This window comes from Streptacidiphilus sp. PB12-B1b, from assembly GCF_014084125.1.
Taxonomy (GTDB): domain Bacteria; phylum Actinomycetota; class Actinomycetes; order Streptomycetales; family Streptomycetaceae; genus Streptacidiphilus.
In genome coordinates this window covers 3,077,452-3,133,105 of sequence record NZ_CP048405.1, presented here as the reverse complement: position 1 = coordinate 3,133,105, position 55,654 = coordinate 3,077,452, and the positions used below count along the sequence as shown (strand labels likewise).

Annotated in this window: 52 protein-coding genes, 5 pseudogenes and 2 riboswitches (1 of these 59 cut by a window edge); of the genes and pseudogenes, 25 read left to right on the top strand and 32 right to left on the bottom strand. The window is 73.5% G+C overall.

Going from position 1 to position 55,654, the window contains the following annotated elements:
- The 6 genes from GXW83_RS14185 to GXW83_RS14160 all read right to left on the bottom strand — a co-directional run.
- Positions 1-108: the 5' portion of a Rieske (2Fe-2S) protein gene (locus tag GXW83_RS14185; protein ID WP_182443424.1), read on the bottom strand. 789 nt of this gene lie to the left of the window's left edge; the window shows 108 of its 897 coding nt (coding positions 1-108); its start codon is at positions 106-108; its stop codon lies off the left edge, out of view.
- Positions 109-286: 178 nt separating this feature from the next.
- The gene (locus tag GXW83_RS14180) at positions 287-1,408 is read right to left on the bottom strand and encodes an enolase C-terminal domain-like protein (protein ID WP_225446974.1); all 1,122 of its coding nucleotides are present in this window, start codon (positions 1,406-1,408) and stop codon (positions 287-289) included.
- The gene (locus GXW83_RS14175; protein ID WP_225446973.1) at positions 1,405-3,243 is read right to left on the bottom strand and encodes a GMC family oxidoreductase; all 1,839 of its coding nucleotides are present in this window, start codon (positions 3,241-3,243) and stop codon (positions 1,405-1,407) included. The genes GXW83_RS14180 and GXW83_RS14175 overlap by 4 nt, the downstream gene beginning before the upstream one ends.
- Positions 3,240-3,914 carry a gluconate 2-dehydrogenase subunit 3 family protein gene (locus GXW83_RS14170; protein ID WP_182443423.1) on the bottom strand — a complete coding sequence of 225 codons (675 nt, stop codon included), beginning with the start codon at positions 3,912-3,914 and terminating at the stop codon, positions 3,240-3,242. The genes GXW83_RS14175 and GXW83_RS14170 overlap by 4 nt, the downstream gene beginning before the upstream one ends.
- Complete coding sequence (locus tag GXW83_RS14165) at positions 3,911-4,363, bottom strand: hypothetical protein (RefSeq protein ID WP_182443422.1); 453 nt, start codon at positions 4,361-4,363, stop codon at positions 3,911-3,913. Before GXW83_RS14165 ends, GXW83_RS14170 begins: the two co-directional genes overlap by 4 nt.
- Entirely contained in the window at positions 4,360-6,174 is a 1,815-nt protein-coding gene (locus GXW83_RS14160; RefSeq protein ID WP_182443421.1) for a thiamine pyrophosphate-requiring protein, read from the bottom strand. Before GXW83_RS14160 ends, GXW83_RS14165 begins: the two co-directional genes overlap by 4 nt.
- Before the next feature lie 210 nt (positions 6,175-6,384).
- Here GXW83_RS14160 and GXW83_RS14155 point away from each other — a divergent pair, with 210 nt between their 5' ends.
- From GXW83_RS14155 to GXW83_RS14105, 11 genes and pseudogenes are all read left to right on the top strand, one after another.
- Entirely contained in the window at positions 6,385-7,401 is a 1,017-nt protein-coding gene (locus GXW83_RS14155) for an acyl-CoA dehydrogenase (protein WP_182443420.1), read from the top strand.
- Positions 7,398-8,150 (top strand): PIG-L deacetylase family protein, encoded by a 753-nt coding sequence (locus GXW83_RS14150; RefSeq protein ID WP_182443419.1) that lies wholly within the window; start codon positions 7,398-7,400, stop codon positions 8,148-8,150. The genes GXW83_RS14155 and GXW83_RS14150 overlap by 4 nt, the downstream gene beginning before the upstream one ends.
- On the top strand, positions 8,147-8,779 hold the full coding sequence (locus GXW83_RS14145) for an SAM-dependent methyltransferase (protein WP_182443418.1): 633 nt from the start codon (positions 8,147-8,149) through the stop codon (positions 8,777-8,779). The genes GXW83_RS14150 and GXW83_RS14145 overlap by 4 nt, the downstream gene beginning before the upstream one ends.
- Positions 8,776-9,486 carry a glycosyltransferase family 2 protein gene (locus GXW83_RS14140; protein WP_182443417.1) on the top strand — a complete coding sequence of 237 codons (711 nt, stop codon included), beginning with the start codon at positions 8,776-8,778 and terminating at the stop codon, positions 9,484-9,486. Before GXW83_RS14145 ends, GXW83_RS14140 begins: the two co-directional genes overlap by 4 nt.
- A 141-nt stretch (positions 9,487-9,627) precedes the next feature.
- Positions 9,628-10,668: a YhjD/YihY/BrkB family envelope integrity protein gene (locus GXW83_RS14135; RefSeq protein ID WP_182447298.1), complete on the top strand. Its 1,041-nt coding sequence runs from the start codon at positions 9,628-9,630 to the stop codon at positions 10,666-10,668.
- A gap of 152 nt (positions 10,669-10,820) precedes the next feature.
- The gene (locus GXW83_RS14130) at positions 10,821-11,249 is read left to right on the top strand and encodes a hypothetical protein (RefSeq protein WP_182443416.1); all 429 of its coding nucleotides are present in this window, start codon (positions 10,821-10,823) and stop codon (positions 11,247-11,249) included.
- 232 nt (positions 11,250-11,481) lie between these two features.
- Entirely contained in the window at positions 11,482-11,949 is a 468-nt protein-coding gene (locus GXW83_RS14125; RefSeq protein WP_182443415.1) for a hypothetical protein, read from the top strand.
- Positions 11,946-12,212, top strand: a complete 267-nt coding sequence (locus tag GXW83_RS14120; RefSeq protein ID WP_182443414.1) for a DUF4235 domain-containing protein — start codon at positions 11,946-11,948, stop codon at positions 12,210-12,212. The genes GXW83_RS14125 and GXW83_RS14120 overlap by 4 nt, the downstream gene beginning before the upstream one ends.
- 138 nt (positions 12,213-12,350) lie before the next feature.
- On the top strand, positions 12,351-14,279 hold the full coding sequence (gene htpG / locus GXW83_RS14115; protein ID WP_182443413.1) for a molecular chaperone HtpG: 1,929 nt from the start codon (positions 12,351-12,353) through the stop codon (positions 14,277-14,279).
- Between the two features lie 133 nt (positions 14,280-14,412).
- Positions 14,413-14,979, top strand: coding sequence for a TetR/AcrR family transcriptional regulator (locus GXW83_RS14110; RefSeq protein WP_182443412.1), 567 nt, complete (start codon positions 14,413-14,415; stop codon positions 14,977-14,979).
- Positions 14,980-15,088: 109 nt separating this feature from the next.
- Positions 15,089-16,117 (top strand): annotated as a pseudogene (locus GXW83_RS14105) (medium chain dehydrogenase/reductase family protein); the annotation flags it as partial.
- A gap of 125 nt (positions 16,118-16,242) precedes the next feature.
- On the opposite strand, the gene GXW83_RS14100 reads toward GXW83_RS14105, so the two are convergent.
- Positions 16,243-17,529, bottom strand: coding sequence for a YhgE/Pip domain-containing protein (locus GXW83_RS14100; protein ID WP_182443410.1), 1,287 nt, complete (start codon positions 17,527-17,529; stop codon positions 16,243-16,245).
- A gap of 818 nt (positions 17,530-18,347) precedes the next feature.
- On the opposite strand from GXW83_RS14100, the gene GXW83_RS14095 reads away from it, so the two are divergent.
- Positions 18,348-18,500: a hypothetical protein gene (locus tag GXW83_RS14095; protein WP_182443409.1), complete on the top strand. Its 153-nt coding sequence runs from the start codon at positions 18,348-18,350 to the stop codon at positions 18,498-18,500.
- A 38-nt stretch (positions 18,501-18,538) separates the two neighbouring features.
- On the opposite strand, the gene GXW83_RS14090 is transcribed toward GXW83_RS14095, so the two are convergent.
- Both GXW83_RS14090 and GXW83_RS14085 read right to left on the bottom strand, forming a co-directional pair.
- A complete protein-coding gene (locus tag GXW83_RS14090; protein WP_182443408.1) occupies positions 18,539-18,922 on the bottom strand; it encodes a hypothetical protein in 384 nt (127 codons plus the stop codon).
- Between the two features lie 155 nt (positions 18,923-19,077).
- Positions 19,078-19,461, bottom strand: a complete 384-nt coding sequence (locus GXW83_RS14085) for a helix-turn-helix domain-containing protein (RefSeq protein WP_182443407.1) — start codon at positions 19,459-19,461, stop codon at positions 19,078-19,080.
- A gap of 142 nt (positions 19,462-19,603) precedes the next feature.
- Between GXW83_RS14085 and GXW83_RS14080 the strand changes: the two genes are divergently transcribed.
- Complete coding sequence (locus GXW83_RS14080) at positions 19,604-20,584, top strand: NADP-dependent oxidoreductase (protein ID WP_225446972.1); 981 nt, start codon at positions 19,604-19,606, stop codon at positions 20,582-20,584.
- Between the two features lie 85 nt (positions 20,585-20,669).
- Here the strand turns inward: GXW83_RS14080 and GXW83_RS14075 are convergent, their stop codons facing one another.
- Both GXW83_RS14075 and GXW83_RS14070 read right to left on the bottom strand, forming a co-directional pair.
- A complete protein-coding gene (locus GXW83_RS14075; RefSeq protein WP_225446971.1) occupies positions 20,670-23,666 on the bottom strand; it encodes a type 2 lanthipeptide synthetase LanM family protein in 2,997 nt (998 codons plus the stop codon).
- 6 nt (positions 23,667-23,672) lie between these two features.
- The gene (locus GXW83_RS14070) at positions 23,673-23,864 is read right to left on the bottom strand and encodes a DUF6229 family protein (protein WP_182443406.1); all 192 of its coding nucleotides are present in this window, start codon (positions 23,862-23,864) and stop codon (positions 23,673-23,675) included.
- Positions 23,865-24,138: 274 nt separating this feature from the next.
- Here GXW83_RS14070 and GXW83_RS14065 point away from each other — a divergent pair, with 274 nt between their 5' ends.
- Both GXW83_RS14065 and GXW83_RS14060 read left to right on the top strand, forming a co-directional pair.
- Positions 24,139-25,749, top strand: a complete 1,611-nt coding sequence (locus GXW83_RS14065; protein ID WP_182443405.1) for an MFS transporter — start codon at positions 24,139-24,141, stop codon at positions 25,747-25,749.
- The gene (locus tag GXW83_RS14060) at positions 25,739-26,359 is read left to right on the top strand and encodes a TetR/AcrR family transcriptional regulator (protein ID WP_182443404.1); all 621 of its coding nucleotides are present in this window, start codon (positions 25,739-25,741) and stop codon (positions 26,357-26,359) included. The genes GXW83_RS14065 and GXW83_RS14060 overlap by 11 nt, the downstream gene beginning before the upstream one ends.
- 52 nt (positions 26,360-26,411) lie before the next feature.
- Here GXW83_RS14060 and GXW83_RS14055 read toward each other — a convergent pair whose 3' ends face one another.
- The 17 genes and pseudogenes from GXW83_RS14055 to GXW83_RS34845 form a co-directional block, all read right to left on the bottom strand.
- Positions 26,412-27,197 (bottom strand): SDR family oxidoreductase, encoded by a 786-nt coding sequence (locus GXW83_RS14055; protein WP_182443403.1) that lies wholly within the window; start codon positions 27,195-27,197, stop codon positions 26,412-26,414.
- A 52-nt stretch (positions 27,198-27,249) separates the two neighbouring features.
- Positions 27,250-27,807, bottom strand: a complete 558-nt coding sequence (locus tag GXW83_RS33985; RefSeq protein ID WP_225447482.1) for a TetR/AcrR family transcriptional regulator — start codon at positions 27,805-27,807, stop codon at positions 27,250-27,252.
- Between the two features lie 8 nt (positions 27,808-27,815).
- Positions 27,816-28,057, bottom strand: a pseudogene (locus GXW83_RS14045) (hypothetical protein); the annotation flags it as partial.
- A gap of 43 nt (positions 28,058-28,100) precedes the next feature.
- A pseudogene (locus GXW83_RS14040) lies at positions 28,101-29,075 on the bottom strand (ABC transporter substrate-binding protein); the annotation flags it as partial.
- Positions 29,076-29,204: 129 nt separating this feature from the next.
- Complete coding sequence (locus GXW83_RS14035) at positions 29,205-30,344, bottom strand: HoxN/HupN/NixA family nickel/cobalt transporter (RefSeq protein ID WP_225446970.1); 1,140 nt, start codon at positions 30,342-30,344, stop codon at positions 29,205-29,207.
- A gap of 345 nt (positions 30,345-30,689) precedes the next feature.
- Positions 30,690-31,277: a TetR/AcrR family transcriptional regulator gene (locus tag GXW83_RS14030; RefSeq protein WP_182443402.1), complete on the bottom strand. Its 588-nt coding sequence runs from the start codon at positions 31,275-31,277 to the stop codon at positions 30,690-30,692.
- A 46-nt stretch (positions 31,278-31,323) separates the two neighbouring features.
- Entirely contained in the window at positions 31,324-32,625 is a 1,302-nt protein-coding gene (locus tag GXW83_RS14025; protein WP_225446969.1) for an MFS transporter, read from the bottom strand.
- A 228-nt stretch (positions 32,626-32,853) separates the two neighbouring features.
- The gene (locus tag GXW83_RS14020; RefSeq protein WP_182443400.1) at positions 32,854-33,504 is read right to left on the bottom strand and encodes an O-methyltransferase; all 651 of its coding nucleotides are present in this window, start codon (positions 33,502-33,504) and stop codon (positions 32,854-32,856) included.
- Positions 33,505-33,561: 57 nt separating this feature from the next.
- Positions 33,562-34,197 (bottom strand): GNAT family N-acetyltransferase, encoded by a 636-nt coding sequence (locus tag GXW83_RS14015; RefSeq protein WP_182443399.1) that lies wholly within the window; start codon positions 34,195-34,197, stop codon positions 33,562-33,564.
- 50 nt (positions 34,198-34,247) lie between these two features.
- A pseudogene (locus GXW83_RS14010) lies at positions 34,248-35,435 on the bottom strand (LLM class flavin-dependent oxidoreductase).
- Positions 35,436-35,545: 110 nt separating this feature from the next.
- Positions 35,546-36,583 (bottom strand): transporter substrate-binding domain-containing protein, encoded by a 1,038-nt coding sequence (locus tag GXW83_RS14005; RefSeq protein ID WP_182443398.1) that lies wholly within the window; start codon positions 36,581-36,583, stop codon positions 35,546-35,548.
- 81 nt (positions 36,584-36,664) lie between these two features.
- Positions 36,665-37,453 carry an amino acid ABC transporter ATP-binding protein gene (locus GXW83_RS14000; RefSeq protein WP_182443397.1) on the bottom strand — a complete coding sequence of 263 codons (789 nt, stop codon included), beginning with the start codon at positions 37,451-37,453 and terminating at the stop codon, positions 36,665-36,667.
- Entirely contained in the window at positions 37,450-38,445 is a 996-nt protein-coding gene (locus GXW83_RS13995) for an amino acid ABC transporter permease (protein ID WP_182443396.1), read from the bottom strand. The genes GXW83_RS14000 and GXW83_RS13995 overlap by 4 nt, the downstream gene beginning before the upstream one ends.
- Before the next feature lie 15 nt (positions 38,446-38,460).
- Positions 38,461-39,465: a transporter substrate-binding domain-containing protein gene (locus GXW83_RS13990; protein WP_225446968.1), complete on the bottom strand. Its 1,005-nt coding sequence runs from the start codon at positions 39,463-39,465 to the stop codon at positions 38,461-38,463.
- Positions 39,466-39,572: 107 nt separating this feature from the next.
- Positions 39,573-40,346, bottom strand: coding sequence for an amino acid ABC transporter ATP-binding protein (locus tag GXW83_RS13985; RefSeq protein WP_182443395.1), 774 nt, complete (start codon positions 40,344-40,346; stop codon positions 39,573-39,575).
- Complete coding sequence (locus GXW83_RS13980) at positions 40,343-41,332, bottom strand: amino acid ABC transporter permease (RefSeq protein WP_182443394.1); 990 nt, start codon at positions 41,330-41,332, stop codon at positions 40,343-40,345. Before GXW83_RS13980 ends, GXW83_RS13985 begins: the two co-directional genes overlap by 4 nt.
- Before the next feature lie 133 nt (positions 41,333-41,465).
- Entirely contained in the window at positions 41,466-41,600 is a 135-nt protein-coding gene (locus GXW83_RS34845) for a putative leader peptide (protein ID WP_255431294.1), read from the bottom strand.
- Between the two features lie 33 nt (positions 41,601-41,633).
- A riboswitch (SAM riboswitch) is annotated at positions 41,634-41,744 on the bottom strand.
- 121 nt (positions 41,745-41,865) lie between these two features.
- A riboswitch (SAM riboswitch) is annotated at positions 41,866-41,978 on the top strand.
- Here GXW83_RS34845 and GXW83_RS35320 point away from each other — a divergent pair.
- From GXW83_RS35320 to GXW83_RS13955, 6 genes are all read left to right on the top strand, one after another.
- Positions 41,935-42,078, top strand: a complete 144-nt coding sequence (locus GXW83_RS35320) for a putative leader peptide (RefSeq protein WP_370466668.1) — start codon at positions 41,935-41,937, stop codon at positions 42,076-42,078. (Overlaps the previous riboswitch by 44 nt.)
- A gap of 282 nt (positions 42,079-42,360) precedes the next feature.
- Positions 42,361-43,566, top strand: coding sequence for an LLM class flavin-dependent oxidoreductase (locus GXW83_RS13975; RefSeq protein ID WP_182443393.1), 1,206 nt, complete (start codon positions 42,361-42,363; stop codon positions 43,564-43,566).
- A gap of 22 nt (positions 43,567-43,588) precedes the next feature.
- Entirely contained in the window at positions 43,589-44,101 is a 513-nt protein-coding gene (locus tag GXW83_RS13970) for an NADPH-dependent FMN reductase (protein WP_182443392.1), read from the top strand.
- Positions 44,098-44,586 (top strand): flavin reductase family protein, encoded by a 489-nt coding sequence (locus GXW83_RS13965; protein WP_182443391.1) that lies wholly within the window; start codon positions 44,098-44,100, stop codon positions 44,584-44,586. The genes GXW83_RS13970 and GXW83_RS13965 overlap by 4 nt, the downstream gene beginning before the upstream one ends.
- 75 nt (positions 44,587-44,661) lie before the next feature.
- Positions 44,662-45,348, top strand: coding sequence for a M24 family metallopeptidase (locus tag GXW83_RS13960; protein WP_182443390.1), 687 nt, complete (start codon positions 44,662-44,664; stop codon positions 45,346-45,348).
- A 137-nt stretch (positions 45,349-45,485) separates the two neighbouring features.
- Entirely contained in the window at positions 45,486-46,859 is a 1,374-nt protein-coding gene (locus GXW83_RS13955; RefSeq protein WP_225446967.1) for a chloride channel protein, read from the top strand.
- A 258-nt stretch (positions 46,860-47,117) separates the two neighbouring features.
- Here the strand turns inward: GXW83_RS13955 and GXW83_RS13950 are convergent, their stop codons facing one another.
- The gene (locus tag GXW83_RS13950; protein ID WP_182443389.1) at positions 47,118-47,984 is read right to left on the bottom strand and encodes a metallophosphoesterase; all 867 of its coding nucleotides are present in this window, start codon (positions 47,982-47,984) and stop codon (positions 47,118-47,120) included.
- A 266-nt stretch (positions 47,985-48,250) separates the two neighbouring features.
- On the opposite strand from GXW83_RS13950, the pseudogene GXW83_RS34840 reads away from it, so the two are divergent.
- From GXW83_RS34840 to GXW83_RS13940, 3 genes and pseudogenes are all read left to right on the top strand, one after another.
- A pseudogene (locus tag GXW83_RS34840) lies at positions 48,251-48,370 on the top strand (SpoIIE family protein phosphatase); the annotation flags it as partial.
- An 82-nt stretch (positions 48,371-48,452) separates the two neighbouring features.
- On the top strand, positions 48,453-48,959 hold the full coding sequence (locus GXW83_RS13945) for a SpoIIE family protein phosphatase (RefSeq protein WP_255431293.1): 507 nt from the start codon (positions 48,453-48,455) through the stop codon (positions 48,957-48,959).
- A complete protein-coding gene (locus GXW83_RS13940) occupies positions 48,848-49,771 on the top strand; it encodes a polysaccharide deacetylase family protein (RefSeq protein ID WP_182443388.1) in 924 nt (307 codons plus the stop codon). Before GXW83_RS13945 ends, GXW83_RS13940 begins: the two co-directional genes overlap by 112 nt.
- A gap of 19 nt (positions 49,772-49,790) precedes the next feature.
- On the opposite strand, the gene GXW83_RS13935 is transcribed toward GXW83_RS13940, so the two are convergent.
- Positions 49,791-50,810, bottom strand: a complete 1,020-nt coding sequence (locus GXW83_RS13935; protein WP_182443387.1) for a polysaccharide deacetylase family protein — start codon at positions 50,808-50,810, stop codon at positions 49,791-49,793.
- A 238-nt stretch (positions 50,811-51,048) separates the two neighbouring features.
- Here GXW83_RS13935 and GXW83_RS13930 point away from each other — a divergent pair, with 238 nt between their 5' ends.
- Positions 51,049-52,971 carry a hypothetical protein gene (locus tag GXW83_RS13930; RefSeq protein WP_182443386.1) on the top strand — a complete coding sequence of 641 codons (1,923 nt, stop codon included), beginning with the start codon at positions 51,049-51,051 and terminating at the stop codon, positions 52,969-52,971.
- Between the two features lie 63 nt (positions 52,972-53,034).
- Here the strand turns inward: GXW83_RS13930 and GXW83_RS13925 are convergent, their stop codons facing one another.
- Positions 53,035-54,594 carry a Na+/H+ antiporter gene (locus GXW83_RS13925; protein WP_182443385.1) on the bottom strand — a complete coding sequence of 520 codons (1,560 nt, stop codon included), beginning with the start codon at positions 54,592-54,594 and terminating at the stop codon, positions 53,035-53,037.
- Positions 54,595-54,724: 130 nt separating this feature from the next.
- On the bottom strand, positions 54,725-55,651 hold the full coding sequence (locus GXW83_RS13920) for an alpha/beta fold hydrolase (RefSeq protein ID WP_182443384.1): 927 nt from the start codon (positions 55,649-55,651) through the stop codon (positions 54,725-54,727).
- Positions 55,652-55,654: the final 3 nt, after the last annotated feature.

Sequence of the window (55,654 nt, the reverse complement as noted above, 5' to 3'; positions counted from 1 at the left end):
GGGCGCGGCCACGGCGTCCAGGCGACGCCACTCCTCGATGCCGTCCAGCGCCTCGCGGACCGGCGCTCGGCCGGACGCGCTGTCCAGGGCCACCTGTGTGAGTTTCATCGGAACCGGCTTTCTGTGCGTGCGTCAGGCGGGAGCGGCGGGCGGTCCTGCCGGGGGCATGCCCGGCTGCCCGCCCGCGGTCCAGCCTGCGTCAGGCGGCGGACGGCCGCCACCGCGTCGCCACCCCGGCCGTGCCCGGCGTTACCGGCGTTCCCGCCGTGCTCGTCGTCCCCGGCGGTCATCCGGCGGCGGACGTCTCGTAGGCCGCCGCGCGCTGCTCGTCCAGGGTGAGCCCCAGGCCGGGCGCGCCGTCCTGTCCGGGGCGGATGCTGCCTCCGGCCGGGTCCAGCGTGCCGTGGAAGAGGGCGTTCTCGATCCGCACGTGGTCGTGGAACCACTCCAGGTGGCGGACGCCGGGCGCGGCGGCGGCCGCGTGGGCGTGGGCGTGCGGCGCACAGTGCCCGGAGAGCTGCAGCCCCAGGCCCGCCGCGACGGCGGCGACCCGCATCCAGACCGTGACCCCGCCGCAGCGCGTGACATCGGCCTGGAGGCAGTCGACCGCGCCGGACGCCGCCATCCGGGTCAGGTACTGCAGGTCGTAGCCGTACTCCCCGGCGGTCACGTCGGGCAGGACGGCCGCCCTGATCTCGCGCAGGCCGTCCAGGTCGTCCGAGGAGACCGGTTCCTCGAACCAGCGGACGTCCTGGTCGGCGAAGCCGGCGGCGATCCGGACGGCCTGCTTGCGGGTGTAGCCGCCGTTGGCGTCGACGTACAGCTCGCAGTCGGCGCCCACGGTCCGGCGGGCGTGGCGGATGCGGGCCAGGTCGCGGGCCTCCCGACCGCCCCAGGACTCGCCGATCTTGATCTTCACCCGCGGGATGCCCTGGCCGTGCACCCAGCCGGCCAGCTGCCGCTCGGTGGTGGCCAGGTCGTAGCTGGTGAATCCGCCGCTGCCGTACACCTCCACCTCGGCGCGCGCCGCGCCCAGCAGCCGGACCAGCGGCAGGCCGAGCAGCCGGGCCTTGAGATCCCACAGGGCGATGTCCACCGCCGAGACCGCCCCGGCCACCAGGCCGGGGGCGCCGGCGTTGCGCACCGAGCGGCGCATCGCCTCGTTGGCCTCGGGGACGTCCAGCGCGCAGCGCCCGAGGACGACCGGCGCCAGCTGGTCGCGGACCACCCCGGCGGTCGCGGGCGCGCCGTAGGTCCAGCCCAGGCCGGTGACCCCGGCCGCCTGGGCCTCCACCAGGACCAGGGTGGTGGAGTCCCAGGTGAGGGTTCCGTCCGCCTCCGGGGCGTCGGTGGGCACGGTGAACACCCGGGCGCGGAGCCGGTCCACAGCCGGGTCGGTCGCGGTCACGGGCGGGCCTGCGCCGGGTCGGCGGGGGCCCGGAGCCCGGCGCGGGCCCCGTCGGCCAGCCGTCGGGCGGCCCGGTCGACCAGCGCCATGATGGTGAGCGCCGGGTTGGCGCTGCCCTGGGTGGGCATCACGCTGCCGTCGGTGACCAGCAGGTTGCGGACGGCGAAGCTGCGCAGGTCGGCGTCGACCACGCCCTGCCGCTCGTCGGCGCCCATGCGGCAGCCGCCGACCAGGTGCGCGTAGCGTTCGATGGTCATCACCTCGCTGGCCCCGGCGGCGCGCAGCAGGTCCTCCATGACCGACCGGGCGGCCCTGGTCAGCTGCCGGTCGTTGTCGCACTGGGTGTAGGAGAAGTGGGCGACCGGCAGGCCGTAGCGGTCCTTCTCGTCGGCGAGGGTGACCCGGTTGTCCGGCTGCGGCAGCAGTTCGCACAGCGCGCCGAGGGTGGCCCAGTGGATGTAGTCGGCCATGTAGCGGCGCAGGTCACGGCCCCAGTGGCCCTGGGCGGCGACGTGCTCGGCCCAGGTGATGGGCAGCGGGGAGACGGTCTGGATGGAGAAGCCGCGCCGGTAGGGCCGGTCCGGGTCGGTCTCGTAGAAGGCTTCGCTGGAGACCTCGGGCGGAGGGGCCTTGTAGGCGCGGACCTCCTCGGTGAAGCGTCCCGCGGTCTGCGGCGCGCCCTGCACCATCAGGTACCGGCCGACCAGGTCGTAGTCGTTGCACAGCCCCTGCGGGAAGCGGGAGTTGGCCGAGTTGAGCAGCAGCCTGGGGGTCTCGATGGAGTATCCGGCGACGGCCACCGTGCGGGCGCGCTGGACGTGCTCCCGGCCGCCGCGCACGTAGCGCACGCCGGTGGCCCAGCGGCCGTCGGCGTCGGTCTCCACGGCGGTGGCCATGGCCTCGGCGCGGATCTCGACGCCGTGGGCCAGTGCGTCCGGTACGTGAGTGATCAGCGGCGACGCCTTGGCGTTGACCTTGCAGCCCTGGAGGCAGAAGCCCCGGTAGACGCAGTGCGGCCGGTTGCCGAACCGCCCGTTGGCGATGGCGACCGGTCCGACCCGGGCCTCGATGCCCAGGGCGGCGGCGCCGCGCAGGAAGATCTCGCCGTTGCCGCCGACCGGGTGCGGGGCGTACGGGTAGGGGTGCGGGTCGCCCCAGGGCCAGTACTGCCCGGCGACCGGGAGCTCCTGCTCCAGCCGCTGGTAGGAGGGCTTGAGGTCGGCGTACTCGATCGGCCAGTCGGCGCCGACGCCGTCCGCGGTGTAGGTGCGGAAGTCGGAGGGGTGGAAGCGCGGGGTGTAGCCGGCGTAGTGGACCATGGAGCCGCCGACGCCGCGTCCGGAGTTGTTGGATCCCAGCGGCACCGGGTCGCCGCCGGAGATGACCCGCGGCTCGGTCCAGTAGAGGTGGTGCGAGCCGGCTTCGTCGCTGACCCAGTCGGTGTCGGGGTTCCAGAACGGCCCGGCCTCCAGGACCACCACCGACCAGCCCTGCCGGGCCATGCGCTGGGCCAGGACGCTGCCGCCGGCGCCGCAGCCGACGATGACCAGGTCGACCTCGTCGTCGTCCCGGTGCCGGCGCATGTCGTGGATCAGCCGCTGGTCGAAGCGGGTGCCGTCGTTGGGCAGCAGCCAGGCGGACTCGTTGCGCTCGCGGACCCGGCGCTGCGAGGCGGTGGTCAGCCGCAGCGTCTCCCGGGCGGCCCGCAGCCCTGAGCGCCGCCCGGGGTCGCCCGTGCCCTGGGCCGGGGTCGGGGTCGGGTCCGGCGCCGGGTTCGCCGACGGCTTCGCCGACGGGGCGGGGGCGGGGGAAGCGGGACGGTCGCGGCCGGTCATGCGCTCTCCCCAGGGGTGCGGTGCGGGACGGGGTCGTCGGCGGGGGCGCGGTCGGCGACCTCCCAGGGTTCGCGGGCGTCCACGCCCAGCCGCAGGTAGCCGCGGGGGTAGGCGGGGCCGCCGAAGCCGATCTCGCTCCACGCCTGGGGGTGCGCGTAGTAGGCGGTGCAGGCGTAGCGGGTCCACAGGCTCCACACGTGCGAGGCGGGCAGGCCGTACCAGTGCTTGTCGCCCAGGCCCTGGACCGCCTCCAGCCGCGCGGCCTGCTGCTCCCGGGGCAGAGCGGCGAAGCTCTCGGCGTCGCAGTGGTGCTGGGCGTCGAGGTCCAGGGCGGTCAGCGAGCGCTGCCACGCCTGGTCGTCGGACGGCATGTCGGCGTAGCGCCAGCCGTCGGTCTGCAGTTCGGCCAGCCGGGCGTCGACCATCTGCAGGACCGGGACCGGCGGCCGGGGGTCGGTCGGCTGCCCCTGGTTCAGCAGCAGGTCGAACAGGGCCGCCGCAGTGGCCTGTTCGGCCGGGGTGAAGAAGCGCAGGGCGGGCTGCGGGCCGATCCGGGACAGGACCACCCCCTGGGTGGCCCGGTCCCAGTGCGCGGACTGGCTCAGGACGTCGTACCCGGGGAAGCGGTCCGGGTCCGGGGGCTCCGCCGGGTCCGGTGCGGTCGGGGTCATCGGCTGCCCTCCCGGCGCAGGAGGGCCGCGACCAGGCCCATGCCGCCGACCAGGCTCATCAGCGCGGGGGCGAGCATCGGCGGCCCCATCTCGATGTTGTAGCGGGCCATGCGCCAGCCGCCGGGTTTCTGGGCGATGCCGCGCAGGTGCAGGTAGGTGCCCTGGATGCCGTTGGCGGTGATCGCCGCCGAGGCCACCGGCAGCAGGGTCTTGGCGAGCCGCTCGTTGCAGACCCCGGCGACCCCGGCGACCGCGCCCACCGGCCCCAGCACCACCGGCCACCACATCATCCGGTTGCCGAACCCGGCGCGGTCGTGCTCGAAGTAGATCTCGGCCGCGGTGACCACCGCGCCGACCGCCGTGGCGAGCGACAGCGCCCGCTGGAAGCGGCCGGTGCGGACGTTCTCCAGCTCCGCGGCCAGCAGTCGGCCGCCCCTGGTGGCGTTCATGCGTCGTCCCCGTTGTCGCTCTTGCCGCCGCTGCCCGGCAGGAACTCCTGCAGCTTGGCCTTGGCCCCCTGCCGGATCATGCCCAGCCGGTCGCTGTCGCCGTGCAGCACGGCGGACAGGGTGGCCTTCATCTGGTCCCAGTCGGCGTGCGGCGGGATCGGCGGGACGCCGGGGTCGGTGCGGAACTCGATGAGGCAGGGCCGGTCGGCGGCGAGCGCCCGCTGCCAGGCCGCCTCGACCTGGTCGGGCTTGTCGACGCTGATGCCGAGCAGGCCGAAGTCCTCGGCGACCCGGGCGTAGGGGATGTCCGGCAGCTCCTGCGAGGGCAGGAACTGCGGCGCGCCCTCCATGGCCCGCATCTCCCAGGTGACCTGGTTCAGGTCGCGGTTGTTGAGGACGGCCACGATCAGCCGGGGGTCGCTCCACTGCGGGGCGTACTTGGCCGCGGTGATCAGCTCGGCCAGGCCGTTCATCTGCATGGCGCCGTCGCCGACGATGGCGATGGCCGGGCGGTCGGGGTGGGCGAACTTCGCGCCGATGGCGTACGGCACGCCGGGGCCCATGGTGGCCAGGTTCCCGGACAGCGAGCCGCGCATGCTGCCGCGCATCCGCAGGTGCCGGGCGTACCAGTTGGCGGAGGAGCCGGAGTCCGCGCTGAGCATCACGTCCTCGGGCAGCAGGGCGTCCAGCGCGTGCACGACGTGCTCGGGGTTGACCGGGTCGGCGGCCACGGCGGCGCGCCGCTCCATCACCTCCCACCAGCGGGAGGTGTTCTCCTGCACGGTCTGCTGCCAGCTGCGGTCGTCCTTGCGTTCGAGCAGCGGGAGCAGCCGGTCCAGGGTGGCGGCGGCGTCGCCGACGAGGTTGACCTCGAAGGGGTAGCGCAGGCCGACCATGAACGGGTCGATGTCGATCTGCACCGCCCGGGCCTGGTCGAAGTCGGGCAGGAACTGGGTGTACGGGAAGCTGGAGCCGATGGTCAGCAGGGTGTCGCAGTCGCGCATCAGCTCGTAGGAGGGGCGGGTGCCGAGCAGGCCGATGGAGCCGGTGACGTACGGCAGGGTGTCCGGCAGGACGTCCTTGCCGAGCAGCGCCTTGGCCACGCCCGCGCCCAGCAGTTCGGCCAGCTGCTCCACCTGCGGCCGGGCCCGGCGCGCGCCCTGCCCGACCAGCACGGCGACCTTCTGCCCGGCGTTGAGGACCTCGGCGGCGCGCCGCAGCTCGTCCTCGTCGGGCACGGCGGTGTACTGCGGCAGCCCCAGGCTGGAGGGGACCATCTTGAACGCGTGCGTGGGGGCGGAGTACTCCAGGTCCTGCACGTCGGCGGGGACGATCACGGCGGTGACGGTGCGCTTGCCGTAGGCGGTGCGCATGGCCCGGTCCAGCACGTTGGGCAGCTGTTCGGGGACGGTCACCATCTCGCAGTACTCGGAGGCGACGTCCTTGAACAGGCTGAGCAGGTCGACCTCCTGCTGGTAGGAGCCGCCCATGGCGCTGCGGTTGGTCTGGCCGACGATGGCCACCACCGGCACGTGGTCCAGCTTGGCGTCGTACAGCCCGTTCAGCAGGTGGATGGCGCCGGGGCCGGAGGTGGCCGCGCACACGCCGACCCGGCCGGAGAACTTCGCGTAGCCGACGGCTTCGAACGCGGCCATCTCCTCGTGCCGCGCCTGGACGAACTGGGGCCGGTCCTCGGCCCGGCCCCAGGCCGCGAGCAGGCCGTTGATGCCGTCGCCCGCATAGCCGAAGACGTGTTCGACACCCCACTCCCGCAGGCGTTGGAGTATGTAGTCCGATACCTTCACAGCCACAGCGGTCTCCTCGGTGATACGCGGTCGTCGGCCATGGACGGTCGTCGGCCCGGGGGTCTGCTGCTCGCCTAGCCGCTGCGGCGGCGGCGAAACCTGGCCGCGGCCCGCGCCCGCCGCCCGCCGCCACCCGTTGACCGGCCGAACGTTTGGCCGTTGACCAGCGGGAAGACGTAGCAACGACTCCTTTGGGCAGACAGATGGGCGGGAACCATGGCGGAAGAGGCACGCGGGGGCGGGCTGGACGTCGAAGGGCACCGGCGGGCGGTGGCGGCGGAGTTCACCCGGATGGTGGACGCCAAGGAGCTGGAACTGCCGCTGCCCGGGGCGGGCCACACCCGCTCCCGGTGGTCCACGCTCACCCGGATCGCCGAGGACGACCTCGCCCTGGCCCGGCTCTGCGAGGGCCACACCGACGCGCTGGCGATCCTGGCCGAGCTGGACGCGCTGGGGGTGGCAGAAGTGCCGCAGGCCCCGGCCGGCTCGCGCTGGGGAGTGTGGGCGGCGGAACCGCCGGGGCAGCCGCTGGAGGCGTCGCAGACCGCTACCGGCTGGAGCCTGTCCGGGCTGAAGCCGTACTGCTCGGGCGCCCGGGTGTGCACCGACGCCCTGGTCACCGCCCGCGTGGGCGAGCAGCGCCGGTTGTTCGCGGTGTCCACCGCCCAGGGGGTGGCGCCGGTCCCGGGCAGCTGGCCGGCGGCGGGCATGGCCGCCAGCGACACCCTGGACCTGCTGTTCGACCAGACCCCGGCGGTACCGGTCGGGGGCCCGGGCGCCTACCTGGACCGGCCGGGCTTCCAGCACGGCGGCATCGGCGTGGCGGCCTGCTGGTACGGCGGCGCGCGGGCGGTGGCGGACGCCCTGCTGCGCGCCGCCCTCGACCACGGCCCGGAGCCGCACACCCTGGCCCACCTGGGCGCCGTGGACAGCCGGCTCCAGGGCGTCGGCGCCCTGCTGGACCGGGCCGCCGCCGAGGTGGACGCCGATCCGCAGGACCGCCGCGGCGGGGCCGCGCTGCGCTCGATGCGGGTCCGGGCGGCGACCGAGGACGCGGCGGCTGCCGTCCTGCACCACGTCGGCCGGGCCCTGGGCGCGGGGCCGCTGGGCCACGACGCCGCACACGCCCGCCGGGTCACCGACCTGACCGTCTACCTGCGCCAGCACCACGGCGAACGGGATCTGGCCGGACTGGGCGCGGCCCTGCTGGACGCGGCGCGGGGGCAGCAGTGACCGCCGGGCCCGCCGACGCCATCCAGGCCGCGGGGACGCCGGAGGCCGCCTGGACGGCCTGGCCCGGCCTGGCCGCACTGCCCCAGCTGGACCTGTCCGGCCTGCGCCGGGTGCTGGTGGTGGCCGCCCACCCGGACGACGAGGTGCTCGGCCTCGGCGGCACCCTGGCCGCGCTGGCCGCCGCCGGAACCCGGCTGCGGCTGGTGGCGGTCACCGACGGCGAGGCGTCCCACCCGCACAGCTCCTCCCCCGTCGCCGCCGACCTGGCCCGGGTCCGGACCGACGAGACCGCCCGCGCCCTGGCCGCGCTCGGCGCGGACGGCGCCGAGGTGGTGCGGCTGCGGCTGCCGGACACCCGGGTCGGCCTGCACGAGGCCGAACTCGTCCAGCAGCTGGCCGAGTTGGCCGAGGGCTTCGACGTCTGCGCGGCGCCCTGGCGGGGCGATGTGCACGCGGACCACGAGGCCGCCGGACGCGCCGCGGTGGCTGCGGGCGCGCTGACCGGCGTCCCGGTGCTGCAGTACCCGGTCTGGGCCTGGCACTGGGCCCGCCCCGGGGACCTGCGGGTGCCGTGGCGGCGCGCGGCCCGGATCCCGCTGGACCGGGAGGCCCGGGAGCGCAAGCGGGCGGCCCTGGACTGCTTCGCCAGCCAGATCCGGCCGATCGGCGACGAACCGGCCGACGCGGCGGTCCTCCCCCCGGAGGAACTCGCCCACTTCGTGCGCGACTTCGAGGTGGTCCTGCGATGAGCACGCCCACCCCCGAGGACTACTTCACCCGCATGTACCGGGACGCCGACGACCCCTGGCAGCTCGGCAACCGCTGGTACGAGCAGCGCAAGTACGCGCTGACGGTGGCGGCGCTGCCCCGGGAGCGCTACCGCAGCGGCTTCGAACCGGCCTGCTCGGCGGGCGTACTGAGCGGGCTGCTGGCGGACCGCTGCGACCGGCTGCTCAGCTGCGACCGCTCCCCGCGCGCGGTCGCCGCCGCCCGGGCCAGGCTGGCCGGGCGCGGACAGGTACGGGTCGAGCAGCGGCTGCTGCCGGAGCAGTGGCCGGACGAGCGCTTCGATCTGGTGGTGCTCTCCGAGTTCCTGTACTACCTGGGCCCGGACGGGCTGCGGGACGTGCTGGGCCGCGCGGTGGCCTCGCTGGAGCCCGGCGGCTCCCTGGTCGCCGTGCACTGGCGGCCGCCGGTCGCCGAGCACAGCCAGACCGGGGACGCGGTGCACCGGGCCGTGCGCGGGACGCCGGGGCTGGTCCGGATCGCCTCCCACGCCGAACCCGACTTCCTGCTGGACGTCCTGGTCCGGTCGGCGCCGGACGGCCCGGTCGACCCGGCCGGGCTGTCGGTGGCCGCCGCCGAGGGGCTCCGATGATCCGCGCCGTGGCCGTGGTCGTCCCCGCCCGCGACGAGGAGCGGCTGATCGCCGCCTGCCTGGACGCGGTGGCCCGGGCCGCCGCCCATCCCGGCGTCCACGGCCTGCCGGTGACCGTGCTGGTGGTGGCGGACAGCTGCACGGACCGCACCGGGCCGCGCGCCCGGGCGCACGGCGCCCGCACCCTGGCGGTCTCCACGGCCAACGTCGGCGCGGCCCGGGCGCTGGGCACCGCGCACGTGCTTGAACTGCTCGGGGTGGACGGCGGTCCGGTGCCGGCCGAGCAGGTGTGGCTGGCCCACACCGACGCGGACAGCGTGGTGCCGCCCTGCTGGCTGGCCCACCAGCTGCAGCACGCGGCGGACGGCTTCGACGCGGTGCTGGGCACCGTGCGGGTCGCCGACTGGTCCGCGCACACCCCGCAGACCCGGGACCGCTACCTGCGCCAGTACCACCGCCACGTCAGGACGTTCGACCACCCGCACATCCACGGCGCGCACCTGGGCGTGCGCACCGACGCCTATCTGGCCGCGCGGGGCTTCCCGGCGCTGGCCGTCGGCGAGGACCGGGCGCTGGCCCGGGCCCTCGGCGCGCAGGGCAGCCGGATCATGCGCCGGGGCTCCTGCCCGGTGCTCACCTCGGCCCGGCGGCAGGCCCGGGCCCGCGGCGGCTTCGGCGACCTGCTGCTGGCCCTCGAGGCCGGCTGAGCGGGCCCCGGTCGCGGCCCGCCCGGCTGCCGCCGCAGCGGTTTTCGGGGCCGGGCAGCGGGCAGGCATGGGCCTAGCCCCACCCGGCACGGACCGAGACTCCGCGGTACGGCCGGCGGGCGAGGGAGGGAGAGTGCCGTGATGCCGCGGCTGACCACTCCGGTGCGCCCCCTGGAACCGCGACGCTTCCCCTGGCTGCGACGCGCCCAGCGGGTCTGGCAGCGCTCCTGGGCGCAGTCGGTCTTCGCGGCGGCCCAGGAGATCGAACTGACCAACCGGGCGCTGAGCTTCGCCGCGCAGGCCCTGGTCACGCTGGTGCCGCTGCTGATCGTGGTGGCCGCCGCCTACCCGGTGCGCGGCCAGGGGTTCGCCGCCTGGCTGGTGGACGGGCTCGGGGTGACCGGCGCGCCCGCCGACACCCTGCGCCGGCTGTTCTCCGCGCCGCAGCGCGTGCTCAGCGCCACCAGCGCGTTCAGCGTGGTCGCCGCCGCCGGCTTCGGCCTGTCCTTCGCCACCTGCGTCCAGACCGGCTACGAGCGGGTGTGGGCGCTGTCGCCGGGCCACTGGCACGCGGTGTGGCGCCGGGGCGCGGTGCTGGCCGCGCTGACCGGCGCGCTGTTCGTGGACGTGCACAGCGCCTCGCTGCTGCGCCACGGCTGGCTGCAGGGGACGGTGCGGGCGCTGTCGACGTACCTGGGCGCCACCGCCCTGTGCTGGTGGGGCCAGTGGCTGCTGCTGGAACGGCGGGTGGCCTGGCGTCAGCTGCTGCCCGGCGCGGTGCTGACCGCGCTGGGCCTGGCGGCGCTGCGCACCCTCTGCTCGCTGCTGCTGGCGCCGCTGCTGGCGGCCAACGCCGTCACCTACGGCCCGATCGGCGCGGTGCTGATGGTGCAGACCTGGCTGATCGGCGTCGGCACGGTGGTCTTCGGCGGGGCGCTGCTGGGACGCCAGTGGATCGAGGCCCGGGCGCCCCAGGAGCACACCCGCTACCGCCGACGGCTGGCGCGCCCGCCGGCCACCGCCACTGGCCGCCCCGGCGGCGTCCCGACCCGCACCGACCGCGCCGACCGCCCGGCTCGCCGGGCCCGGCCCACCCGGCCGTCGAACCCGGCGCGGCCCTGGGTGCGGCGGCCCGGCAGGCGCCGGCGCGGGCACCGCACCGTGCCGCCGGGCCCGGCCTGACCTGCGGCGTCCCCCGCCGTGCCTGCGGCGATCGTCCCGCCCGGTCGGCTAGCGTCTGGGGATACGGCAGCCCCCGGGACGCGCGCGGCGTTTGTTCCCGGCGCGCGGGGAAGACGCCCCCCAACACACCACGGAACCCGAGGAGAACGCCGATGCCGAGTCCCGGGCTGCGCCTGGCCGTCGAGCTGGCCGCCTGGTGGGCGCTGCTGTTCGGGCTCTACCTGGTCTTCGTCAGCACGGTCGCGCCGCTGGGGGCCGTGGTGGGGGCGGCAGCGTCCGCGCTCGGCGCGGCCGGGGCCTGGGCGGTGCACCGCGCGGCCCGGCCCACGCTCGGCCCGGCGGCCCACGCGCGCACGGCGGCCCGGGCCTGCCCCGGGGCGCTGCTCAGCGCCGCCGCGCAACCGACCCGGCCCAGCGCGGGCGTGGCAGCGGCCTGGTCTGCGGCGCTGCTCTCCGGGCCGCCGGTCGGCCGGGTGGCGCAGGTCCACCAGGCCGACGGCGCAGCGGTGCTGACGGCCCGTTCGCTCATTCCGCAGCGCTCCCGGCTGGAGCCGGTGCTGACCGAGGCGGAGGCGCCGTGAACGCCGGGCCGCCCGCCGCCGGGCTACTGCCGTCCCCGGGCCCCGGCCCGACCGCACCGCCCGGCTGTCGGCGGCCCTGCCGCCCTGCTCAGGCGCGGCAGCTTGACCCCGGCGCGCAGGGGTAGGCGTGCAGCGCGGCCGACCTGCGCAGAGGCAGCGGCCCGGAGCCGGGACCGGCGACAAAAGCAACGAAGGCACGAAGGCACCAAAGATTGAAGGAGGAGACGCAGCGATGACTTCCAGCCGACGACATGCCAACCGCAGCACGGACGTCAGCAGCGAGCTGAGGCAGGCGGCCAAGGGGACGCGCAGGCGCCTGGGCCGGGTGGTGGAGAGTGCGAGCGACCAGGCCGAGCTGCGGGCCCGGGCCAAGGCCACCGGCGCCGCCCTGGGCTCGCAGGTGAAGGACGCCGCCTCGGGGGCGCAGGAGACGGCCCGGCACACCGTCGCCCAGGCCGTGCACGTGGTCCACGGCGTGACCTCGCAGCCCGCGCTGGACAAGTCGGCGGCGGTGGCCTCCGGCCTCGGGGACCGCAGCACCGCCCTGGCGGCCAGGGCCCGGGCGGCCACGCCCGAGCAGGTGGGCGCGGCGGCCGACCAGGCCGGGGCCGTCGCCCGCCGCCACCCCGCCGCCGTGATCGCGGCGGCGCTCTGCATCGCGGCCGTGCTGGCCGCGCTCGTCCGCAGGGGGCGTCGATGAATGCCGCACGGATCGCCTACAAGCCCGTCGGGATGGCCCTGGGCGCCGTCAGCGGCCTGCTCGCCGGGGCCGTGTTCAAGCAGGCGTGGAAGCTGACCGGCCACGGCGACTCCGCCCCCGAGGCCACCGACCGCGAGCGCGGCTGGCAGGAGATCCTGCTGGCGGCAGCGCTGCAGGGGGCGATCTTCGCCGTGGTCAAGGCCGCCGTCGACCGGGGCGGCGCCGCCGCCACCCAGCGGCTGACCGGCACCTGGCCCGGCTGACCGGCCGCACTCCCCCGCGCCTGCCCGCCGCCCCCGGTCACCGGATCCGGAGGAGGGCGGGACGCGGGGGCCGCGGATTGATCTACAGTGCTCGGGTCAGTTCCCGTCATCCGACGACCCGAGGAGGACTTCCCAGTGGTGGCGACTGAGACGTTCGAGTTCCAGGTGGAAGCGCGCCAGCTGCTGCAGATGGTGATCCACTCGATCTACTCGAACAAGGACGTGTTCCTGCGCGAACTCATCTCCAACGCCTCGGACGCTCTGGACAAGGTGCGCCTGGAGGCCCTGCGCGACCAGGACCTCGGCGCCGACGTGTCCGACCTGCACATCGAGATCGAGGCGGACCGGGAGACGCGCACCCTGATCGTGCGCGACAACGGCATCGGCATGTCGTACGACGAGGTCATCCAGCTCATCGGCACCATCGCCAACTCGGGCACCGCCAAGTTCGTCAAGGAGCTGAAGGGCGCCAAGGACGAGGCCACCGCCGAGGGCCTGATCGGGCAGTTCGGCGTCGGCTTCTACTCCAGCTTCATGGTGGCCGACGAGGTCGAGCTGCTCACCCGGCGGGCCGGCGAGAGCGAGGGCACCCGCTGGACCTCCAGCGGCGAGGGCACCTACACCCTGGAACGGGTCGAGGAGGCCCCGCAGGGCACCACCGTGACCCTGCGGCTGCGCCCGGCCGACACCGAGGACCAGCTGCACGACTACACCGCGCCCTGGAAGATCCGCGAGATCGTCAAGCGGTACTCGGACTTCATCACCTGGCCGATCCGGATGGCCGCGCCGACCCCGCCGCCCGCCGCCGAGGGCGAGGCCGAGGAGGCGGACGCCGCCCCCCGCGAGCCGGAGACCCTCAACTCCATGAAGGCGCTCTGGGCCCGCTCGCGCGACGAGGTCACCGACGACGAGTACCACGAGCTGTACAAGCACATCAGCCACGACTGGAACGACCCGCTGGAGACCATCCGGCTGCAGGCCGAGGGCACCTTCGAGTACCAGGCGCTGCTGTTCGTCCCGGCGCACGCGCCGCACGACCTGTTCAGCCAGGGCTACCAGCGCGGCATCCAGCTGTACGTCAAGCGCGTCTTCGTGATGGACGACTGCGAGGCGCTGATGCCGCCGTACCTGCGCTTCGTGAAGGGCGTGGTGGACGCGCAGGACCTCTCGCTCAACGTCTCCCGGGAGATCCTGCAGCAGGACCGCCAGATCCAGCTGATGCGCCGGCGCCTGGCCAAGAAGGTGCTCTCCACGGTCAAGGAGATGATGACCGGCTCGCCCGAGCGCTACGCCACGCTGTGGGGCGAGTTCGGCCGGGTCCTCAAGGAGGGCCTGTTGAGCGACGACGACAACCGCGAGACCATCCTCGCCGTCTCCTCCTTCGCCTCCACCCACGCCCCGGAGGCGCCGACCACGCTCAAGCAGTACGTCGAGCGGATGAAGGAGGGCCAGGAGCACATCTTCTACCTGACCGGCGAGTCCCGGCAGGTCATCGAGAACTCCCCGCACATGGAGGCGTTCCGGGCCAAGGGCGTCGAGGTGCTGCTGCTCACCGACCCCGTCGACGAGGTGTGGGTCGAGGCGGTCACCGGCTTCGAGGGCAAGGAGCTGCGCTCGGTCGCCAAGGGTGAGGTCCCGCTGGGCGCGGAGGAGGAGCAGGAGAAGGGCGAGGAGCGCGAGCAGCGCCGCCAGGAGTACGCCGAGCTGCTCAGCTGGATGGGCGGACAGCTGGGCGAGGACGTCAAGGAGGTGCGGCTCTCCGCTCGCCTGACCGTCTCGCCCTCCTGCCTGGTGTCGGACACCCACGACGCGACCCCGGCCCTGGAGAACCTCTACCGCGCCATGGGGCAGGAGATCCCGCACAGCAAGCGCATCCTGGAGCTCAACGCCGACCACCCGCTGGTCAGCGGCCTGAACAAGGCGCACGGCGAGCGGGCGGACGAGCCGGCCCTGGCCGAGACCGCCGAACTGCTGTACGGCATGGCGCTGTTGGCCGAGGGCGGCCAGCTGGCCGACCCCTCGCGCTTCATCAAGCTGGTGGCGGAGCGCGCCGAGCGCGCCCTGTAACCGCGCCCGGCACTCTGCCCGCGGTGGCCGGTCGGCCCGACCTGCCGGCCACCGCGGGGCGTCGACCTTCCGACCGGACTGGTCGACTCCCCCGGAACTTGACACCCACAGGTGTGAGTGGTTGATTACTCCTATGAGTCCGGAACGCATCCGCCAGCTGTCCACCGCCGAGGAGCGCCGCGAGACCGTGCTGCGCACGGCGATCGGCACTTTCGCCACCCGCGGCTACTTCGGTACCACCACGACGGAGGTCGCCAGGGAGGCAGGCATCTCCCAGTCCTACGTCTACCGGCTGTTCCCCAACAAGGAATCGCTGTTCGTGGCCGTGGTCGAGCAGTGCTTCCGGCTGGTCCGCAGCTGCCTGGAGCAGGCAGCGGCCGAGGCCCCGGGCAGCAGCCCGGAGGCGGTGCTCGGCGCCATGGGCGACAGTTACGCCCGGCTGATCACCGACAGCGACCTGGTCCTGGTGCAGCTGCACGCGCAGGCGGCGGCGGTGTCCGAGCCGGCGGTGCGCGACGCCGTCCGGCAGGGCTACGCCCGCACGGTGGAGTACGTGCGCGGGGCCTCAGGCGGCAGCGAGCACCAGGTGCAGGACTTCTTCGCGCGCGGCATGCTGTGCCACCTGATCGTGTCCATGGGCGCGGACGAGGTGGACGCCCCCTGGGCGAGGACGCTGACGGCGGACATCCGGCACTACTGAACGCACCACCGGGCGGAGCAGCATGCTCCGCCCTGCCTTCGGGCCAAAGAGTGAGTGATCGACCACACAATCAATGCCGACAAAGCCAGGAAATCCACGGAGGTCTGTGATGAGGATCGAAGAGCGTGTCGAGGTCGTCCTACCCGGCGAGGTCGAGCCGGAGGGGCTGGAACTGCGGCTCGGCCCGGTGCCCGCCCCCGGTCCGGGCCAGGCGCTGGTCCGGATGGAGGCGACCGGGGTCTCCTTCGCCGAACAGCAGATGCGCCGGGGCCGCTACTACGACCAGCCGCCCTTCCCGTTCGTCCCCGGGTACGACCTGGTCGGCACCGTGCAGGCGGTCGGCGCGGGAGTCCCCGGCGGCCTGGCGGGCAGCAGGGTCGCGGCGCTGACCAAGACCGGCGGCTGGGCCAGCCACGTCCTGCTGGACGCGGCCGACCTGGTCCCGGTGCCGGAGGGGATCAGCGCGGCCGAGGCGGAGACCGCCGTCGTCAACGGCATCACCGCCTGGCAGATGCTGCACCGCCGGGCCCGGGTGCGCGCCGGGCAGACCGTCCTGGTGCACGGGGCCAACGGCGGCGTGGGCTCGATCCTGGTGCAGCTCGCGCTGGCCGCCGGGGTACGGGTCGTCGGCACCGCCTCCGCCCGCCACCACGACGCGCTGCGCGCCCGGGGTGTGGCGCCCGTCGACTACCGCGACCCGGACCTCCCGGCGCGGGTGCGGGAGTTGGCGCCCGGTGGCGTCGACGCGGCCTTCGACCACGTCGGCGGCCGGGGCCTGACCGACTCCTGGCACCTGCTCGCCCCCGGCGGCACCCTCGTCTCCTACGGCAGCGCCTCGACCCGCGACGACAGCGGCTCCAAGCAGTGGCCCGTGCTGAAGCTCCTCGGCCGGGTGTGGATGTGGAACGCCCTGCCCAACCGGCGGCACGCCTGCTTCTACAACGTCTGGGCCGGCAAGGCCCTCGCCCGGGACCGCTTCCGCGCCCGCCTGCGCACCGACCTGGGCCAGGTCTTCGCGGCCATGCAGCGGGGCGAGGTCACCGCGGGCATCGCCGCCGAACTCCCCCTGGCCCGGGCCGCCGAGGCGCTGCGCCTGGCCGAGTCCGGCACGGTCAGCGGCAAGGTCGTGCTGATCCCGCAACCGGCCGTGGCAGCGCCGCGAGGGACGCCGAGCGGAGCCGCGGCCCGCACCGGACGGGGCCGTCCGGGGCCGTCCGGGCGGGAGCCGCCCCGGGTCGGGAATGGGAGCCGCTCCGGGCCGGGTCAGCCGGGTTGCGGCACCATCCGGGCCAGGCCCTTGCGGTCGTAGTAGCCGGTCATCGCAAAGCCGAAGACGAGCGCGACCACGAAACCGACCGCGATCATGATCCAGCCCCGGGTGAGGCCGGCGTCGGCGCGCGCGTCGAAGTAGAGGATCGACCGGACGCCGCCGACCACCTGCCGCATGGGCTCGAAGGCCGCGAGGAAGTGGTAGAAGCCGGGGGTGGCCTCCAGCGGCACCGTGGCCCCGGAGGAGGGCAGCGCCAGCGCGATGAACACGAACATCGACACCAGCTGCCCGATCCCGCCGAAGGCGGCATTGATGGCCTGGGCGCCCAGCCCGACCGTCAGGCAGGCGCAGATCGAGAACAGCCACAGCAGCGCCTGGTGCGGGGCGTCCATGCCCAGCACGGCGATGGTCGCCACCATGATCAGGGACGTCGCCAGCACCGACAGGCCCGCCGTCATGCCCATCTTCACCAGCAGCGTCTGCGTCCGGTTGATCGGCACGGTGGGCCGCCGGGTGTGCCAGGGGCCGATCTCGCTGTCCGCGTAGCCGAGCGAGGTGTCCACCGCGCTGTGCACCACGTTGGCGCTGATGAAACCGCCCAGCACCAGCAGCAGCGTGTAGTAGAACGCAGTCAGCCCCAGGCCGCTGTGGGCGCCGATGGGGTGCCCGACCGTGGTCACGACCGCGACCGGATCCGCCAGCAGCAGCCGGGTGGTGGCGTCCGCCCCCGCCAGTGCGGGCGAGGTGCTCAGCTGCTTCCCGATGGCCGCCGACGCCTGCCCGGCCGCCTTCTGGGTGATCTGGCTGGCCAGCGAGGAGCCCAGGCTGCCCGAGCCGGGGTTGGTCAGCACCGTCAGCGTCGGCCGCACCGTTGCCTGACCGGTCGTCAGTCGGGCTACCTCGGCGGTGAATCCGGGCGGGATCAGCAGCGCCCCGTAGACCCTGCCGGACGCCAGCTGGTCCTGCGCCTCGGCGGCGCCGACCTGCCGCCACTGCACCTGCCCGGCCGGGCTCGATCCCAGGATGGCAGCGCTGACCTGGGCCCCGAGATCAGTGGCCTGACCCGGCAGCGGAGCGCCGGTGTCCGCGTCCACCAGGGCGATCGGCAGCCGGTGCAGGCTGCTGGTGGGGGTGAGGATGCCACCCATGTAGAGCAGCGACAGCAGCAGGACCGCCAGGGCGCTCAACACCCCTGGGGCGATCCACAGTTTCCAGCGACGCAGCACGCGTCCGGCGGACGCGTCCGGCCCGGGGGCGCGTGCGGGGAACCCGGTTGCCATACCACTCCACGAATCAGCCGCTTCCACGGGCACCGCCACCCGGCGCTGGACCACCATAGGACGAACCGCGCGCGGGAGCGGGGAACGACACTTGATGCAGCATCAGAACGACGTCACTCCTGCTCCTGCTCCTGCTCCTGCTCCTGCTCCTGCTCCTGCTCCTGCTCCTGCTCGTGGGCATCGGACGAGCCGCCCGACTGCTCCAGCACACGGGCCAGGAAGCGGGCCGCCGGGAGCGATCCGCGCTCGGCGGCGCCGGCGAACCAACGGTGCGGGCCGCCCGGTGCGCGGGGCGGTCTGCGCGCCGTTCAGCAGGCTCAGCCACTCGTCCCGGCGCCGGGTGCGGTGCCCGGGCGCCCCGGCAGCGGCCGCGCGTTCGGACAGGGCCGTGACCAGGAGCAGGAAGTAGGCCGAGTGGGTCGGGCTCGGGATGTGCTTCCCGGTGGCCCAGTCGTTCAGGGTGGACCTGGCCGGCTTCCGGGCGGTCACCCTCCGGCCCGAGCTGCGCTCCAGCGCGGCCCGCGCCTGCTCGGCCCAGCCGAACATCTCCGTCAGCGTCGGATCGCCCGCCGCGTGGAGCAGTGCCGCGAACTGCCTCGCAGCCGCTCCGCCGCCTCGTCCTGCACCGCTCCCCCAGTCCGCAGGTCGCCCCGGGCGTCCGGTGCGTCCGGCGCCCCGGACACCGGAAAGTGCCGGGCCACCAGCGTAGTTGACGCTCCGGACGGCGACCGGACGCGCCGGACCGCCGCCCGGTGGCCTGTGCTGGGGCCAACGCCGCCGGCACCACAGGCCGGCGGCCCGTCCTCTGGGAGTCCACCGTGCAGCTTTCCGTGTTGACCGTCCTGCTGGCCGTCATCGGCACCGTCCTGGCCCTCGGCCTGGCCGCCGTCCTCCGGGCCGACCCCTCCGACATCCCGGCCGTCCTGGACAGCCTCACCCACCTGGTCCGCGCCTTCGCCGCCGCGCGCTGACCGCACCAGCGGCGCGAGGCGGGCAGGGGTGGGGCGGGTTACCAGGTCCAGTAGTAGGGGTTGTCCGAGGCGTAGCCTTCGGCGCCGATGCCGATGCCGGAGACGCTGCCGTCGTACCAGACCTCGCCGATCGGGATGACGCTGTTGTTGCCGAGGCCGTAGATGTCGATCGGCTCCCAGGAGTTGCCGCCCATGTAGGTGTACCAGCAGGTCTTGGGCTGGACGATGGTGCTGGAGAAGCCGCCGCGGTAGGGGAAGACGATGTAGGCCGGGTAGTCGCCCTGGGCGCAGAGCTGCACGTAGCCGTTGCTGATGGTGGAGGCGGAGGCGCTGGTCGCGTTGACGCCGACGAGGGCCCCTGCCGCGAGCACGGAGCAGGCCAGGGCGGTGGTCAGGCGCTTGACGGAACGGGTGATGCTCATCCTGTCGTCCTTTCGGAGGCCGGGTCCGTCCAGCGCGGATCCGGACATGAGACTCTATCCATGGACACGACAGAATCTGGGATGGGTTCACCGTCCTGGCAGCCTGAATTCACTTTCTCTGCAAGCGAGTTGGTCATCACCGGCGGAACGCGCCGTCAGCCGGCCACCGGGTCGCAGGGGGCGGCTGCGGTGCGGTCGAGGTTCTCCTCGACCCAGCTGCGGAGCAGCCCGAGGGGGACGGCGGCGCTGCGGCCCAGCGGGGTGAGCGCGTACTCGACGTGCAGGGGCACGGCGGGGTAGACGGTGCGGGTCAGCAGGGCGGAGTCCTCCAGGCGGCGCAGGGTCTGGGTGAGCACCTTGGGGCTGACCCCCTGCAGCGTCCGCTGCAGCTCGCCGAAGCGCCGCGGCCCCTCTTCGAGCGCGCCGATGGCCAGCGCGGACCACTTGTTGGCCAGCAGGTCCAGCATGGCGCGGCAGGGGCACTGGGCGGTGTAGACATCGTGGTCGCCGTGCTGGCCGGACTCGCAGTTCATCGTCATGGGACACCTCTCACCAGGAAACTTCCCGATGGAAAGTAGTGGACCTTGCGGGTAACTATAGGCGCGGGGATACCGTCGCCGACATCACCGGGGAGGCCCAGGCCCGGGTCTCCCGCCGTTCCGCCTGTACTGGAGCTGCCGTATGTCCACTCCCCCGTCCACGCCCACCATGCGCGCCGTGATCCAGGACCGCTTCGGCGGCCCGGAGGTGCTGCGGGTGGCGCAGGTGCCCCGGCCCGCGCCGCTGCCGACGGAGGTCCTGGTGCGGGTGCACGCCGCCGGGATCAACCCGGTGGACTGGAAGACCCGCGCCGGCTCCGGCATGGCCCAGGTGCTCGGCGAGCCGCCGTTCACCCTCGGCTGGGACGTGTCCGGGGTGGTGGAGGAGATCGGTTTCGGGGTGACCACTCTCAAGCCCGGGGACGAGGTCTACGGCATGCCGTGGTTCCCCCGCGCGGCCGGCGGCTACGCCGAGTACGTCACCGCACCGGCCCGCCAGTTCGCCCGCAAGCCCGCCGCGCTCGGGCACGAGCAGGCGGCCGCCGTACCGCTGGCCGCGCTGACCGCCTGGCAGGCCCTGGTGGACACCGCCGACCTGCGTCCCGGCCAGCGGGTGCTGGTCCACGCTGCCGCGGGCGGGGTGGGGCACTTCGCCGTCCAGTTCGCCAAGCACCTGGGCGCGCACGTCATCGGCACCGCCAGCGCCCGGAGCCACGACTGGCTGACCAAGCTCGGCGCGGACGAGCTCGTCGACTACACCGCCGTCCGGTTCGAGGACGTCATCGACGACGTCGACGTGGTCATCGACCTGGTGGGCGACGGCCACGACCGCACCAGCACCCGCTCGCTCCAGGTGCTGCGCCCCGGCGGCCTGCTGGTCGCGGTCCCGGCCGGGGTCTCCGCCGAGCTGGGCGAGGCGGCGGAGGCTCGCGGCGTCCGGGTCAGTGCCTTCCTGGTGGAGCCCGACGGCCCGGCGCTGACCCACATCGCCGGGCTCGTGGACGCCGGGGCCGTGGCGGTGGAGGTCGAGGAGGTGTTCCCGCTGGAGCAGGTGGGCCAGGCCCACAGCCGGGGCGAGACCTGCCGCACCCGGGGCAAGCTGGTGCTGCGGGTGGCCCCCTGACCCCTGCCCCCTGACCCGGGCGCACCCGAGCCGGGCCGCCGCGCTGCCCCCGCACGGGCTGCCCCGCGCGGGGCAGAGCGGGCGGTCAGAGCGGGGTGGGGTGGCCGGGGTCGGGTAGCAGGACCGAGGGGAGTGGGCTGTCCGGGTGCATCCGCAGCAGTTGGTAGGCGATGCCGCCGACGCCGGGCAGCAGGCCGGGTGCGAAGGTGTCCCGGGCCAGGCCGCTGATCGGGCCGTACTCCTCCAGGCCGCTGATCAGGTGCGCGTCCAGGGCGGGACGGTCCAGGCCGACCGGGGCCACGCCGGCGGAGAGCGCGTGGTCGACCACCTCCCAGACGCCGAAGTCCCCGTGGCACAGGGTGTGGTTCCAGCCGACCCCGTCGGCCCAGCAGGAGGCGGCGGCCCGGCGCAGCACGTCGCGCCACCGGTCGCGGTGGCGGTCGGGGCCGCAGTCGGGGTCGCGGCCGTGCCGGATCAGGTCGACGGCGGCCAGGCCGATGCCTCCGGCGCCGTGGCACCAGGCGGCTCCGGTGTGGCCGGGGGCCCGCAGGTCGATCCAGCCGGCCAGGGCCGGGTCGTAGGTGCTCTCCTCGAAGGCGAAGGCCGCCTCGGCGGTCCGGCCGACGGCCGCGGTCACCTCCTGGACGCCGGTGTCCGCAGCGGCCAGCCGCGCCAGCGCCCAGCCGATGCCGGTCGCGCCGTGCGCCATGCCGCCGACGCCGTCCGGGAAGTGGGGGCTGCCCCAGCGGGCGGTACCGGCACCGGCGGTACCGGCTCCGGCGCTCCCGCCGCCACCGCCACCGGCCGATCCGGTGTCGGCGGCGCGGACGTCGGCGGCGCGCACCAGGCGGGTGCCGGTGTCGTCGGCCAGCGCCGACCAGCGGGGCTCGCCGGAGTACTGGGCCAGCCGCAGCAGCGGGACGACGGCCCCGGCCATGCCCCGGAACAGGTCGAGGGCGTCGTCCGCCGCGACCGCCTCGGGCAGGCGCCCGGCCAGGCGGAGCGCCCGGGCCAGCGCCTGCTCCGGTTCGACGCCACTGGCGTCCATGCGGCCCAGCAGCAGCCAGGCCCAGATGCGTGAGCCGAGGCCGACGAAGCCGCCGGGGGCGTCGGGCCGCAGCGCCATGCTCCCGGCCCGGTCGCGCTCCTCCTGGGCCTCGGTCGCGCGCAGGGTGCGCAGGGTGTCGGCGAGCAGGACGTCCAGGCCGTCGACGGCGTCGGCCCGGCCCCGGGCGGCTTCGAACCGGTAGGCGGCGAGCAGGACGGCCGCGCCGGACAGGCCGCCGTACAGGTCGTTCGCCATGGGCTGGATGGACCAGCCGGTGCCGTCGAGCACCGGTGCGATCCAGGCGACGGTGCCGTCGTCGGCGCGGATTGCGGCGTCCCGCAGCCGACGGACGATGGCGGACGCCTGGTCGCGTCGGCGCCGGTCCAGCTGCTCGGCGGTGACGCGGGCGGGCCGCATCGGCTTGCGGTCGGGCAGCCAGCCCTCGTTGAGGTAGGCGCTGACCAGGGTGCCCTGGATGACCTGCCGGTCCAGGACGGAGTCGTCGGCGCGCCAGCGTCCGAGGGTGTCGGCGATCAGGTCGCGGGCGGGTCCGAAGCCGGTGCCCCGGGGGCCGGTGAGCCGCCCCTCGCGCGGAGTGGTGGTGAAGACCGGTACGTCGCCGTCGAGCAGGTCGGCGACTTCGGCCTTGATCACCGCCAGGTCGCCGGGGGCGGCGGAGGCGTTGGCGGCGTGTCCGGCCAGCAGCGCGCGGGCCCGCTCGACCGAGGCGGGCTCGTCGTGCAGGGAGGCCGGGTGCCACAGCATCCGGGCGAGCTCCTGGGAGGTCTCGGTCGCCCGGACCACCACCCGGACCGGGCAGTCGGCGAAGGCGGCCAGCGGTTCGGCGAGGTGCCCGGAGCGGTCGAGCCGGTGCAGTTCCTCGGTCAGCCCGGTGAAGCCCTCGACCACCCGGTCCCAGTAGCGGTGCAGGACGGGATCGGGGCTCGGGTGGTTGCGGGAGGCGGCGATCGGCACCTGCGCGTAGTCCATGCGGGCCTCGTCGGTGCCGAGGCCGACGATGACCGGCATGGAGAGGACCGGCTGCTGGCCGGGCAGGGAGCCGACGGCGGAGAGGTCCACGCCGCGCCAGCCCAGGGCCTGGCCGCGTCCGGGCAGCAGTCCGATGCGCAGCACGCTGTCGCCGAGGAGCTCGGCGGCGCGGTCGACGGCGCGGCCGTAGCCGGAGGGGACGACGGCGGTGTGCGGGGTGAACAGGGTCTCGCAGTCCACGACCACGGGCACCGGGCCGGCCGCGATGACGTTCTCCGCGTGCAGGTCGCTGCCGCCGAGCAGGCGCATGACCGCGAGCCAGTGGCCGATGCCCAGGTAGAAGGCGTTCAGCTCGCGCTCGTCCGCGCAGTAGCGGTGCTGGACGTGCTCGGACCAGCCGTGGTCCGGCCGGGCCAGCACCTGCGGTACCCGGATCCGGGTACCGGCCGGGTGTCCGGCAATGACGGTGTCGAGCAGCCGGGCGAGCCGGGTGTCGACGTCGACGGAGCGCGGTTTGTAGACGACCTGCCCGGTCGTGGTGGTGAGCAGGGCGACGCTCTGTCCGCCGCGGTGGGTGTCGCCCGCGCCGAAGGTGATGCCGGTCAGCGTGCCGCTTCCGGCGCCGGGCAGCCGCGCCAGCGAGTCGCGGGCCTCGGCGAAGCGGACGCCGGTGGTGAGCGCAGCGTCGCAGGCGTTGCCGATGACCGCGCGCAGGCGTCGGAGCAGGCCGGGGTAGTGGTCGGTCAGCGCCTCCCAGAAGCCGGGGCGGCAGGCTTCGGCGATCCACTGGTCCCAGCGCGCGGCGGGGTCTGCGGCGGTGAGCCGTCCGGAGACGCGGGCGGCGTTGAGTTCCAGCAGCAGCACCCGGTTGACCTTGCGCAGCACGCTCGCGCCGAGGGCGCGGGCCGCGCCCTCGCGGATGGCGTCCTGCTCGCTCGGTTCCAGCCCGGGGACGTCCCCGAGCCGGGCCGCCAGGTCGGCAGAGGCCGGCTCCAGCAGGCGGTCCAGCACGGGTTCGAAACCGACGGGTGTCGGATCAGGCACGGGTGCTCAACAGCACTCGCGGCCCGCCGAGTACGAACACGCCGTGCCGCACTGGATGGTGCGTACCGCGCCCGACGCGGTCAGCTCCGACTCGGCGTACGCGCCGCTGGTGAACAGCGGGCCCGCCGGGCTGTGGTCGGCGGTGCCGTCGCGCCACGCGGCGACGGTCAGCTCGGCTTCCTCAAGAACGGTGTGCATGGGTGACTCCCCTCTTGGCGGATGGGTGTGCGCCGCCAGTCTCGCGGCTCACCGACGCCGACACCAGACCCCGGCGGCGATGACTTGATACAACGTCAGCAGCGGTGGGAGGCAAGTGAACTGGCGAATTCTCGACCCCGGCGGGCGCGGGCGCGGCGGCGGCCGGGACGACCGTTCGCATACCCTCCGATTTACGGACCTTGCCAGTCTCGTAAATCGTGCTACTGTTTTCGATACTAAGAAGTCTCGTAATCGCAGTGATCGGAAACTCCCCATGACCACACCCGCAGTCGATCCCACGGTGCACAAGCGCCGCTGGATGATCCTGGGCGTCCTGGTGCTGAGCCTGCTGGTCGTCGTCCTCGACTCCAGCATCCTCAACGTCGCCCTCAAGACCATCGCCGACCCGGTGAAGGGCCTCGGCGCGTCCGAGACCGACCTGGAATGGGCGACCAACGCCTACACCCTGGCCTTCGCCGGGCTGCTGTTCACCTGGGGCGTCCTGGGCGACCGGATCGGCCGCAAGAAGCTGCTGCTGCTCGGCATGACGGTGTTCGGCATCGCCTCGCTGGCCTCTGCCTACTCGCAGACGCCGGGCGAGCTGATCGGCGCGCGCATCCTGATGGGCGTCGGCGGCGCGGCGGTCATGCCCACCACGCTGGCCATCATCTCCAACGTGTTCGAGCCCAAGGAGCGGGCCAAGGCCATCGGCATCTGGTCCGGCGCCGTCGGCATCGCCATCGCCATCGGCCCGATCACCGGCGGCGTCCTGCTCCAGCACTTCTGGTGGGGCTCGGTCTTCCTGGTCAACATCCCGATCGTGGTGCTCGCCGTCGCGCTGATGGTCTTCCTCGTCCCGGACTCCAAGAACCCCAGGCCGGGCAAGTTCGACCCGGTCGGCGTGCCGCTGTCCATCGCCGGAATCACCGCCTTCGTCTACGGCATCATCCGGGCCGGCGACATCGGCTGGCTCAAGCCCGAGGCGCTCGGCATCATCGCCCTCGGCGTGCTGCTGCTGGTGCTGTTCGTGCTGTGGGAGCGCCGCACCGACCACCCCGCGCTCAACGTCAAGCTGTTCCGGCACCGGAGCTTCTCCGCCGCCGTGGCCGTCGTCGGCCTGGTCTTCTTCGCCCTGATGGGCATGACCTTCTTCCTCTCGTTCTACATGCAGGCCGTGCGCGGCTTCTCGCCGCTGAAGTGCGGTGTGCTGCTGATCCCGCTGGCGGTGGCCCAGCTGATCTTCTCCTCGCGCAGCGCCGGTCTGGTCAAGCGCCTGGGCCACAAGGCGGTCACCGCCACCGGCATGGCCCTGGTCACGCTCGCCCTGGGCTACTACGCCTTCGTCGGCACCGGCACCCCGATCTGGCGCCTGGAGATCGCCCTGTTCGCCATGGGCATGGGCATGGCCAACGTGATGCCGCCGGCCACCGCCGCGGTGATGGCCTCGGTGCCGCGCGAGAAGGCCGGTGAGGGCTCGGCCATCAACAACACCGTCCGCCAGGTCGGCGGCGCGCTGGGGGTCGCGGTCCTCGGATCGATCCTCACCTCCGCCTACCGCAGCCAGATCACCCCCGTGCTCAACTCCGTGCCGCAGCTGCACTCGAGCCCGGGCACGGTCAAGAACCTCTCCGGCTCGATCACCGCCACCCAGGCGTTCGTGGAGAAGGTCGGCCCCCGCGCCGAGCCGCTGCTCCGGCCCGCGAACGACGCCTTCGTCCACGCCATGCACCTGGCCGTGTACGGCTCGGTCACGGTCGGAGCGCTGGGCGTGCTGATCGCCCTGCTCTGGCTCCCCGGCCGCAACGCCCTGGCCCACGGCGCCCCGGGCGCGGCAGGCGTCCCCGCGCAGACGCGGGCCGACGAGAAGGTGCCCGTTGTCGACTGAGGCACCGGAACCCGGCGGCCGCCCCACCCGGGGGCGGCCGCGCAGTACCGATTCCGAACTCGCCATCCTGCAGGCCGCGCTGGACCTGCTCGCCGAGGGCACCGAGCTGGGCGACATCAGCATCAACGCCATCGCGGCCCGCGCCGGAGCCGGCAAGAACACCGTCTACCGGCGCTGGCCCAACAAGGACGCGCTGCTGGTGGACGCGCTGGCCTCGCTCAACCGGCCGGTCCCCGCCGTCACCGGGGCGAACACCCGGGAGAGGATGATCCTGGTGCTGAGCGCGCTGGTCACCCGGCTCCAGGACGTCCGGGCCACCCAGATCATCAACGGGGTGATGGCCGCCGGGCTGAAGTACCCGCAGCTGCGCGAACGCTACTACGCCGACGTGATCGAGCCGCGCCGGGAGGCGATGCGCCAGGTGGTCCGCGCCGGGATCGCCAGCGGGGAGCTGCGCCCGGACGTCGATCCGGACGCCATCGGCAACATGCTGTCCGGGCCGCTGATCACCCGCTCCATCGAGAGCTCGGTGCCCCAGGGCCCGGCCGAGGAGATCGCCGCCGAGCTGGTCGACGTGATCCTCTTCGGGATCTCCCGTACCCCGCGCTGACCTGCGGCGACGGCGCGGGCCAGGCGCTGCCGCGGGGCGGGCGGGCCGCAGGTCAGGCGTTGCCGCGGGTCAGGCGTCCGGTGACCAGCACCGCGGTGCGCCGGGGCACCAGCCGGACGGCGACGGCGTTGACGGCGTTGCCGAGGCCGCTGACGACGCTGGCGGGGCCGCTCCTGCGGTCGAGCGCGCGCAGCGCGGTGGCGACGACGGCGGCGGGCGTCTGCGTGCGTCCGACCCGCGCGGCCTCCCCGGCGATGTCGAAGAACTCGGTCTCGGTGGCCCCCGGGGAGATGGCCAGCACCCGCACCGGGGTGCGCCGGGTCTCCGCCCACAGGGCCTCGGTGAAGCTGAGCACGTACGCCTTGGTGGCCGCGTAGACGGCCATGTGCGGGACCGGCTGGTAGGCGGCGGAACTCGCCACGTTGACGACCGCCCCGTACCCGCGCCGGAGCATGCCGGGCAGGCAGGCGCGGGTCAGGTCGGTCAGGGTGGTGACGTTGAGCTGGATCTGCCCGGTCAGCCGGTCCGGGTCGGTGTCGGCCAGGTCGCCGTGGCTGGCGACACCGGCGTTGTTGACCAGGACGTCGACGCTCAGGCCGCGCCGCTGGAGCTCGGCGGCGAGCCGGGCACCGGCGCCGGGGGCGGCCAGGTCGGCGGCGACGACATGGGCGTCGTGGCCGTGGCGGGCGCGCAGCTCGTCGGCGAGGGCGTTGAGCCGGTCCTCGCGCCGGGCGACCAGGACCAGGTGGGCGCCGCGCGCGGCGAGCGCGTCGGCGAAGGCGGATCCGATGCCGGAGCTGGCGCCGGTTATCAGGGCGGTACGGCCGGTGAAGTCCATGGGTTCGGCTTTCTCGGGCGAGGGTGGCGGGACGGGGTCGGCGGGCCGCCGGTCAGCGGCTGCCGGGCAGTCCGGCGACGAGCAGGGTCACGCCCTGGCGCAGGCGGCGCAGCGGGACGTCCGGGTCGGCGCCGTGCACCTCCAGCCCGTGGGCCAGGGCCAGCAGCAGCTCGGCGAACTCGGGGGCGTCGGCGTCCGGCAGGTCGGCTTCGACGGCGGCGACCAGCTCCCGGCGCAGGGCGGCGTGGAAGTCCTCCAGCAGGTCGGAGGTCAACTGGACGCCCTCACCCAGGAGTTCCTGCGCGTGCGGGCTCTCCCGCCAGACCCGCAGGGTCAGGTCGACCTTGGCGCCGAGGGCCGCGACCAGCCGTTCGGTCGGCGAGCCGGCACCGGCGAGGGCCGCCCGGAACCTCTCCAGGGTCTCCTGGAGCAGGCGGGCGGCCAGGCGGTGGAAGGCGTCCTCCTTGTTGCGCACGTACTGGTAGACCACCGGCCTGGACAGCCCGACCCGCCGGGCGATGTCCTCCATGGTCGTACGCCGCACCCCGTGGATCCGGAAGCAGTCGTAGGCCGCGTCGAGGATGGCCTCGACCCTCTCGTCTTCCAACATGCAGACAATCATTGCATAGTTTGTCGGAACGTTCGAGAGCCCTCCGCCGCCGCCACCGGCGCTGCCGTCCGGCGGCGCGCTGCGGGCACCACCAGCGGGGCCCCTCCTCCGGATCCTCGATCACCCGGCAGGGCGGGTCGAAGGCCCGCTCGACCAGGTCGGCGGTGACGACGTCGCGCGGCGCGCCCTGCGCCACCACCCGGCCGTCGCGCATGGCGATCAGGTGCGTGGCGTAGCGCGCGGCCTGGTTTGTAGCCGCCGGGCAGGACGTCCGGGAACGGCACCAGCCGCCCGGCCCGGACCGCCGCGAGCTCCGTGAAGCCGCTCTGCGCGAACAGTTGCGGGCCGTCGTTGTGGGGCGTTCCGTCGTAGTCGGAGTAGAAACCGATCACGTCGGCGTCGGCCGGGACGTCGATGTCCTCGTAGGACAGCGAGCGGTCGCCGTTGCCCGGGCTGGCCGCGCGGCCGCGCGCGAAGCGCACCCCCGCGCCCGCCAGGATGCGTCCGGCGTCCGACTGCGGCCCGTAGAGCCAGTACTGACCGGTGTCGAAGCCGCCCTGGAGGATGTCCCAGCGGTAGCGGGCCGGCAGCGCGGCGTACCCGGTACGGATCGCCTGGCTGCGCTTGGCCAGTTGGGCGGCGAGGGCGTCCAGCCGGGCGCCGCCGCCGACCGCGTCCGCGACGGTGCGGGCGGTGTCCTGCCAGTCGTCGCCGGGTGCGATGACGGTCGGGGCGATCGCCGAGAGCTGGCTGGAGACGCTGGTGTTCCAGGCGTAGTCCACCCCGATGACCAGGTCGGGGCGGAGCGCGGCGACCTTCTCCAGGTCGATCTGGCCGCCGGTGCCGACTTTCGCGGCGGCCTGCCACCGCCCCCGGTAGCGCGGCGATATGTACTCCGCGCCCTGGTCGTAGGCGCCGACCACACCCAGGCCGACGTCCAGCACGGTGGCCAGCGCCGACGGCTGGATGGTGACGATCCGCCTCGGCGCCGCCAGGACGGTGACCCTGCCCGTGGCCGTGCCACCAGCCGGTTCGCCGGGGCCGGTCCGGACGCGGGCGCGGCGGCCCGGCTGCCGTGGCCGCTGCCGCAGGCGGTCAGGCCGAGCAGGGCGCTGCCCGCGACGGCCGAGCCGAGCAGGACGCGGCGGGTGGGCCGCAGAACGACGTCGGTGGCGGCGTCGGCGGTGGTGGTGGCGTCGGCGGTCGGCCGGGTGGGCGTGAGGGTGTTCACTGGGCGGCTCCTGCCGGTCCGGTCCGGCTAACCTCACCAGGAGGGGGCAGCGCAAGGGGCAGGGCGCGACCAGCGCGACGGTCCTGGCCGGGGCCGGGCACGACGGAGCCGACCCGGCAGCCAAGTCCTCGGACAGGGAAGGAGGTTGACCCGACGGCTGCTTCTGTCAGCCCGCCGACCGGGCCTCCTCGACAGCGGCGGGGAGGGCGGCCGGGTTCAGGCCCTTCTGCCAACGCTTCTCGACGTTGCCGAAGCGCCAGAAGGCGTAGGCGACGATCCAGGTGACGGCGAAGAGGATGGCGATGGCGAAACCGGCTTCGTTGATGTTGAAGTCGGCCATGAAGTCCCAGAAGCCGCCGGTCAGGTGCAGCTCGCTGGTGAGCACGCCGAGCACCTCGATGGTGCCGATGAGGAAGGCGGCGGCGATGGACAGGCCGGTGATGACCAGGTTGTAGTACACCTTGCGGACCGGCTTGGCGAAGGCCCAGCCGTAGGCGAAGTTCATGAAGCAGCCGTCGAGGGTGTCGAACAGCGTCATGCCGCCGGAGAACAGCAGCGGCAGGGTCAGCACGGCGTAGAAGGGCAGGCCGGAGGTGGCGGCGTAGGCGGTCGCGGCCAGCAGCACCACCTCGGTGGCGGTGTCGAAGCCGATGCCGAAGATCAGGCCGACGAAGAACATCTGGTAGGTGTGGTTGATGGAGCGCATGAAGCGTCCGAAGAAGCGCCACATCAGGCCGCGGGCCTGGAGCCGGCGTTCCAGCTCCTCCTCGTCGAAGGTGCCGCGGCGCATGTCGCGGAAGACCTTGGCGATGCCCGCCAGGACGATCAGGTTCAGCAGCGCGATCAGGTAGAGGAACCCGGCCGACGTGAGCGTGCCGAGCATCCCGCCGAGGGTCTCGTAGGTGGAGTTGGGGTCCACCACCGCGCCGAAGACCGCCTTGGCGGCGATGGTGATGCCCACCCCGACGGTGACCACGATGGTGGAGTGGCCCAGCGCGAAGAAGAAGCCGGTGCCCAGCGGGCGCTTCTTCTCGGCCATCAGCTTGCGCGTGACGTTGTCGATCGCGGATATGTGGTCGGCGTCGAAGGCGTGCCGGGCGCCCAGCGTCCAGGCGGTGAAGGCGACGCCGAGGCCCACGCCCAGCTTCTGGTAGTGGAAGTGGTGCGGCAGCACGGTGAAGATGAAGATTCCCCAGCCGAAGCCGTTCAGAGCCAGGATGACCAGGGTCATGACCCCGAGTCTGGCCCATTCGGACGGGTGCAGCGCGTGCACGATCGATCGGGTCTTGGCGGTCAGGGCTGACACTGGGCATCCTCCTCGGGATGCTCACGGTCGGGCGGGCCTGGACCAGCCGTGGCGGCCTGGGCCGGTCCCGCCCTCCTGCGAGGCGGGGTTCCGTGGACGCAGCCGCAGGCGACCGGACTCGTCCCCCTGGGCACAGGGCTGAGGGGGCTTCACCGTTGCGGGACAGTACCGGGTTCGAACCGGGCTTCGCTGAGGCTGCGCCGCCCCGACGGCGGTCGGGACCTCGTCATCGTAGGGGCTGCCGGACAACGCCTACAAGGCTGCATATCTGGTGAGGTGTTGAGCAGCCCGTGCGCCCGGGCCGGGCCGGACCGTGGCTACGGCCCGGCCCGGCCCCGGGGGCGGTCAGGAGGGCAGGCGGCGCAGCAGGTGGTCGACCAGGCCGTCGGTGAACGCGGGGTCGAGCGGGCCGCCGGTCACCAGCGCCCGGTAGTGGATCGGACCGATCAGCTGGTCGGTCTCGGCCTGGAGGTCGAAGCCGTCGGGGAGTTCGCCGCGCTCCCGGGCGCGTTGCAGCGGCAGGAGGTCGCGCCGGCCCTGCTCGTCCAGGTAGCGCTCGCGCAGCACGGCGGCGAAGGCCGGGTCGTGCTGCGCCTGCCCCAGCAGGGCCTTGAAGACGGCCCCGGCGTCCGACTCGCTGAGGAACACGGCCACCTGACGCAGGTGGTCGCGCAGGTCGCGGCCCAGGTCGCCGTGGTCCGGCGGGGTGAGCGACTCCGCCGCGTCCTCGAGGAAGGCGTCCAGGAGCACCTCGGTCTTGGTCTTCCACCAGCGGTAGATGGTCTGCTTGGCGACGCCCGCGCTCGTGGCGATGCCCTCCATCGTGACGCTGGCGAAGCCCTTCTCGACCAGCAGCCCGTCGGCGGCCTCCAGGACCGCCTCCCGGGCCTGTTCGCTGCGCCCGTGCCGGTTGCCACGGTGCGGGTGCCCCATGTCTCCTCCTTGTCAGCCGCGTCCGCTGCTGCGGTACGCGTCGACTCTACGCACCGGCCTGTCCGCTCAGGGCGCTGCGGTCACCGGTGTCACTGCGGTCGCCGAGGCCGCTGCCGTCACTGCGGTCGCGCAGCGCGAGGTAGCCCGCCGCGGCGGTGCCCGCGCACAGGGCCGCGGCGCTGACGCCGAGCGAGACGTGCACGCCGACGGCGGCGCCGAGCAGGCCCACGGTGAAGCCGCTGCCCGCGCGCAGCCCGTTGGCGGACACGCCGTACAGGCCGACGATGCGGCCGCGGTCGGCGGCCGGGGCGCGCAGCTGCACCACGGTCTGCCCGATGGACATGGACGCCAGGTTGGCCACCCCGCTGACCAGCAGCATCAGCAGCGCCAGCAGGTAGCTGGAGGTGACCGCGAAGACCAGCACGGTCAGGCCGTAGACGGCGGTGCTGGCGACGGCGACCGGCACGTTCGGCCTGATCCGGCCGGTGGCCTCCAGCAGGATCCCGCCGATCACCCCGCCGGCGCCGTTGGCGAACAGCAGCGAGCCGTAGGCCAGCCCGGCGCCGCCCGCGCCGAGGTCGTGGGCGAAGATCGGCATGGACGTCTGCAGCGACGCGCCGACGAAGAACGAGCCCAGTCCGGCCAGGATGATCATGCTGACCAGGGTGCGGTCGGAGCGGACGTCGCGGAAGACCCGCAGCGAGTCCAGCATGCCCACGCGCGCCCGGGCGACCACGCCGTCGCGCAGGTGCCCGGTGAAGCGGGTACGGAACAGGAACAGCGTCAGCGGCAGGTAGAAGGCGATGTTGGCGAAGATCCCGGCGGTGGGGCCGAGCCCCAGCAGCAGCGCGGAGCCGACGACCGGCCCGAACAGGATGCCCAGGCTGCGGAAGGTGGCATTGAGCCGCACCGCGCTGGGGAGGTCCTCCCGGCCGACGAAGTCGTGCAGCATCAGCTGCTCCCCCGGCCCCCACAGGGATCCGGCGCAGCCGTGCAGGACCAGCAGCACGCACGCCTCCCACACCTGGAGCGAGCCGGTCAGGAACAGCACGCCCCAGGCGGCGGAGACGAGCATGAACAGGACCTGGGCGCCCTGGATCAGCCGACGGCAGTCGTAGCGGTCGGCCAGCGAGCCGAAGTACACCGAGAACAGCAGGAACGGCACCCAGTGGCTGACCACTTCGAAGCCGGTCAGCGCCACCGAGTGGAACTTCTGCCACAGCACCCAGTAGGTGATGACGTGTTCGATGTTGTCGGCCATCATCGCCAGGGCGGCGCCGATCAGGTAGGGGCGGCAGTCGCGGTTGCGCAGCGCGGCGAACTTCCGCGAGGCCGCCGGCCCGGGCACCGGCGCCGGGGCCGGTGGCGGGGCCTCGGATTCGAGGATGTGGGTGGGTATACCGCAGGCCGCACACATCAGTGCTCAGCTCCCTGGAGGGCACGGTCGCGCCCCGGTCGACGTCGGAAAAGAAGGTGCGCCGCCCCGGGCGCGGACAGGAGCCCGGGGGTCACCGGGAACATTCTCGGGCCTGCCCGGCTCGCTGCCGCACCGCGGGCGGCTCCATGGCGCCTGAGGTCAGACGCGGCAGCTGATCTCCATCCCGTCCTCGACCGGGAAGGTGGCGTTGACGTAGCCGTTGGCCGGGTCGCGGACATGGGCGAGGTAGGGGGCGGTGCCGGCGAGGGTGATGTCGTCGGCCACCACCAGCGCACCGGGGCTGAGCCGGTCCTCGAGCAGCTTGAGCACCGGCAGGTAGAGGTCCTTCCAGCCGTCCAGCAGCACCAGGCCGACGGGGCCGGGGATCTCCGCCAGGGTGGCCAGGGCGTCGCCGGGCAGGATGGTGGCGGCGCCGCCCACCCCGGCCGCGTCCAGGTTGGCCCGTGCGGCCTGGACCTTGGCGGCGCTGAGCTCGGTGCTGAAGACGTGTCCGGCGCCGTTGTCGGTCACCGCGGCGGCCAGGTAGATCGTGGAGATGCCGAAGGAGGTGCCGAACTCGACCACGGTCTGCGGGCGGCAGGAGCGCGCGAGGGCGTAGAGCAGGTTGCCGCCCTGAGCCGAGATCGGCATGTACACGTCCTGCATGATCTCCGCCCGCTGCTGCGCGGAGGCGGACTCGTACGACACCCCCGCGGGCCACGGGGCGGGGGTGTCGTCGTCGCGGTCGGCCGCGGCGAACAGCCGGTCCAGCACAGCCTGAAGGGAGGGAGAGCTCAAGGAGTTCGTCATAGCCCTAGGCTAGACGCAACGTCTCGTCTCTTTAAGGCCCTGTCCGGTGCGCGGCGGCTACCGGCTGCCGAAGTCGACCCGGGGCGTCGGCCGGAAGTCCTCGGGACGCACCGCCTCGGCGCCGGTCAGCGACTTGGCGAAGGGCAGCGGGCCGCCCAGGCTCTCCGGGTCGGCCTCGACGTCGAACAGCGCGGTGTAGCCGGTGGCCAGGTACAGGCCCTTGGCCTCGGGCTGGCGCGGGCCGGTGGTCAGGTAGACCCGCTGGTACCCGGCCGCCTCGGCGGCCAGCTCCAGCTCCCGCACCACCCGCCGGGCCAGGCCGCGCCGCCGGTGCGCACTGTGCGTCCAGATCCGCTTCAGCTCGGCGGTGCGCGGGTCGTAGCGGCGGTACGCCCCGCCCGCGACCGGCTCGCCCGCCTCCAGCAGCAGGACCAGCAGGCCGCCGTGGGCGGGCTCGAACTCCTCGGCCGGGTAGCGCTCCAGCTCGCGGCCGGCGTCGGCCAGCGCGGGGTAGCGGGTGCTGTACTCGTACTCCAGCTCCCGCAGCAGCGGCTGGACCAGCGGATCCGACAGCACCGCCGGGCGCACCTCGAGCCCGTGCTCCCCGGGCCGGGGCGCGGTGGCGGCCCCGGTGCGGGAACGGGTCTGCGGGCTGCCGTCGGTGGCGGCGGTGCCGAGGGACTCGACGGGCATGACGGGCCTTTCCGGTGAAGGGGTTGCAGGCAGCGAGAAGTGATGGATCGTCAGAGCAGCGGGCGGACGCATTCGGCGAAGGTGTACGCCTCCTCCAGGTGCGGGTAGCCGGAGAGGACGAACTCGTCGACGCCAGCGGCACGATACTCGGCGATCCGCTCGGCGACCTCGTCGTGGCTGCCCACCAGCGCCGTCCCCGCACCGCCGCGGACCAGGCCGATCCCGGCCCAGAGGTTGGGCGCGACCAGCAGCCGGTCGCGGGAGCCTCCGTGCAGCGCCAGCATCCGGCGCTGGCCCTCGGAGTCCAGCGCCCGCAGCCGCCGCTGGCCGTCCGCGATCGCCCGGTCGTCCAGTCCGGTGATCAGCGCGTCGGCGTCCGCCCAGGCCCGGGCCGCGGTGTCACGGCTGAGCACGTGGATGCGCAGCCCGAACCGCGGCGTCCGGCCGGCGGCCTCGGCCCGCTCGCGCACCCGGGCGATCTTCTCGGCGACCAGCGGCACCGGCTCGCCCCAGGTCAGGTAGGTGTCGGCGTGCCGGGCGGCCACGGCCAGGGCCGGTTCGGAGGAGCCGCCGACGTACACCGCCGGGGCGGGCTCCGGCGGGCGGCGCAGCTACGCGCCCTGCAGCCGGTAGTACGCGCCCTCGTGGTCGAAGGGCGCGCCGCTCCAGGAGGCCCGGACCACGTCCAGGAACTCCCCGGCCCTGGCGTAGCGCTCGTCGTGGCCGAGCCGGTCGCCGTAGCCGCGCTGCTCGGCGTCGCTGCCGCCCACCACCACATTGAGCAGCAGCCGCCCCTGCGAGAGGCGCTGGAAGGTGGCCGCGGTCTGGACGGCGAGGGCGGGCTCGACCAGGCCGGGCCGGAAGGCGACCAGGAACTTCAGCCGCCTGGTCCGGGCGATCAGCGCGGCGGTGACGATCCAGGCGTCCTCGCAGTGCGCCCCGGTGGGCGTCAGCACGCCCTCGTAGCCGAGCTGGTCGGCGGCCTCGGCCAGCTGCGTGAGGTAGCCCAGATCGGCGGGGCGCTCCCCCGTGCCCCGCCGTGCGGCCGCGCCGCCCGCGCCGCCGACGGTTCCGTCCCCGCTGCCGTCCCCGCTGCCGTCCGCGCCGGTTCCGGCCGCGCCGATGCCCAGGCCGTGCACGGAACCGCCCAGCCGTCGGCCGTCCCCACCGGTCGGCAGGAACCAGTGGAAGGCCGTCGGCGGGCGGGCGCCGCTGCGGGGGTGCTCGTCTCCGGCCACTGCTCCGGCGTCTGCCACGGTGCTGTCGTCCTCTCGGGTCGGGATCGGTGGTCGGGGATCGGCGGGAACGGAGACGGCGGTCAAGGCCGGGGCGGCGTCGCGGCCGGGTGTCAGGTGTTGCTCAGCGGCAGGCCGGGCGGGTTGACCAGCGAGCTGGCGACGGCCTCGTTGCTGAGGTTCCAGGCGGCCAGCCACTTGGCGTAGTCGCCGTTCTTGATCAGGTAGTTGATGGCGTCGGCGGCCGGCTGCGCCAGCCCGTCGCCCTTCTTGGTGGTGGCGCAGATCAGCCCCTGCAGGGTGGCCCCGGCCCCGGAGTACTTGCCCGCGCTGCGGGTCGGGTTCGGCGTGCTCGCGGTGAGCCTGACGTGGTAGGCGACGCTGGGGTTGGGGGCGAAGTAGGCGTCGATCTTGCCCGAATCCAGGGCCAGATAGGTGGAGTTGGCGTCGGGGTAGTACTTGATGGTCAGCGTCTTGCCCTGGCTCTTGAGCGTGGCCTGCCAGGCTTCCAGGATCTTCTCCTGGTTGGTGCCCGCAGACACGGCCACGGTCTTCCCGGCGAGGCTTTCGGCGGTGCCGTCGAACTGCCAGCTGCTGCTCTTGAGGACCTCGAAGCCGACGTTGTCCTGCCGGTAGCAGGCGAAGTCGTACTTGGTCTTGCGCTGCTCGGTGTCGGTGATGTTGGAGAAGCCCAGCTGGTTCTTCCCGCTGTCGATGCCGACGAACAGGTTGTCCCAGGTCGAATTGTTCAACACCGGCTTGAGCCCGAACACCGCCGCGACCAGGCGGCCGAGGTCGGGCTCGGAGCCGGTGAGGGTCGACTGGTCGGAGCCGACGAAGCCCAGCGGCGGCGAGCCGGCGGGCAGCATGCCGACGCCGATGGCCAGCGTTCCGCCGCTGACCACGGAGGCGGGCAGCTCGGCTCGGATCGAGGCCACCTCGGGGACGGTGAGCGCCACCGGCGTCGCCGCACCGTTGGACAGGGCGCCGACGTCGACGGTGGTGCTGCCGGCGGGCGCGGCGGCACCCTTGCCGGCGGCGGCGGTGCTGGCGGTGGAGCTGCTCGCGCAGCCGGTCAGGCCCCCGGCGAGGGTGAGCAGAGCCAATCCGGCGGGGAGGATACGGACGCGTCTGAAGGCGGCGCGGGACATGGTTCTCCTGGGGTTGCTGGTTCGGGTGTGGCGGACAGGTCGGGTATGGCGGGCAGGAAAGCGGGTTCGGGGGAAGAGGGTTCAGAGCACCTTGCTCAGGAACTCCCGGGTGCGCGGGTGCTGCGGGTTGTCCAGCACCTCGGCCGGGGCTCCCTGCTCGACGATCCGGCCGCCGTCGAGGAAGACGACCAGGTCGGCGACCTCGCGGGCGAAGCCGATCTCATGGGTGACCACGATCAGCGTGGTTCCGCCGCGCGCCAGGTCCTTGATGGCGGACAGCACCTCGCCGACCAGTTCCGGGTCGAGCGCGGAGGTCGGCTCGTCGAAGAGGATCACGCCCGGCCGCTGGGCCAGCGCCCGGGCGATGGCCACCCGCTGCTGCTGGCCGCCGGAGAGCTGGCGCGGATAGGCGTCGGCCTTGTCGGCGAGCCCGACCCGGTCGAGCAGCTCCAGCGCGAAGGCGCGGGCCTCCTCCCTGGTGGCGCGGCCGGTCGCCACCGGCGCGGCGGTGACGTTCTCCAGCGCGGTCAGGTGCGGGAAGAGGTTGAAGCCCTGGAAGACGAAGCCGATCCCACGCCGCTGCGCCAGGATGGCCCGCTCGCTCAGCTCCTTGAGCCGCTCCCCGTGCCGGCGCACCCCGATCAGTTCGCCGTTGACGCTGACATGGCCGACGTCGAGCTTCTCCAGGTGGTTGACCGCGCGCAGCAGCGTGGACTTGCCCGAGCCGGACGGCCCGAGAATCACCGCGACCTGGCCCGGCTGGACGGTGAGGTCGACCCCGTCCAGCACGCGGTGCGCCCCGTACCACTTGTGCGCGCCGCGGACCTCCACGGCGGCGGCCTCGGCCGGGGCGAGAGTGGGAGTGCTCATCCGTTCACCGTTCCGAGTTCGGCGCGCTCGCGCAGTCGGCGGACGCCGGCGCGCAGCTTCTGCAGGGGGGTCGGCGGGATCGTCCGCAGCGCGCCACGGGAGTAGTAGCGCTCCACGTAGAACTGCACCACCGACACCACGCTGGTCAGGATCACGTACCAGACGGTGGCCACCATCAGCAGCGGCACCACGTCGCCCGGATAGGTGCTGCCCATGTTCTGCACCTCGCCGAAGAGGTCCAGCAGTGAGACGTAGAAGACCAGCGAGGTGCCCTTGACCAGCCCGATCAGCTGGTTCACATAGGCCGGGACGATGGCTCGCAGGGCCTGCGGCAGCACGATCCGGCGGAACTGGTAGCCCTTGGGCAGCCCGAGCGCGGCGGCGGCCTCGTGCTGGCCCTGGTCGACCGAGAGGATGCCGGAGCGCACCACCTCGGCCGCGTAGGCCGCCTCGCTGAGGCTCAACCCCAGCGTGGCGATGACCAGCTCGGTCGCCAGCGAGGACTCGCCGAAGTGCACGAAGCCGGGGCCGAACGGCACGCCGAGGCTGAGCGTCTTGTACAGCGCGCTGAAGTTGTACAGGATCAGCAGCACCACGATCAGCGGCACCGAGCGGAACAGCCAGATGTACACCCAGCTGACCGCCCGCAGCACCGGGCTGCGGGACTGCCGGGCCAGCGCCAGCAGGACGCCGCCGGCCAGGCCGAACACCGCGCTCAGTGCGGTGACTTGAAGCGTCACGCCCAGGCCGCGCAGGATCACCGGGCGCAGGAACCAGTAGTCGAACCGGCCCCACTGGTAGAAGGGGTTGCTCACCAGCCCGTGCGCGAACTGGGCGGCGAGCACCAGCACCACCAGCGAGGCGATCCAGCGCCCCGGGTGGCGCAGCGGCACGACCCGTTGCGCGGTCGCCGGTTGCTGCACCGGCGCCGGGCGGGGCGCGGCGGCGGCCGGTCTCTGCGCGGTCGAGACCGCGGGTACGGGGTCGGACATGTCGGGCTCCCCCGGTCAGAAGGTGGTGGGCGGGTTGACGACGGACGTGGTGACCCCGCTGCCGGTGACGCCCCACTTGGCCAGGATCCGGGCGTAGTCGCCGCTTGCGATCAGCTTGTTGACGGCGTCGCTCAGCGCCTTGGCGACCGGTGACCCCTTGGCGGTGACGAAGCCGACCGGCGTGGTGCTGATCTGGCCGAGGTACTTGGGCCCCGCCAGGTGCAGCGCCTCGTACTTGAGGCTCAGCGTCGGGCCGAAGTAGATGTCCTCCTTGCCGTTGGCCAGCCCGAGGAAGATCGGCGCGGTGTCGGAGAAGTACTGCACCTTGTAGGGGCTCTTGCCGGCGGCGGCGCACTTGGCGGCGCCGTCGGTGAGGATCTGCTGGAAGGTGGAGCCGGGGCTGGTGGCCACGTTGTAGCCGCAGAGGTCGGTGAGGCCGGTCACCGAGTCGGTCGGAATGCTCTTGGCGCCCAGGAAGGACTGGCCGTCGTCCAGGTAGGTGGCGAAGTCGACGATCTTCTCCCGGGCCTTGGTGGCACCGAAGTTGTCCTGACCGACGTCGTACTTCCCGTTCTGCACACCGGGGATGACGGTGGGAAAGGTGCCGTACTGCACGTCCCAGCCGATGCCGAGCACCTTGGCGACCGCGTCCCTCAGGTCGACGTCCAGGCCGACGGTCTTCCCGGTGGCGTCCTGGCCCGCGTGCGGCAGATTGGAGGTGCCCACGGCCTGGGTGGTGCCCAGGATGAGGGTGCCTCGGCTGCGCACCGCCGCGGGCAGCTCGGCCCGCAGGGCGGGGTCGGCCTGGATGCCGGAGACCACGTCCTCGGCGGGGATCGCCGTGGACGCCGCCGCGGGCGCGGCGGAGGCCGGGCCGGACACCGCCGGGGCTGCCGCGGCCGTGGTGGCGCTGCCGGAGCCGGAACCGCAGGCGGCGAGCAGGGCGAGGACGGCAGCGGCGGCGGTCGCGGTCAGAGCCGTACGCGAGACGTGGCGGGCAGGGCGTCCGTCGGTCGTCACGGGAGTTCCTTTCGGGGCTTTCGAGGGTGCGTGGCAGGTAGGTGACGGTTCGTCACAGGGCAAGCGGGTGGCCCGGAAGGGCGCTGCCGCCGGTGAAGGGAGGGGGGTCAGAGGACCGCGGACAGGAAGGCGCGGGCCCGCTCGTGGCGCGGCTCGGTCAGGACCTCCCCGGGGGCGCCGGATTCGATGATCCGGCCGCCGTCCAGGAAGACCACGGTGTCGGCGACCTCGCGGGCGAAGCCGATCTCATGGGTGACCACGATCATGGTCATCCCGCTGTCGGCGAGGTCCTTGATCACTGCGAGGACCTCCCCGACCAGTTCGGGGTCGAGGGCGCTGGTGGGCTCGTCGAACAGCAGCAGCTCCGGCTCCATCGCCAGGGCCCGGGCGATGGCCACCCGCTGCTGCTGGCCGCCGGACAGCTGTCGGGGGTAAGCGCCTTCGCGCCCGGCCAGGCCGACCCGGTCCAACAGCTCGCGGGCCCGGGCCGCCGCCTGCTTCCGCGGCACGCCGTGCACGGCGACCGGGGCCTCGACGAGGTTGTCCAGCACGGTCAGGTGCGGGAAGAGGTGGAACTGCTGGAACACCATGCCCACCCGGGCCCGCTGCCGGGTGATCGCCCGGTGGCCCAACTCGTGCAGCCTGCCGCCCTGGTAGCGGTAGCCGATGATCTCGCCGCCGACCTCGACGAAGCCCGCGTCGGGCCTCTCCAGGTGGTTGACGCTGCGCAGCAGGGTGGACTTGCCGGAGCCGGAGGGCCCGAGCAGGACGGCGACCTCGCCCCGGCGTACGTCCAGGTCCACCCCGTCCAGCACCGCGGTGGCGCCGAAGCTCTTGCGCAGGCCCCTGATCCGCACCAGCGGTTCGGCGGTGGCGCTCATGAGAGGCCCACCAGCGGCACATTGGCCCGGACGACCGCCCAGAACCCCTTGCGCGCGGTGCGGTTGCTGCCCCGGGCGTAGTACCGCTCGACGAAGAACTGCCCGATCGACAGCAGCGTGGTGAGGATGATGTACCAGAGCGTCGCCACCAGCAGCAGCGGGACGATCAAAAAGTTCTGATTGTAGATCAACTGCGCTGAGTAGAGCAGGTCCTGGACCGCGATGACGCTGACGATGGAGGTGGCCTTGAGCATTCCGATCAGCAGGTTGCCGGTGGCCGGGACGATGGCCGGCATCGCCTGCGGGAGCACGATCCGGCGGAAGATCCGGGCGTTGCCGAGGCCCAGTGCCTGGGCCGCCTCGGTCTGGCCGTGCTCCACCGACAGGATGCCGCCCCGGATGATCTCCGAGGAGAAGGCCGCGACGTCCAGGCTGAGCCCGACGAAGGCGGCCAGGATCCCGCTGAACAGGTGCGCCGTCCGGGCCGTGGCGAACTCCGGGCCGAAGGGGATGCCCAGCGACAACTGCGGGTACAGCGAGGCCAGTTCGTACCAGAAGAGCAGCTGGACCAGCAGCGGGACGGAGCGTACCAGCCAGACGAAGCCGAAGCTGAGCGAGCGCAGGACCGGGTTCCGGGAGAGCCGCATGGCGGCGACGCCCACCCCGAGCAGGTAGCCGGTGGCCATCACCGCCGCGGTGAGCCAGAGCGTCAGCTCCAGCCCGTGCAGGATCGAGGCGTTGAGGAAGTAGTCCCCCACGGTGCCCCACTGGAACCGGCTGTTGGTCAGCACCGTGTGCACGAACATGGCGAACAGGACCAGCAGGACCAGGGCGGAGGCCCACTGGCCGGGGCGGCGCAGCGGTACCGGCTTCGCGTCGAGCAGCTGATCGAGGTCGGGACGGCCGCCGGTCCCGGCCTGCGGGGCCGCCGGCGGCGGTGGTTCGGGCACGGCGGACGGCCGCGCGGAGGTTTCAGAACTGCTCATGAGGGTGTGCTTTCCGTCCCAGGGAAGTGCAGCACCACGCCATGGTGGGGACATGGCGGCGTGGCGGCGTGCGGGGGTGAGCGGGCGGGTCCGGGCAGGGCCGACGGCGTGCAACGCCGTACGGCGCGGGCGGTCAACAGACCGCGGACGTCCCCGGACACAGCGCGCTGCTCACCCGCAGCAGGTCGACATGGCGCCGGGCGACCCTGAGCCGGCCGAAGCCGTACGGGCGCGGCGTGCCGCCGTCGCCGGTGGTGCGTACCTGCATGCGGATCACCTCGCCCTCCTCAGGCCCCCGTGGGGCTCGCGCTTACAGGACGGCTGCGTCCTGTCGGGTCGTCACCTGGAGCACCCCGCCGCGTGGGAGGGTTGCCGATCAGCAAGCCAGGGCTTGACACTGATGCTCATAACCAGGGCACAAGTTATCCGCTCCACCGGCTTTCGGCAATGCCCGTCCACGGTTCGGACCCCGCCGCCCACGGCCCACCTGGGGGGATTGTGTTCGGGGCGCCTGCGGAGTTACGTTGGGGAGAGGTAACGAGCGTCAGCGGCAAGCCCTGGCTGGCTGACCAGCAACCCTCCTGCGCGGCGGGGTGCTCCAGGTGACGACCCGGCGGAGCCGAACCGGTGTCCGCAAGCGCGAGATCGAGCAGGAGGGGACCGCCGTGCGTCGAGCCATCGGTACCTACTCGCGTCGTCACATCGATCTGCAGCGCATCTCCAGCGCCCTCTGTACGGCGGCCTGAGCCCCGGCTCCGTCCGGCTCACCCGGCAGCCGCCGCACACCGCTGCGCCGCGTGCCGCCCCCGCCGGCCCCCTCCCCCTCGCCGAACCCTCCCCCGCCGACGCTGCCCCGGGCCACCGCCCGGCGCAGGTTCCGTCCGGCATGCCCGCAGCCCCGGTGGCACCCCCCTCCGCCCGAGCAGGAAGCGACCTCCCATGCCCCAACCGCACCGCACCGCACCACCGTTGCCGCCGCCGGGCGCAGCCGCCGTGACCGGCATCCACGGGATACCGGGGGCAGCGGCATGAAGTTCATCGCCATCACCCTGATCGTGCACGCGCCCGACCCGGTCACCGGCGTCCAGCCGTCCACCCAGGAGCGCTTCCGGCAGGTGGTCGACAGCGCGCTGCTCGCCGAGCAGCTGGGCTTCGACGGGTTCGGCGTCGGCGAGCGGCACGAGCGCCCGTTCATCTCCTCCTCCCCCACCGTCGTCCTCAGCCATGTCGCCGCGCTCACCCGGCGGATCAGGCTGTTCACCGCGGTCACCACGCTGAGCCTGCTGGACCCGGTCCGCGCCTACGAGGACTACGCCACCCTGGACCACCTCTCCGGCGGCCGGCTGGAGCTGATCATCGGCAAGGGCAACGGCACCGCCCAGCGCGAACTGTTCCAGGTCACCCCCGAGGACCAGTGGGACCGCAACGCCGAGTCGTACCAGCTGTTCCGGGAGATCTGGCGCAACGACAAGGTCACCGCCTCGCCGAAGTTCCGTCCGGCGCTGCTGGACGCGGAGGTCTGGCCCCGGCCGTACCAGCGGCCGGTCCGGGTCTGGCACGGCAGCGCCACCAGTCGCGAGTCGGTGGACCTGGCCGCCCGCTACGGCGATCCGCTGTTCTCCGCCAACGTGACCAACACGATCGAGCCCTACGCCGCCCTCGTCCGCTACTACCGCGAGCGCTGGGAGCACTACGGGCACGACCCGGCGCAGGCCGCGGTGGGCGCGGGCACGGCCGGCTTCTACGCCGCGCCGACCTCGCAGCAGGCCCTCGCCGACTACCGGCCGGTCTTCGAGGGCTACCTGGGCTTCCACCGGCGGCAGGGCCTGGAGCCGGTGTTCGCCACCCTGGAGGACTTCGTCGAACGCAGCTCCGCCCTGATCGGCAGCCCGGAGCAGATCATCGACAAGGTGCACCGCTACCACGAGCAGTTCGGCCACAGCGTGCTGCACCTGCACGCCGAGCCGGGCGGGCTGACCACCGCGCAGCACCGCGACTCGCTGGAGCTGTTCCAGTCCGCCGTCGCCCCGGTGCTGCGCCGCGACATCCCCGACCCGCCGTGGCCCTGGGCCCCGGTCGACCCCGCCGACACCGACACCGCCCGCTCCGACACCGACACCGCCCGCTCCGACACCGACACCGACGCCGCCTCCGCCTCCGCCCATCCGGAGGCCCCGCAGGAGGCCGGACCCCGACCGGCGTCCGCCCGCACCACCGCCGTCCGCACGCCGTGAAACCGCACCGAAGGAGCACCCCGTGAGCGTCGTCGTCCTCGTCGGCAACCCCAGGCCGCAGTCCCGCACCCGGGAGGCGGCCGAGCTGGTCGCCGGGAGACTGACGGACCGTCAACCCGACCGCACCGTGGAGCTGGCCGACCTCGGGCCGGCCCTGTTCGACCCGCAGGACCCGCGGGTGGCCGAGGCCGCCGCCGAGGTCCAGGGCGCGAGCCTGCTGGTGGTCGCCAGCCCCACCTACAAGGCGTCCTACACCGGGCTGCTGAAGCTGTTCCTGGACGGCCTCGGCTCCGGCTCGCTGGCCGGGGTGACCGCCGTGCCGCTGCTGCTGGGCGCGCACTGGCGGCACTCGCTGGCGGCCGAGCTGCAGCTCAAGCCCGTGCTGGTGGAGCTGGGCGCCACCGTTCCGACCCGGGGCCTGTTCCTGCTGGACGCGGACTACACCGCCTCCGAGGAGCTGGAGAAGTGGCTGACAGCGGCACGGCCGCAGGTGGCGGCGAGCCTGGGCGCCGAACCGGTCCGGGTGGTCTCATGAGCGTCGACCAGGCCCTGCACCCGGAGCAGCTGCGGCGCGTCTTCGGCGCCTTCCCGACCGGGGTGACCGCGGTCGCCGCGCTGGTCGACGGCAGACCGGTCGGCATCGCCGCCAGCTCCTTCACCTCGGTGTCGCTCGATCCGCCGCTGGTCTCGGTCTGCGTCGCGCACACCTCGTCCACCTGGCCGGTGCTGCGCGGCCGCGGACGGCTGGGCGTCAGCGTCCTCGGCGCGCACCAGGAGCGGGCCTGCCGACAGCTGGCCGGGCGCGGCCCGGACCGGTTCGCGTCGCTGGACTGGCGCGCCACCGCCGACGGCGCGGTCCTGCTGGAGGACGCCGGCGCGTGGCTGGACTGCAGCGTCGAGCAGGTGATCCGGGCGGGCGACCACGACATCGTGCTGCTGCGGGTGCACGAGCTGGACGCCGATCCGGCCGTCCCGCCGCTGGTCTTCCACGCCAGCGGCTTCCGCCGGCTCTCCGCCTGAGGGCGTCCGGGGCCTCCGGGGGCGCCCCGGGAAATGTGTTTGCCGGTGCATGGGCCCGGCCCTAGGGTCGGGCCCATGCATGAGGAGACGACGCGTGCCGAGAAGCTGCTGGACGCGCAGGCCAAGGCCGTTGAGCTGTTCGCCGAGCTGGAGCGCCGCGAGCTGATCACCCCCGGGCAGAGCGAGCGGGCGGTGAGCGACCGCGTCCGCGACCTGGCCAACGAGATGTTCGACGTGAAGCGCTACTGGCACAAGCGGATCATCCGCTCCGGCCCGAACACCCTGCTCCCCTACCGGGAGAACCCGCCGGACCGCGTCCTCGCGGAGGACGACATCGTCTTCGCCGACTTCGGCCCGCTCTTCGAGGAGTGGGAGGCCGACTTCGGGCGCACCTTCGTCCTCGGCGACGACCCGGTCAAGCACCGACTGCGCGATGACCTGCCCGAGGTCTTCGCGGCCGGGCGGCGCTACTTCGAGGCCCGGCCGGACATCACCGGCGAGGAGCTGTACGCCGAGGTGGTGCGGCTGTCCGAGGCGGCGGGCTGGACCTTCGGCCACACCCACTCCGGGCACCTGGTGGGCGAGTTCCCGCACGAGCTGATCGACGGGGACCGGATCCAGTCGTACATCGCCCCCGGCAGCGACGGGCCCATGCGCCGCACCGACCGCGCCGGGCACCGGGCCCACTGGATCCTGGAGGTCCACCTGATCGACCGCGAGGGCGGCTTCGGCGGCTTCCACGAGGAGCTGCTCGACCTCTAGGGCGCCCGGCCACGGCGCCCCGACGGGCCCACACCTACCACGCTGACCTGCGCGGACATGCGAAATGCCGGGTATCTCGGCATCAGGCTGTCACCATCGACCGAGAGTCGGCAGGAGCACAGCGCGGTGGAGGCGACGTGGTGTCAGGCGACGTGGTGTCATCGGACGTACCCCCAGGCGGCGCCTCCGCGGCGCGGCCGGCCGACCCCTTCGCGCCCCTGCGGGCCAAGGGGTATCCGGTGCTGCTGGTGCTCGCGGGGGTGCTCGGCGTCCTGCTGTCGGCGGGCGCGTACGGCTTCCTCCAGGCGGTCGACCAGCTCCAGAAGCTGCTGTACACGGATCTGCCCCGGGATCTCGGCTTCCACGGGGCGCCGGTGTGGTGGCCGCTGCCGCTGCTGGGAGCAGCCGGGCTGCTGGTCGGCTGCTCCGTCCAGTACCTGCCCGGCAACGGCGGCCACCAGCCGGCCGAGGGGCTGTCCACGGGCGGCGTCGCGCCCGCCGAGGAACTGCCCGGCATTCTGCTGGCGGCCCTGGCCTCGCTCTGCCTCGGCGCGGTGATCGGGCCCGAGGCCCCGCTGATCGCGCTGGGCGGCGGTCTGGCCGTGTACGCCGTACGCCTGATCCGGCCGGGCACCGACGCCAAGGTGCAGGCGGTGGTCGGGGCGGCAGGCAGCTTCGCCGCCGTCAGCGCCCTGCTCGGCTCGCCGCTGATCGGCGCCTTCCTGCTGATGGAGGCGTCCGGACTGGGCGGCGCGACGCTCGGGATCGTGCTGCTGCCGGGGCTGCTGGCGGCCGGGCTCGGCGACCTGGTCTTCATCGGCCTCGGCTCCTGGACCGGGCTCGGGGCGGGCACCCTGTCCATCCCGAAGCTGCCCGAGATCGGCCACCCCAATGTGGCGCAGTTCGGCTGGGCGCTGGTCATCGGGGTGGCCGCGGCGTTCGTCGGCACCGGCGTACGGCGGCTGGCGCTGCTCGTCCAGCCCCGGGTGAACCGCCGACGGCTGCTGCTGACGCCGCTCGCGGGGCTGGCCGTGGCCGGGCTCGCCATCGCGTACGCCGAGGGCAGCGGGATGTCTTCGTCCGAGGTGCTGTTCTCCGGCCAGAGCGCCCTGCCGCACCTGCTGCTGCACCAGGCGGACTACACGGTCGGGGCGCTGGCGCTGCTGCTCGCCTGCAAGTGGCTCGGCTACGCGGCCTCGCTGGCGGCCTTCCGGGGCGGCCCCATCTTCCCGGCGCTGTTCCTGGGCGCGACCGGCGGCATCCTGCTCGCCCACCTGCCCGGGCTGCCGGTCATCGCCGGGGCGGCCATGGGCATGGGAGCGCTGTCGGTCGCCCTGCTGCGGCTGCCGATGACGGCCGTGCTGCTGGCCACGCTGCTGCTGGGATCGGACGGGGTGACGGTGATGCCGCTGGTGATCGTGGCGGTCGTGGTCTGCCAGGTGACCGCGTCCAGGCTCACCCCGCCGCCGACCCGGGCGGCCTCGGCAGCACCGGCGGCGGCAGCGGCCTGAGCGGAGCGGGGCGCCGCGCCGGGGGCTCCGGAGCTCCGGGGCTCCGGGGCTCCGGGCGCGGCCGATCAGGAGCGCCGGGCCGGCTCCGCGCGGCGCTGACCGGGCGCGCGAGCGGTCTTGGTGGCGGCGTCGGTTTCGGTGGCGGCGTCCGTTGCGGCGTCCGTTGCGGCGTCCGGGGCGCCCTGGTCGGCGGTGCGGGCGGTTCGTGCTGCGCGCGGCTCTCGGCCGACACGACCGCGTCGGGAAGGATGTCTTCGATCAACGGGTGGTCGCCTCGGGCAGGATCTGGCGCAGTCCGGACGGCGCCCGGTCGCCCCGGCGGCGCCACTCGCGCGGGTAGCCCACCGAGACCTCCTCGAAGCGGACGCCGTCGTAGTGGGTGACCCGGGGGATGTGCAGGTGGCCGTAGACGACGGCGGCCACGTTGAACCGGGTGTGCCAGTCGGCGGTGGCCGTGGTGCCGCACCACTGCGCGAACTCGGGGTAGTACAGGACGTCGGTGGGCTGGCGCACCAGCGGGTAGTGGTTGGCCAGCACGGTCGGCACGGCCGGATCGCAGGCGGCGAGGCGCTGTTCGGTCGCGGCCACCCGGGCGGCGCACCACGCCTCGCGGCTCGGGTAGGGGTCGGGGTGCAGCAGGTACTCGTCGGAGCAGACCACGCCGGTCTCGTGGGCGCGGGCCAGGGCCTCCTCCTTGGTGGCGGTGCCGGCCGGTCGGAAGGTGTAGTCGTAGCCGATGAACAGCGGGGCGATCCGCACCGGGCCGTCGGGGCCGGGCCAGAGCGGGTACGGGTCCTCGGGGGTGTGCACGCCGAGCCGGCGGCATATCTGCACCAGGTGCTGGTAGCGCTCGACGCCGCGCAGCGTCACCCGGTCCGAGGGGTGGGTCCACAGCTCGTGGTTGCCCGGCGCCCAGACGACGGCGGCGAAGCGCTCGCTGAGCAGGCCGAGCGTCCACTCGATCTCCTCGACGACCTCGCCGATGTCGCCGGCGACGATCAGCCAGTCCTGCGGGGTCCGGGGCCGCAGCTCCCGGACGATGTCGCGGTTCTCCGGGTAGCTGATGTGCAGGTCGCTGGTGGCGAGGAGGGCGCCGCAAGGTCCGCTGGTGCTGCTGTTCGTCACGTGGTCTGGCCTTCCGGTACCGGTGCGTCAGCTTCTGGGCTTCAGAGCCGACTCCGGTTCGATCGTGGTCGCGGCGAGGTTCTCGACTGTGCACTTGGGTCGGCGCAGCAGTCGGTCCCGACCGACGATACTGATCCTCCGCACGCCCTGTCCGGCCAATGTCTCCACCACTGCGGGCCAGCGCATGGGGCGGGTGAAGCCGCGTCGGCCACCACGCTGTTCCACCGGCCGGCACCGACCTGCCCCCGCACCGCATCCTGCGCCAGGTGGACAGGCTGATCACGCAGGCCGACACCGGACGCCCGGCCACATGCCTGCTGGCGCTGCTGGATCCGGCACGCGGCCGCTGCACCTTCGCCGCCGCCGGGCACCTGCCGCCCGCCGTCTTCACCGCCGACGGCGTCGGCGAGCTCCTGGAGTTCCCGGTCGGGCCGCCGCTGGGCACCGGGTTCGGTGGGGTACGAGTCGGTGACCCGCTCCTTCAACCCGGGCGAGGTGCTGCTGATGTACACCGACGGCCTGGTGGAGCGGCGCGGCGAGGACATCGACGCCTCCCTGGCCCGTCTGGCGCGCACGCAGCTGTCCGTCACCGAGGACCTGGAGACGCTGCTGGACGCGCTCGTGTCCCAGCTGGTCACCGAGGAACCGGAGGACGACATCGCCGTTCTCGCCGCCCGGACGCACCCCGGCAGCCGTACTGAACGGCCCACCCCCGCCGTTCGGCTGCTTTCTCAAAGTTTCCTGTACGTCCGCCAACCAACCCACCCGCGGCAACGTCCTACCGATCAGATGACTGGCACATCTGAGCGATATCGGCACACGCCCCGGGCCTCGGGCGGTGAGACGGATACTGGTACAGCGACATGGCAGAAATCAGGATGGGCGGCGGACGGACCCGACGCAGCGCCGAACTCGCCGAGGCGGACCGCGCGTACGCGGACGTGCTGGCCGACCCGGGCGGCGGCGCGGGGCTGACCGGGGGGCAGGTGTCCCGGCGGGTCATGCTGTCCGTTGCCGGAGTGACCCTGCTCAGCGGGTGTGGAGGCGGCGGCACGGCGGTGAAGGCGGGTGCCTCCACCGCCCCGATCGCCGTCGTCCGCTCCTCCCCCTCGTCTCCTTCGGCGCCCCCTGCGCCGTCGGCCGGTGCGAAGGTGCCCACCCCGCGCCCGTCGAAGCCGGTGCCGCACCGCGCTCCGATCCCGGTGCAGAGCAAACCGCAGTACTACGTGGACGCCGGACCGAAAGTCATCGCCCTCACCTTGGACGACGGACCGAGCCAGTACACCGCGCAGATCCTGGAGATTCTCCGCGAGCACCGGATAACCGCGACCTTCTGCATGCTGGGCCAGCAGATAGCCCAGTACGCCGGTATCGTCAAGGAGGTGGCCGCGGCCGGGCACCGCATCACCAACCACACCTGGGACCACGCGGACCAGACCAAGTTGAGCCTGAAGGCGGTCACCGACGAGATCGACCGCACCAACCAGGCCATGGCGGACGTCGGCATCACCGCGACCATGTACCGTGCGCCCTACGGCGCGTGGAACCACACCGTCTTCGAGGCCGCGGCCAGTGCCGGTCTGCGTCCGCTGGACTGGTCCGTCGATCCGCGCGACTGGGCCCGGCCCGGCGTGTCGAGCATCGTGCGCAGCGTCATGAGTCACACCCACACCGGTTCGATCATCCTGGACCACGACGGCGGCGGCGACCGCTCGCAGACGGTCGCCGCGATGAGGATCTGGCTCCCCCGGCTGCTCGCCGCCGGCTACACCTTCACCACTCCCTGAATTCACCACTCCCTGATTCTCAGGCCCCGCCCGTCAGCATCTGATCAACCGTCACCAGGCTGTAGCCATCAGCCAGGAGGGCTTCGATGACGCCGGGCAGGGCGGCGACGGTCTGCGATCGGTCGCCACCGGCGTCGTGCATCAGCACCACCGAGCCGTTGCCGATCCCGGTCAGCGCATTGGCCCGGATCGCCTCGGCACCCGGCTGCGACCAGTCGTTGGTGTCCTGGCCCCACAGGACGGTGGTCAGCCCGTGGTCCGCCACCCATGCCATGGAGTCCGGGGTCTGCGCGCCGTAGGGCGGCCGTACCAGGGTGGGCTGTTGCCCGGTGACGTCGGCGATCGCCCGTGCGGTGGCGTCGAGTTGGAACAGCACCTCGTCCCGCGTCAGGTCCGGCAGGAAGGGGTGCGACCAGGTGTGGTTGCCGATGGCGTGGCCCTCGTCGGCGATGCGGGCCACGGTGGCGGGCTCGGCCTGGGCGTGCAGACCGACGCAGAAGAAGGTCGCCGGAACGCCGTAGTCGCGCAGTACGTCGAGGATGCGCCCGGTGTCGGCCCCGCCGGGTCCGTCGTCGAAGGTGAGCGCGACCTGGCGCAGGTGGGCCGGGCCGCGCTTCAGGCAGCGTCCCTCACGGGCCAGGGCCTCGGCGATCGTCGCGCTGGTGCGGTACATGTCGTCCAGGTCACGGCCCTTGAGCGAGCCGGACCGGGTGTCCGTCTCGGCCAGCCGCCCCTCGGCGGCGGCTCCGCGTCGGGCCAGCAGGTGCGCGGGCACCGAGCCGCCGGCCGGACGCGCGGGCAGCTCCCACGGGTCCGCGCGCAGCACCCGCAGGCCGGCGTCGCGCAGCGGGCCGTCGAGCAGCCCGTTGGTGCTGTCGACCACGCAGGTCACCCCGGTACCGCAGACGGCGTGCAGGTGGGCGACCATGCCCGTGATGTCGTTGGCCCGGAAGCGCGACGCCGGGACGGCCCGGCCGTCGGCGTGCAGGCAGGCGATCTGGTACCCGGCGCCGTCCCAGGCTATTCCGGCTGTCCACATGGGTTTCCTGCTCCGATCGGAAGAACGATGCCGGATGTGCGGAAGTGGCGTACGGGGGCATGGTAGTTCTCCGTGCCCGCGTCCGGGCGCGCATGCGGGAACGGTTGACGCCCCTGGCCCGCCAGGGTTAAATCACAGCCTGAACTAAGGGGGTCGTGTGCACCTCCGACGGACCGTCACCCCATCTGACCGCCCTGCACCGACGACACCAGGGCGCCGACAGCAGGAAAGGCGTGGCATGTCCACACGCTCCGCAGAAGCCACCGCACGCTACGGACCGCGCGGGGCGCGGCGGTTGGGATACGCACTGGCAGGGGTGGCCGGGCTGCTGGCCCTCGCCGTCGCCCCCGCGAGCACCGCCGGAGCAGCGCCGCTGATCACCCGGCCGGCCGCCGCGGTCGCCCCCTCCACGGACGGCGGCGTCCTCGGCCCCGACACCTATGTGTTCACCCCGAGCATGTCGCAGAGCTCCATCCAGGCCACCCTGGACAGCATCGCGGCCCAGCAGGTGGGCAACCAGTTCGGCACGCAGCGGTACGCGCTGCTGTTCGCCCCGGGCACCTACGGCTCCGCCGCCGACCCGCTGGTCTTCCAGGTCGGCTACTACACCAGCGTGGCCGGTCTGGGCCGCGATCCGGGCGACGTGGTGATCAACGGCTCGGTCGACACCTACAACCAGTGCGACGGCAGCAGCACCAACTGCAATGCCACAGACAACTTCTGGCGCTCCGTCAGCAATCTGACGGTGAACGTCGCCGGGGGCTCCGGCTGCTCCGCCGACACCGAGTTCTGGGCCAGCTCGCAGGCGTCGCCGCTGCGCCGGGTGCACATCAACGGCAATGTCAGCCTGATGGACTACTGCAACGGTTCGCCCGACTACGCCAGCGGCGGTTTCATCGCCGACTCGGAGTTCACCGGCGGCACCGTCGTCAACGGCTCGCAGCAGCAGTACATCACCAGGGACAGCGACCTGGACGGCTGGTCCAACGCCGTGTGGAACCAGGTCTTCTGCGGCGACCAGGGCGCCCCCGCGCAGAGCTTCGCCGGCAACTCCGGCGACAGCGGCGGCCCCAGCTCCTACACCACGCTGGCCACCTGCCCGAGGACGCAGGAGGAGCCGTACCTGTACCTGGACTCATCCGGCCACTACAACGTGTTCGTCCCCTCGGTGCAGAGCAACTCCAGCGGAGCCGGCTGGACCGCCGCCGGCACCCCGGGGGCCTCGCTGCCGCTCAGCTCCTTCTTCGTGGCCCGGCCCGGGACCACGGTGGCCCAGATCAACACCGCACTGGACCACGGGAAGAACCTGCTGTTCACCCCGGGCGTCTACGACGTCCCGCAGAGCATCGACGTGACCGCGCACGACACCAAGGTCATCGGCCTGGGCTTCCCCACGCTCATCCCGACCACGCGCAGGACCACCATGCGCGTGGCCGACGTGCGCGGCGTCAACGTCTCCGGCCTCATCTTCGACGCGGGCCCGGTCAGCACCCCGGCGCTGCTCCAACTCGGCAGCGCGGACAGCGGCAGCGGCAACTCCTCGGCGCGGGACATCGCCGATCCGGTGAGCGTGGACGACGTCTACTTCCGGGTCGGCGGCGCCGAGGCGGGCACGGCGGCGACCAGCTTCGTCGACGACATCAACAACTCGCTGATCGACGACGTGTGGGCCTGGCGGGCCGACCACGGCGCGGGCGCCGGCTCCTGGACCTCCGACCAGGGCGCCACCGGCGTCGTCGTCAACGGCGACCACGTGACCGCCTACGGCCTGGCGGTCGAGCACTACCAGCGGGACGAGACCGTCTGGAACGGCCAGCACGGCACCGTGGTCTTCTACCAGAACGAGAACCCGTACGAGGTGCCCAACCAGGCGGCGTGGATGGCCACACCGACCCAGGACGGCTACCCGGCGTTCTACATCCCGAACAGCGTCACCTCGTTCCAGGGCTACGGGATGGGCAGCTACTCCTACTTCGACCAGGGCGTCGACATCCACAACGCCATGGCGTTCCAGGCACCGGACACCCCCGGCGTCCAGTTCCACGACCTGCTGTCGGTCTTCCTCACCGGCTCCGGCGGCATCGACTCCGTCGTCAACGGTACCGGCGCGCCGGTGAGTTCGGCCTTCGGCGGGCCCAGCGACGTGGTCTCCTACCCGTGACCCGGACCTGGTAGGGGCACCGCCCCGCCCGTGAAACCGCCGGCTGAGCGCTGCGACGCGCGCTCAGCCGGCACCCATGCCCGCCTCCTCCAGATCCAGGTCGTGCTGCAGGGCCCGCCGGGTGGCGTCGCTGACCCGGTGCTGGTCGTACAGCCGACGCAACTCGGCGCTCTGGACGGCGATCACCTCGCGGCGCAGGCCCCGGTAGGCGGCCAGCAGCGGGGTGCCCTCCGGGCTCGGTTCCTCGGCCTGTTCCTGAGCGTGGTCCAGCCGGGCCCTGAGGATGCGCCGGGTCCGGTCCAGGACGGGTTCGGGGACGCTCTCCAGGTCCTCGACCTGGGCCAGGTGGGCCAGGCCCGCGCGGGCCAACGCCTGGCGGGCCTGCGCCTCCTCGCGGAGGGTGTGCTCGGGCTCCACGGCCAGCCCGGAGCGGTTGACCACCCCGGCCAGGCTCAGCCCCTGGACGATCAGGGTGAACACGACCACGGCCGTGGTCAGCACCAGCACCAGTGCCCGCCCCGGCAGCGTCCTGCCGTCGTCGGCGGCCAGCGGGATGGACAGCGCGGCGGCCAGCGGCATCACCCCCCTGGTCCCGGCCCAGGTCAGCACCCCCGCCACCGGGATCGAGGGCCTGCTGCGGCCGGGGTCGACGGCGGCGGACAGGGGCAGCATCCACAGGCTGCGCATCACGATCAGCGCGGCGGCCAGACCGGCGGCCTGCAACGGCCACAGGCCGCTGCCGCCGGGCAGGGCGCGTACCAGCGTGGGCAGTTCCAGGCCGACGATGCTGAACACCACGCTCTCCAAGCCGAACACCACCACCGCGTACACCGCGCCCACCTGGAGCCGGATCCGGGCGTCCGACAGCCGGTGCCCCGAACCGCCGAGCAGCACGCCCGCCACCACCACCGCGGTGACCCCCGAGGCGTGGACGGACTCGGCCAGCAGGTACGCGCCGTACGGGGTGGCCAGGGCGATCACCGTCTCCAGCACCGGATCGGCGGTCCGGCGCCGGATCAGCACCACCAGCCCGGCGACGGCCGCGCCGATCAGGCTGCCGCCCCCGGCGAGCAGCACGAACTCGCCGCCCGCCGTGCCCCAGCCGACGGCGCCGGACGCCACCGCGAAGCTCAGCGCGACCTTGAACAGCACCAGCGAGGTGGCGTCGTTGAACAGGCTCTCGGCCTGCACCAGCACCTGCACCCGGCCCGGCAGCGACAGCCGCCGCCCGAGCGCGGTGACCGCGACCGGGTCGGTGCTGGCCAGGACCGCGCCCAGGACGAAGGCCATGGCGCCGTCCAGCGGGGTGAGCACCCCCGCGAGCGCCGCCACCGCCGCCGCGGAGGCCAGGACCAGGCCGAACGCCAGCAGCGTCACCGGCCGCCACACGGTGCGCAGGTCGCGCAGCGACAGCTCCTCGGCGGAGGCGTACAGCAGCGGCGGCAGCACCACCAGGCCGATGGTCTGCGGAGCGATGTGCAGGGCCGGGGTTCCCGGCACCAGGGCCACCGCGAGCCCGGCGATGACCAGCAGGGACGGCGCGGGGATCCGCCAGCGGCGGGCGCCGGTGGCCACGACGGTCGCCAGCACCACCAGGGCGAGAACAGTCCCGACCGCGCGCATCGGCACACCTCTGATCCACTCCCGGGGGCGCCGCCGCACACCGCGACCGGCCGTCCCCCGCGCCGACCAGACTTCCCGGCACACCTGGGCCGTACTTTATCAACTCTTTAATATCCCGACCAGGCGGTCGTCAGCGGCCCTGCCTGTCCAGCAGCCCGGACGGGCTGCCGAGGCGCTCGACCGGGTGGCAGTAGTCCAGGCCGTCGAGGGACTGGCCGGTGAGGAAGCGCGCCACCAGGTCCACGACCTCCGCCGGCCGCTCGAGGTGGACCAGGTGGTCGGCGTCCCGGATGGTGGTGAAGTGCGCGTCGGCGCAGCCCTCGGCGGCCTCGCGGTTCAGGCCGGGCGTGGTCAGCGGGTCGTGCTCGCCGGTGGCCACCAGGACCGGGACGCGCACCTCGGCAGCGGCGGCCTGCTCGCGGTGGTCGAGCAGCCTCCGGGTGTTCTGCACGTACTGGGCCGCTCCGGCGTCGCTGAGCTGGTCCAGCGCGGCCGTCAGGCAGCGGACGACCGCGGCCCGGCGCATGATGGCCACCCCCGGCGCCAGGCACATCATGGCGTTCAGAACGCTGTCGACGAAGTCGCCGCGGCTGCCGTACCGCAGCTGGTGCAGGCTGTGCCGCATCCGGGCGCGGACCTCCTCGGGCAGCCGGGACATCGTCCCGATCAGGACCAGCCGCACCGTCCGCTCCTGGTTCTCCCGTACCCAGCGGTGCGCGACGGCGCTGCCGTAGGAGGCTCCGACGACGTTCACCGGGGCGTCGCCGAGGACGGACGTCAGCAGGTCGTCCAAGGCCGCCGTCAGGAAGTCCAGGCCGTAGCCGGCCGGCAGCGGGTCGGCGTCGCCCGCACCCGGGAGGTCGACGGTGATCAGGTCGGCCGTGCCCAGCAGCCCGCGTTCCACCCGGCCCCAGGCGTACTGGTTCTGGAACGCGCCGCCGATCAGGACGATGGGCGCGGTCCGCGCGTCCCGCCGGCGGATCACCCGGGCCCGGTAGGTGTGACCGTGGAAGGTCCGGGTCAGGGCTTCTTCGTAGGGGGCGCTCACTGTGGTCACGGC

Coding starts and splice junctions, on each gene's coding strand:
- GXW83_RS14175 (WP_225446973.1), bottom strand. CDS start 3,243: ATGACCGGCCGCGACCGTCCCGCTTCCCCCGCCCCCGCCCCGTCGGCG.
- GXW83_RS14170 (WP_182443423.1), bottom strand. CDS start 3,914: ATGACCCCGACCGCACCGGACCCGGCGGAGCCCCCGGACCCGGACCGC.
- GXW83_RS14165 (WP_182443422.1), bottom strand. CDS start 4,363: ATGAACGCCACCAGGGGCGGCCGACTGCTGGCCGCGGAGCTGGAGAAC.
- GXW83_RS14155 (WP_182443420.1), top strand. CDS start 6,385: ATGGCGGAAGAGGCACGCGGGGGCGGGCTGGACGTCGAAGGGCACCGG.
- GXW83_RS14145 (WP_182443418.1), top strand. CDS start 8,147: ATGAGCACGCCCACCCCCGAGGACTACTTCACCCGCATGTACCGGGAC.
- GXW83_RS14140 (WP_182443417.1), top strand. CDS start 8,776: ATGATCCGCGCCGTGGCCGTGGTCGTCCCCGCCCGCGACGAGGAGCGG.
- GXW83_RS14135 (WP_182447298.1), top strand. CDS start 9,628: ATGCCGCGGCTGACCACTCCGGTGCGCCCCCTGGAACCGCGACGCTTC.
- GXW83_RS14130 (WP_182443416.1), top strand. CDS start 10,821: ATGCCGAGTCCCGGGCTGCGCCTGGCCGTCGAGCTGGCCGCCTGGTGG.
- GXW83_RS14125 (WP_182443415.1), top strand. CDS start 11,482: ATGACTTCCAGCCGACGACATGCCAACCGCAGCACGGACGTCAGCAGC.
- GXW83_RS14120 (WP_182443414.1), top strand. CDS start 11,946: ATGAATGCCGCACGGATCGCCTACAAGCCCGTCGGGATGGCCCTGGGC.
- GXW83_RS14110 (WP_182443412.1), top strand. CDS start 14,413: ATGAGTCCGGAACGCATCCGCCAGCTGTCCACCGCCGAGGAGCGCCGC.
- GXW83_RS14100 (WP_182443410.1), bottom strand. CDS start 17,529: ATGGCAACCGGGTTCCCCGCACGCGCCCCCGGGCCGGACGCGTCCGCC.
- GXW83_RS14090 (WP_182443408.1), bottom strand. CDS start 18,922: ATGAGCATCACCCGTTCCGTCAAGCGCCTGACCACCGCCCTGGCCTGC.
- GXW83_RS14085 (WP_182443407.1), bottom strand. CDS start 19,461: ATGACGATGAACTGCGAGTCCGGCCAGCACGGCGACCACGATGTCTAC.
- GXW83_RS14080 (WP_225446972.1), top strand. CDS start 19,604: ATGTCCACTCCCCCGTCCACGCCCACCATGCGCGCCGTGATCCAGGAC.
- GXW83_RS14070 (WP_182443406.1), bottom strand. CDS start 23,864: ATGCACACCGTTCTTGAGGAAGCCGAGCTGACCGTCGCCGCGTGGCGC.
- GXW83_RS14065 (WP_182443405.1), top strand. CDS start 24,139: ATGACCACACCCGCAGTCGATCCCACGGTGCACAAGCGCCGCTGGATG.
- GXW83_RS14055 (WP_182443403.1), bottom strand. CDS start 27,197: ATGGACTTCACCGGCCGTACCGCCCTGATAACCGGCGCCAGCTCCGGC.
- GXW83_RS33985 (WP_225447482.1), bottom strand. CDS start 27,807: ATGTTGGAAGACGAGAGGGTCGAGGCCATCCTCGACGCGGCCTACGAC.
- GXW83_RS14030 (WP_182443402.1), bottom strand. CDS start 31,277: ATGGGGCACCCGCACCGTGGCAACCGGCACGGGCGCAGCGAACAGGCC.
- GXW83_RS14020 (WP_182443400.1), bottom strand. CDS start 33,504: ATGACGAACTCCTTGAGCTCTCCCTCCCTTCAGGCTGTGCTGGACCGG.
- GXW83_RS14015 (WP_182443399.1), bottom strand. CDS start 34,197: ATGCCCGTCGAGTCCCTCGGCACCGCCGCCACCGACGGCAGCCCGCAG.
- GXW83_RS14005 (WP_182443398.1), bottom strand. CDS start 36,583: ATGTCCCGCGCCGCCTTCAGACGCGTCCGTATCCTCCCCGCCGGATTG.
- GXW83_RS14000 (WP_182443397.1), bottom strand. CDS start 37,453: ATGAGCACTCCCACTCTCGCCCCGGCCGAGGCCGCCGCCGTGGAGGTC.
- GXW83_RS13995 (WP_182443396.1), bottom strand. CDS start 38,445: ATGTCCGACCCCGTACCCGCGGTCTCGACCGCGCAGAGACCGGCCGCC.
- GXW83_RS13985 (WP_182443395.1), bottom strand. CDS start 40,346: ATGAGCGCCACCGCCGAACCGCTGGTGCGGATCAGGGGCCTGCGCAAG.
- GXW83_RS13980 (WP_182443394.1), bottom strand. CDS start 41,332: ATGAGCAGTTCTGAAACCTCCGCGCGGCCGTCCGCCGTGCCCGAACCA.
- GXW83_RS34845 (WP_255431294.1), bottom strand. CDS start 41,600: ATGCAGGTACGCACCACCGGCGACGGCGGCACGCCGCGCCCGTACGGC.
- GXW83_RS13975 (WP_182443393.1), top strand. CDS start 42,361: ATGAAGTTCATCGCCATCACCCTGATCGTGCACGCGCCCGACCCGGTC.
- GXW83_RS13965 (WP_182443391.1), top strand. CDS start 44,098: ATGAGCGTCGACCAGGCCCTGCACCCGGAGCAGCTGCGGCGCGTCTTC.
- GXW83_RS13960 (WP_182443390.1), top strand. CDS start 44,662: ATGCATGAGGAGACGACGCGTGCCGAGAAGCTGCTGGACGCGCAGGCC.
- GXW83_RS13940 (WP_182443388.1), top strand. CDS start 48,848: ATGGCAGAAATCAGGATGGGCGGCGGACGGACCCGACGCAGCGCCGAA.
- GXW83_RS13935 (WP_182443387.1), bottom strand. CDS start 50,810: ATGTGGACAGCCGGAATAGCCTGGGACGGCGCCGGGTACCAGATCGCC.
- GXW83_RS13930 (WP_182443386.1), top strand. CDS start 51,049: ATGTCCACACGCTCCGCAGAAGCCACCGCACGCTACGGACCGCGCGGG.
- GXW83_RS13925 (WP_182443385.1), bottom strand. CDS start 54,594: ATGCGCGCGGTCGGGACTGTTCTCGCCCTGGTGGTGCTGGCGACCGTC.